This is a genomic window from Butyrivibrio sp. FC2001, assembly GCF_000424125.1.
GTDB lineage: Bacteria > Bacillota > Clostridia > Lachnospirales > Lachnospiraceae > Butyrivibrio.
On the sequence record NZ_KE384135.1, the window covers coordinates 23,673 to 81,343 of the forward strand.

Here is a 57,671-nt window from a genome sequence, read left to right on the forward strand (position 1 = left end):
TACACCATTTAACTTATTTCTTCGCGGATAGACGTAACACGACTTATTCCCCAAAAAGGAAAGCCAATAGAAAACCACGAAAAAAGAGCCACCCACTGTTGCAGTGGATGGCTCCGTATATGGCATTTCAGGTTATATTATTTAACCTTTGCGATCTTCTTGGACTTTGACCATTCTGAATAGTACTTAACACCATTCTTCTTGATGTATGTTCTAACCTGAACGTAATACTTCTTGCCGCTCTTAAGTCCGCTCTTCTCGATTGTGCCCTTCTTATCCTTGAACTCAATCTTCTTTGCCTTTACTCTCTTTGTCTTAACGTTCTTGTCGAAATCCTTGCTGGTTGAAAGTCTGATCTCATAACCATCAACCTTCTTTGCCTTCTTAATTGTAACCTTTGCTGTCTTCTTTGCAGGTGACTCAGCGTTGCGGATCTTTGTTGTCTTGTCTGTAAGAACTGCAGCCTTGATCTGGAATTTTGCTTCAGTATCAGCAAAGTTTCTAATGTTGATAATATAATCACCAGCTGTTACATTTGCTTCAAGTTCAAAGGTCTTGTCCTTTGCAAGATCCTTGATGTCACCTTTTGCAGTAAAGGAAGTTCCACCAGATTTAAAGAATGATACTTTCGTTTCTTTAATTGTATCTGTTGCTTTAATTGTTACTCTAAGCTTTCCATCGATATCAGAATGGATAGAATATGCAGCAGCTCTCTTTTCTCTTTCAGTTCCAAGAGTTACTTCAGAAATATAATCAGCATCATTTTCAAGCTTGGTAGGTGTCTGCTTACTAACTCTTTCGATTATTTCTGCATCTGACTTCGGAGCTCCTGCCGGTTCGTCTGCTGCATAAGCTGTAAGTGCAGGTGCCATTGCAAAAGATGAGCAAGCCATAACACCTGCTAATGTAATTGCTAAACGTCTTGAAATCTTTTCAAAAATCCTCATAAAAAACCCTCCTTTTTGAAAAGGTGAAACCCTCCGTAATCACCATGAGTTACGGATACATTTTCAGTATAATCACGTCCAAATAGCAAGTCAACGTTTTGAAGTCAATTTATGATTATATAAGAAATACCGTCAACTATTTATAAATTTTACAAAGAAACACACCCATTATTTCAAAAAAGAAGGCTACCGCAGTGCGATAGCCTCCATTCATATAATTTATAATAGTGTTTTGTTAATATTATTTAACCTTAGCAATCTTCTTTGACTTTGACCAGTCTGAATAGTACTTAACGCCATTCTCTTTAACGTATGTTCTTACCTGAACGTAGTACTTCTTGCCGCTCTTAAGGCCGCTCTTCTCGATTGTGCCCTTCTTATCCTTGAACTCAATCTTCTTAGCCTTTACGCTCTTTGTCTTAACGTTCTTGTCGAAATCCTTGCTTGTTGAGAATCTTACTTCGTATCCGTCAACTTTCTTTGCCTTCTTAATTGTAACCTTTGCTGTCTTCTTAGCAGGTGATTCAGCGTTGCGGATTTTTGTTGCCTTATCTGTAAGAACAGCAGCCTTGATCTGGAACTTAACTACGTTTTCACGGTTGTCGCCTATATAGATGTTGATCTTATAATCACCCTTCTTTACATCCAGTTCCTTTACGTAGGTCTTATCCTTATCAAGATTTACTTCTTCAGTTGATAGGAATTTAATTTCGCCGGATTTATAAATATCAGCAATGGCGCCTTTAATTGTATCTGTAGCTTTAACAGTTACTCTCAGCTTTCCATCGATATCTGAGTGAATAATGTAAGTCTGTCTCTTGTTATCACCTTCAAGCTTAACCTCAGATGTATAATCAGCATCGTTTACCAGCTTGGTAGGTTCTGCTTTATCGATATTCTTAATTATCTCTTCATCTGAAGGTCTATCAGCTGCGTAAGCTGTAAGTGCAGGTGCAACTGCAAATGATGAGCAAGCCATAACACCTGCTAATGTGATTGCTAAACGTCTTGAAATCTTCTCAAAAATCCTCATAGAATAACCCTCCTTGACAAGGTTAGAAAACTTTTGGTAATCGCAGTGATTACCTGTGATGTTTTTGAGTATAATCATATTTAACTATACTGTCAACATTTTGTGGCCATTTTATGATTTTATTAGATTTCGACATTTTTATACATTATTTTACTATAAATATTTTGGATTTAATTCATATATGATGATGCGTTCAGTCTATTTGAACAGATCCCCCTATTCCGATTCATCTGTGGAACCATGTTCAAAAATGGAGTTACGTCTATTTATATAAATATGGGCTGGTCGATCCACCTGCGGGAGTATCCTCCATGCAGCCGTTACGTCTATCCGCGAACAATTCAAATAATTGACTGCACAGCACCGATAACCTCCGTATATACTATACACCTATCCGAGTACAATTCTTATTTCCGATTGACCTGTCAATTTAATCGTCTTTGTCTGTTCAGTCAACTGGTACAAATTTCCTTCCCCCGGTTCAACTTGAAATTTCCTCCATATCGCAACGTACACCATTTAACTTATTTCTTCGCGGATAGACGTAACACCACTTATTCCCCAAAAAGGAAAACCAATAGAAAACCACGAAAAAAAGAGCCACCCACTGTTGCAGTGGATGGCTCCGTATATGTCATTTCAGGTTATATTATTTAACCTTAGCAATCTTCTTTGACTTTGACCAGTCTGAGTAGTACTTAACGCCATTCTCTTTAACGTATGTTCTTACCTGAACGTAGTACTTCTTGCCGCTCTTAAGCCCCCTCACCTCGATTGTGCCCTTCTTGTCCTTGAACTCAATCTTCTTAGCCTTTACGCTCTTTGTCTTAACGTTCTTGTCAAAATCCTTGCTTGTTGAGAATCTTACTTCGTATCCGTCAACCTTCTTTGCCTTCTTAATTGTAACCTTTGCTGTCTTCTTAGCAGGTGACTCAGCGTTGCGGATCTTGGATGTCTTATCTGTGATGATGTCAGCCTTAACCTGAAGTGTAGCATCATTTTTGGTTGTTGTAACCCAAATGTAATATGTGCCGGATTTGATATCCTTAGTGCCTTCGTAGTTCTTACCTGCTGCGATGTCCTGGTTCTGGGCATCAATAAGGTTTGTTGTTTCATTTTCTTTCCAAACCTGAACGTTAACTGTGCTGGCATCCTTAGCCTTTACGAAAACTCTGAGCTTTCCATCAATGTCGGACTTAATCTTGTATGTATCAAGCTCTCCTACTTTAAATACTTTCTCTGATGTGTAATCTGCATCATTCTTAAGCTCTATTGCCTTTTCCTGAAGCTGCTGGATTGTAGGCTGCTCATCTTCAGCTGCACGAGCTGTAAGCGCAGGTGCTACTGCGAATGATGAGCAAGCCATAACACCTGCTAATGTAATTGCTAAACGTCTTGAAATCTTCTCAAAAATCCTCATAGAATTAACCCTCCTTTATGGGTGACATTTTTCGTAACCATGTTACGAGTTTTGTGTTTTGTTAACCTCCGTGACTGATGTTTTGTTTGTTGTCGTCGCGGTGATTACCTTTGATGTTTTTGAGTATAATCATATTTGTCTATTGTGTCAACAAAATTTGAACATTTTATGATTTTTTATTAATTCCCAGTTCTATTTTTCAGTCATCAAACACCCATAAATACTGGCCTTAAGCACATTTCAAAATCCAATCATAAAAGTCGTAAAATGCCCTTGTTTTTATTTTTTGTTTATAATTTACTCCTGTCTTAATGCATCAATCGGATCCATTTTTGCAGCCCTTCTGGCAGGATAAATGCCGAAAAACAGGCCATCTGCGATAGATATAGTCACAACCAGCACTACGTTTGTGATGCTGATAAACGGAGGAAAAGGCATGAAATTCTCAGCTATCTTTGTAAATAAATACCCCATGAGCATACCTATCATACCGCCGATAAGGGTTATAACCGCAGATTCCGTAAGGAACTGCAATAAGATATATGAGGTTCTTGCACCCAGAGATTTCCTGATACCGATCTCGCGGGTTCTCTCAGCCACAGTAACCGTCATGATGTTCATAACACCGATTCCGCCAACAACCAGAGATATCGCCGCAATAAGGGCAACTACCAGAGTGACCACATTTAATATGCTGGTATATGTTCCTGCCATGTTGGCAAAGGACTGAATGCTTACAGCGCCTTCGCCTCTTAGCTCCAGCATATTTTCCGTAATACTCTTTACTTTAAGTGCTGTCTCATCTGCAGTTCCGGGGCTGGCATATGTCTTGAAGCTTGTTATCTTATCTCCACTAAGCCCGAATTTACCTGTTAAAAGAGCGTAGGGAACATAGATTCCGCAGTAATAATACGCCTGCTCTTTTCGCCTTATTGCATCCCTGGCAGCAAGCATGTCATTTTCTTCACTCTTAAGTACGCCGATTATAGTGATGTCCGCGCTTTTTGATCCCATATTAAGAGTAAATGTTCTGTCAATGACATCATCCGTTCCAAATAAGAGGAGGGCGTCCGCCTGTGTTAACACGCCTACCTGTGTGCCGGCCTCAGCCTCATCATCTCTGAAAAATCTGCCCATGTACATGCCATTTTTTTCATCACGGGATATGTCGGCTGTTCCGCCATATACACCCATGTTTCTGTCCTGCTGGCCATCATTGTAGGTTCCTGCTGAATCAATATACATGGTTATTCCGAGCACTTCCGGAATAGCTTCCTTTATCTTTTGAAGGTCCTCAGGATTTAAATATCTGTCTGTTTTCTTAGGATCAATATTTATTACTACCCCGCTCTGAGAAATCTCATCAAGGCTGCTGTTTACATAGTGTTTCATTCCGTCGCCTATGGACAGGATTGTAATAACAGAGGAAATTCCAATTATTATGCCGAGCATTGTGAGCAGAGTTCTGCCTTTATTCTGTTTTATGCTGGAAAATGCGCTTTTTATGTATTCCATATTTTTACTTCCTTACAAGTGCGTCAATAGGCTTGAGTTTGGCCGCTTTTCTTGCCGGATATATTCCAAAGAAAATTCCGATCATCATTGAGAAAAGTGTTGCGCCAATAATAGTGCTGGGATCAAAAACCGGCTTTAAATCAAGCACAATGCAGCCCACGTATGCACCTGCTATTCCTACCAGGATTCCTACAATTCCTCCCATAAGAGAAATGATTGCAGACTCTGCAAGGAACTGAATCATTATCGCTCTGGTTCTAGCTCCGATAGACTTACGTATTCCTATCTCTCTGGTCCTCTCTGTAACCGTAACCAGCATGATATTCATAACACCTATACCGCCAACCAGAAGGGATATAGCTGCGACAAGTGAAATAAATGCGGTGATCGCTCCCATAATGGAATCAACCTCAGATGATACATCAGACATACTCATATAGTAGACAGCGTCTCTGCCTCTGAGATCCAGCTTGTTTTCCGTAAAACGCACAACGCTCTTTATTATGTCCTCGGACTGATCATTCCCCCAGTAGATTTCCATACTGTTTGATTCAGAGATGTCCTTATTAAAAGCCTTGCCATAAGTAGTTATCGGGATCTCTATCATCGCCGTATAACTTTCCATTTCCATCTCCATCATCTTTGTGATCATCTCACTCCAGTTTTCCCTGATACCAATAACCTCAAGTTCAACTGAAGTACCTCCGATCGTTAATTCGAAGGTTCTGCCGATGGCATCAGCTGTTCCGAAAAGATGAACAGCATCATTTTCCATCAATACGCAGACCTTAGCTCCCTGCTCCACCTGATCATCGGTAAAATACTGACCCTTTTCCAGCTTGGTCACAGTGGAATACTGGTAATCAGCACCTGCAGCAGTTAAAAGCACATCGACTGTTTCTCTGCTTCCTGCTGCTATTCCAAAATCCTGCTCATAATATGTAGCTCCTGTCAGGCCCGGAAAATTCTCCTTTATCTCCTTCAGGTCATCATCTGTGATTCCTCTTTCTGCAACTGAGCTGTCCAGATAAATCTCAGCGACATTACCTCCAATGGCGTTAACTTCATCCGACACATAGCTCGCCATTCCATTACCGATTGTAAGCGCAGCTATAACCGAAGCAATGCCTATTATGATTCCCAGCATTGTAAGAGCTGTACGCATCTTATTACTGAGGATATTTTTAATTGCGCTCTCTAAGTATTCTAAAATTGTGTCCATAGACTATCACTCCAGACTAACACCGGTTACCTTGGTTCCCTCGATAAGAGTTGTTGGATCTGTTGTGACAATAGTATCGCCTTCGCTTAAGCCTTCCTTGATCTCAGCATCAGTGCTTGTTGTAAGTCCGAGAGTTACAGGCTTTCTTGTGAGGATTCCATTTTCAATTACAAATACAAAATCGCCGTCTGCATCAGTTCCGATATACTCATAGGGAAGAACTACTACTCCCTCTGCCTTATCTGTGTGGATCTTGTTACCTGCTTCAACGCCAAGGATTATGCCATCATCAGGGTTCTTGATCTTGATCTTGCCATCTACAACAGGAACACCACTTGCATTGTTCTTTGCAGTTCCTGCAATCTGAGTAACCTCACCCTCGTACTCTTTTCCGTTTACAGTGACATCTACCTTCTGTCCTACCTTGATCTTACTAAGGTCAGACTTTGAAATCTGAATATCAACTCTCACATCATCAGTGCTCTCGATTGTCATGATCTTGGTTCCGGGTGCAACAGTTGCTCCCTCTGACGCATCGAGCTCTGTGATAACACCTGAAAAATCAGCCTTTACGCCTTCCTCTGCTTCTTCGATATCTGCGATCGTATTATTGCTCTCAAGCTCTGTAAGCTCTCTTGCTGCTGCAAGGGAACTCTTCTCACCTGCTGTAAGCGCTCCCATCTCCGCTGATGACTGCTCTGCAAGGTCCTGCTTTTCCTCATTAAGAGCGTTTATCTGTCTGTTCCACTCCTGAATCTCAGGGTCATTGCTGATCGCATACTGAACATCCGCAATCGCGTTCTGGATTTCGAGAGACATCTGTGTTTCTCCATCCTCAGTCATTCTCTCATCCGGCGCACCGTTCTTCTGCTGTGCATCATAGCTGTCTGCATATCCGTTCTGGTCAACATCCTGGCTTGTCTTCTGAAGATCAGTAAGTGTCTGATTCATTCTGTTGTTCTTCTCTGTGATCTTATCGTTAAGGGCATCGATCTCAGCAGTGATCTCATCAAGACGAGTGTTTATGTCGTGAATGCTTCTGCCTTCAAGTACATCCGTTGCCTTGTTGTTTTTCTCAATGCTTCCGTTGTAGTTACCGTTAGCCTGCTGAAGATTGAGCTCAGCCTCTTTCTTTGCTCTTTCAAGGTCAGCCTCATCATAGGTGTAGATCACATCACCCTTATTTACTCTGTCGCCCTCAGCAAGTGCCAGCGCTCCGATAGGTGCTGATACCTTTGCATAGTAGGTCTTTGTCTCATCTGAAGCCACATTACCACTTATTGACACTATAGCCTCGATATCACCCTTCGTAACCTGAGTTGTCGTCACAGGCATAGGTGCATTCTTTGCCTTCACATTATTGAAAACCGTAAAGCCAATAATAAGGACAACAAGTCCAAGCACTATAAACTTTACATAGCCCTTTTTCTTCTTACCGGGTGTATAGCTTTCAGTTGTCTCTGTTGATTCAATATTCTCCGCCTTTTTCTTACCAAATAATTTCATACTTCCTCCTGTTTATCCTCATCCGGTGATTCATGCCACCTTATCACTTTAAAAATTTATAGCTCTTTAAAATCCGGGTTAATTTCATCCTTGGCAATCTTGCCATCACTTATTGTTATGATGCGCTTTGCCTGCTTGGCTATTCCCGGATCATGAGTGATCAGTATTACTGTTCGTCCTTCAGCATAAAGCTTCTTGATCGTTTCAATGATCTCCCTGCTGGATCCGCTATCAAGGTTACCTGTGGGCTCGTCCGCGAGAAGTATCGGCGGTGCCTGAGCTATTGCTCTTGCAATCGCAACTCTCTGCTGTTGACCACCTGATAGCTCCGATGGCTTATGAGTCATTCTTTTCCCCAGCCCTACATGCTGCAGAGCTGCCTTGGACAGTTCTCTTCTTTTTTTCTTGGCAACTCCTCTGTACATGAGCGGTAGCTCAACATTCTCAAGAGCAGTGAGTGACTGTATCAGATTGAAGCCCTGGAAAATGAATCCTATTTCCCTGTTCCTGACATCAGACTGCTGATCATCAGTCATGTGGGACACATCCATTCCATGCAGCATATACTTGCCACTGGTGGGCGTATCAAGACACCCAAGCATATTCATAAGTGTGGATTTTCCTGAACCTGACTGACCGATTATAGCCACGAATTCCCCTTCATCAATTGTAAGGCTCACATGATCAAGAGCCCTGACCTCATTCTCCCCCGGGTTGTATATCTTACAGATGTCTTTAACTTCGACTAGTGCAGACATGATTTCCTCCTCTTTATATGCCAGTTTATATCTGACTAAGTCCGGTCGGATACGGGGTCCGTAACTCGCTGCTTTGCAACTTCGAACGGTCCCCAGCTCCCCTATTTCAATAATTTACGAATTTGCGTACATTTAGTACCATATTATATAACGATTAATAAAACAAGATGTCTTCATTAAATCTTAAGTTTTTTAATTTCCTCATTTGGCAAATTAAATTTATCATTGGCAAAAATAAAAGACCACTTTCACACGGAAAATGGTCTTTTTCACACTGCATTACATTATTTTTCTTATTTCGCAAGAAGCATCATGATGTCGTTGCTTCTCTGAACAAACTTTGTCATGGAAGCTGCATCAAGAGGTGCGTTCTGGATACGCGCAAGATCATAGAGCTGCTCGCAGATTGTGCTCACATTGTCACTGTCCTGATTATCCATAACGTACTTAACAAGAGGATGATTAGCATTGAGAATGAGAGTCTGTCCACCCATTCCAAGGTCGCCCATCATCATTCCGTTAGCAGCATACATCTTCATCATATCCTGCATACGGCGTGTATCCTCAGATACTGTAAGCATTGAAGAAATCTTCTTATCCTTGAGCTTCTCAACCTTAACAACAAGCTGCTCGTTCTTAAGAGCCTTCTTCATCTTCTCACCGATGTTCTTCTCGATCTCCTCGAATTCCTTCTCAGCCTTCTTGGAGGTCTTGCTCTTGAAGGTATCTGTAAGGTCCGCATCAATTCTCTGGAAGCGGATATCCTGATTCTTGGACTCAAGCTGCTGGATGAAGGGTACATCTATGTTGTGGTTCAAAATGAAAGCGTCCATCTTCTGAGCCTTGAACATGTTGATGTACTGGCTCTGCTGCTGCTCATCTGTTACATAGTAGATAGTGCGGGGCTCTTTCTCCTCTTTCTCCTCTTCCTTCTTATCAGCATCAGACTGTCCGTTCTCGTCAACAACCTCTGCCTCAACTGTGTTGCCGTTCTCATCCTTAGCTTCCTCAGCTGCAGCAGCTTCCTCTGCCTCCTTGTTGATCTGGAGTGCCTCGGGAAGTGTGAGGTATTTGCCATCAAGATTCTTAAAGAGGATGTAGTCGTTCATCTTCTCGCAGAACTTGTCGTCCTTGAGGCAACCATACTTGATGAAGGGAGAAATATCCTCCCAGTACTTATCGTAATTTTCCTTATCTGTCTTGCAGAGTCCGGCAAGCTTCTCAGCTACCTTCTTAGAGATGTAGTCTGAAATCTTCTTAACAAATCCGTCGTTCTGAAGAGCACTTCTTGATACGTTAAGAGGAAGATCAGGACAGTCTATAACGCCCTTAAGGAGCATGAGGTATTCAGGAATAACTTCCTTGATGTTGTCAGCGATGAATACCTGGTTGTTATAAAGCTTGATAACGCCCTCTGCTGACTCAAACTCCATGTTGATCTTAGGGAAGTAAAGGATACCCTTTAAGTTGAAGGGATAATCCATGTTAAGGTGAATCCAGAAAAGAGGCTCCTTGTAATCGCGGAATACCTTTCTGTAGAACTCCTTGTACTCATCATCTGTGCAATCCTTAGGAGTCTTGCCCCAAAGAGGATGTGTATCATTGAGGAGCTGAGGTCTTCTCTTGATCTTGAGCTTCTTCTCCTCTTCCTTCTTCTCCTCGGAATTCTCAGCGTTAGCATCGTCCTTCTTCTCAGGCTCGATCACTTCTATAACGATATCATCATCGCGCTTCTCAGATTCCTTTATGGTCTCTGTGCCTTCCTCATTCTCTCTTGAGAGATAGATCTCATAGGGCATGAATGAGCAGTACTTCTCGATTACTTCGCGAGCTTTGTACTCGTTGCAGAACTCAAGGCAGTCATCTGAAAGATGAAGTGTGATAGTTGTTCCAATTTCCTTCTTATCTCCGTCTGACATCTCAAAATCAGAGCCGCCATCGCAGGTCCAGTGAACTGAAGCTGCATCGGATTTATATGAAAGTGTATCGATATCTACATAATCGGATACCATAAATGTTGAATAGAAGCCAAGACCGAAGTGTCCAATAATTTGGTCAGCATTTGCCTTATCCTTATACTTGTTAAGGAAGTCTGTGGCACCTGAAAAAGCTACCTGGTTGATGTACTCCTCAACCTCCTCGGCTGTCATACCGATACCGTTATCTATGATCTTGATAGTCTTATCCTTATCGTTGAGAACTACGTCCACACGGGGCTTGAAGCCATCGGGAAGTGTATACTCACCCATCATGTCCATCTTCTTGATCTTTGTGATGGCATCACAGGCATTGGAAATCACCTCACGATAGAATATGTCGTGATCTGAATACAGCCACTTCTTGATAATCGGGAACATATTCTCGCTGTTAATTGAAAGATTACCTTTTTTCTCCATTGTATTGCCTCCATTACTATCGCGGATTTACATAAAAATATTACAACCGCGTAATTATTTAACCTGGTGGTTCTGTTCTACTAAACATAGAATACCCACAAATATGAGTTTAAAACTGCTGAAGGCAAAAGTCAATAAAAAATTAGCACTCGTTATAAATGAGTGCTAACAATGACCATTTTCTTATTTCATTTTATTTCGCTTCATCTTGTACATCTCTTCATCAGCCAATGCAATGATCCTGTCGAGGTTGATGTCATCATCCATGACTGTTGTAGCTATACCCATACTTGCTGAAACCGTGTAGCCAAGCTTTTTCGTAGCCTCTTCCATCTTTCCAATCATAGCTGCTTCCATGGAATCCCAGTCACATTCTCCCAGAATAAGTGCAAGCATCTCATCTCCGCCAACTCTTACACAGAGAGCATCCTCCGGACATTCCTCTTTCAATATTCTTGCGATGGTTGCAATGGCATTGTCACCTGCAAGATGTCCAAAGCTGTCGTTAATCTGCTTAAGGCCATTTAAATCCAGCATAACAAGAGTGACCTTCTTACCGAGATTCTCAGGATTGCTGTGAACCTCCTCGAACTTTTCAAGGAAAGCCAGTCTGTTGTATAGTCCCGTCAGAGCATCATACTGATAGGTTCTCTGAAGCTTATCGCGAAGATACTTCTGGTACTTATTAATAACGTATCCGCCAAAGGCCATTCCCAAATAGTAGGTAAGGCTCGGCATCAGTGAGTAATCAACGAATTCAGCTCTCGGGTACGAATAGCATATAAATCCGGGAGCTTTACCCATATACTCAAGGCAATTGAAAATAAGAGGATAACCCTTATCCAATACATCATTTAAGTGTGGAATAATCTCATCAGGATTAAAATCAGTTACTGTGTCCTCTCCGGAATACCAGTCATAAATGACTACCTTTTCACCCTTTTCGATATTCTCAAAAATGAAGTTATTTTCAAGGTCAAGACAGGACTTTTCAATCACAATGCACATATATGCAGTCAGAGGATTCCTGATATATTTAATGCTCTCCTCCGAGCTCTTACCTGTAAGTATCTTGGCAGTGATAGCCTGCATAACATGTATGTCATCCTGATGATGATAAAATCTGTTGTTAAGGCCGCTTACAGCCTCCAAAAGATCAAGCTCACTGTGATGGCATCCGCAGGAATCATTTTCTATAAAGCTGGGATCAATCCACTTATCAATGTTTCTCTGTCCCTTGAACACAGATAGAAGCACGTCCATTATGGTCACTGCAAGCTCAATGCTGTCACACTTAGCTGTCGTGATTCCGGGCTTTGACCAGAATGCTTCCTCAACTCCGTCAAAGCCGGTAACGATAACTTCATCCGGAACTCTGATTCCCTTTATCTGTAGAACATCGCAGACATTTATGGCCATAATGTCATTAGCGCATATGATCGCATCAGGAAGAAGCGGTCTTTGCAGAAGCTCAAGGGTTGCTTTTCTTGATGGCGTTGCCCAGAAATCCCCATAGCTGACCATGCTGTCATCAAAGGTGAAGCCGTTTTCTTCTATAACCTTTTTAAATACCTCGATTCGCTCGTTTGAAAAAGGACTGTTCCTTTTTCCTGCCATAAAATGAGGTCTCTTAACCTTATGGAACTCTATTACATGACGAACCACAGCTTCAAATCCCTTGGCATAATCGAATCTGACAAGGGATGCATTCTCATATTCACCATCAATTACGATAGCCGGAACATCATATGAAGCCGCCTTATCCAAAATTTTCTGAACAACCTCACGGCTCTTGATTTTCTCGTCCATGATCACAACGGCATCAACCTTATCATAAGGAACAAGATCAAAAACTGCAGTCTCGTCGGATTCATCTCCGCTATTACCGATCTCGGAATTAAGGGTGTATATAAAAAGATAACAGTCATTGGCCTGAAGAAGCCTGTTAAGCTCAGTAACAAAGCCAAAAACCTGTGACTCGTAAATTCGGTATGTGCATAAAGCTACCAGTTTTTTGCCATTAATCATGTTTCACTCCAAAATTACGATCAGAATCTGTAATGGTTTTTAATAGTGCATTTCTTTACGTTAGTCTTTTTGTGGTCGTAAAATGTTCCTTTAATCTTAGTATTCTTAATTATAACCTTTTTTCCGGAATAATTACCACAATCCCCTGTAATTTTGCAGTTTGTTATCTTTACATTTTTCGCTGCCACCTTGTTGTTTTTCTGATAGTAGGGATTGAGTATGTTAAGTGCAAAATACTTTCCGTTTTTCTGATGCTTTTTCCTGGCTTTAATGGTTGTGTTCTTTATCTGAATAGATGAGCAGACAGCCTTTTTCGGAATATTGCCCTCATCAGTATTAGGCTCGATAAGTATTCCACAGCAGGGTGAAGCACCGCTGGCACCACTTATCTTGCAGTCATCGATTACAACATGGTCAGCATCCACTATCGCAATGTTATTTCTTCTGTTGTTTTTCACATTACAGTTTGTAATGGTGACATGACTGCATCCGGGATTGGAGCCATCATCAGTAGCTGAGCCGAGATATATTCCATCGCCCCAGTTATTCTCAATTGTCATATCATGTATTTCTACATTGCTACAGTCAATGACACCTATTCCGTGCCCGTCTGCATCTGCTGATCCCTTATGATCTGATTTGTCACCGACAATTTTGCCGCCGAATATCTTGAAATTATTCCCTTTAACATGAATGGCGCAGAACTCGCCGTGGGATGTCGGAAGGACATTCAAAACAGTCGATCCGGTGAGCTTAAAGGTAACATTTGGCTGATCTACATAAACGCCAATACCTGTCCCACCAAAATCGAGAATATCTATATCATACTGACCGGAGCTAAACTCTACGGTTCCGCCACCGGCCTTACCTGCAGCATCAGCAGCGTCCTTGATAGCCTGTCTGTCGTCCTTTCGATCATTAACGACAGCCCCAAAGTCCTCAGGCTTATATACATTCTCAGCCTTAACAGCCATAGGTGCTGTTAAGGATAAGAAAGGAACTGCTACTGCAGCAGCCATAAACAATGTAAGTGCTTTTCCCAAAATCCTCATAAAAAATCCCTCCATAAGTTACGCGTTTCTACATTGTATTGATTACTTTTCTTTATTTTATTTTTCACCGAAGTGGTTCCTGTAAACATCAAAAAAGTTCACTGATGTTCCATCTACTGTCTCTGAGATGTGGATCTTCTTATATAAATCCTCATTAAGAACCCTTGAAAGCTTTGCAGCGAACTCATCATACTGCTCGCCGAAAACTTCACGCTTTTTCTCTTCAACTATTCTGATCTTATTGGCTTCAGTCTCTTCTCTGTTGAAGGTACTTATACATTTAAGTATAACATAAGTGTCGCCTGTTTCAATTATACTGCTGACTTCACCGTTATCGAGGTTGAAGGCTGCAGTTTCTATCTCAGGTGCTACATCACCCTTACCTACGGAAACAGTTCCCTCTTCAGCTTCATTGTACTGCTCCATCAAAACGCTGAAATCCGTACCTTCATTAAGCTGATTCAGAATCTGCTGCGCCTTACTTCTTACAGCCTCTCTCTGGTCACCCTCCAGTGCAACTCTGTCGCCCTTGGAATCCAGCTCCCAGGCGTTAAGAACTATCTGCTCAACGGTTATGGTTCTGGCTTCATCGTCGCTTATCTCAGGATTGATATCTCTAATAATGTAGTCATAGAGCTTATCAGCTGTTGCATACTCAACATACATCTCCTGGAGAGTCTCTTCATTTATGCCCTTCATGGCCTTCTTATCTTCATCCGTAAGTGATGAATAATAATCGGAGGCTGCAGCGTGAGCATTGGAAATCTCAGGCTCCGTAAGTTCTATTCCGGACTCGGCAGCCAGAAGATTCATAGCCTTGACCTGGGCTATCGTGGAGAGGCATTTATCCTTAACATAGCTCTCCATGTTCTCATCGCCGATGTTTACGTTCCAGATTCCGTCTCCAAAGCCTGCCTCATAGGAATTCTGAGTATTCACAAGGTATACCATAAACTCAGACTCAGAGCAGGACTTATCCTCTATTCTGAAAAGCTCGTTCTCAGTAAAGCCTGTAATAAGCACAATCTTGGTATTTTCAAGATTGGCACATCCGGTCAGTGAAAAAGCCATTGAAGCAGAAAGCATAAGTGCAGCTATGGTCTTGGCCATTTTCTGTATTCTTTTTTCAGTAAAAAAAACTGTCACCATTCTATTAGTCCACATTCTTTGTTTTATGCACACAAGAAGTCAATCCTATAAGCATACGCCTATAGGATCGACTTTTTTGGGTTTTAATTATTTTATTATAAAGTAGTGAGAATACTTCTTGCAACTTTAAGACCGTTTGCGCTGGCCTGCTGAAGTCCTCTTGTGATACCTGCGCCGTCTCCGATAGCGCGAAGATGCTTAACGCTGGTCTCGAAATCCTTATTAACGATTACCTTGTTAGAGTAGAACTTAACCTCAACACCGTAAAGGAGTGTCTCCTCAGAAGCGATACCGGGTGTAACCTTATCAAGAGCCTGTATCATCTCATCGAGATCCACCATTATTCTGTGAGGGAATACAAGGGAAAGATCTCCGGGAACCGCATCCTTAAGTGTAGGGATGAGGTTGTTTCTTGCAAGTCTCTCATCAGTTGTTCTGCGGCCTCTTCTAAAGTCACCGTAGGTCTGAACAAGGATTTTGCCGTCACAGAGCATGTTTGCAAGCTCTGCAATTTTCCTGCCATATTCAATAGGTGTCTTGAAGGGCTTTGTAAAGTTCTTGGACACAAGAAGTGCAAAGTTAGTGTTATTGGTCTTGTACTCCTTACTCTTATAAGCGTGACCGTTAACTACTGCAAGTCCGCCCTCGTAATATTCTGTAGCGACCTCTCCTGAAGGATTGGTACAGAATGTACGAACCTTATCATCGAAGGTAGGTGTATGGAAAATAAGCTTAGCCTCATACAGGTTCTCATTGAGGAACTGCATAACCTCATCTCTTACTTCCACACGAACACCGACGTCAACTGTACCTGGCTTGGTCTCTATTCCGATCTTGTCACACTGTGAATGGAACCAGTCAGCTCCCTCACGTCCAACAGCAGATACGATCTCCTTCGCTGTTATCACGCTGCCGTCATGGATCTTAACGCCCTTGCAGACGCCATCCTCGACGATGACCTCTTCAACCATTGTATTGAACATAAGCTCAACGCCCTTGGATTCAAGGTGCTCCTGAAGCTTTTTATAAATCTTGTAGCCTTCCTCGGTACCAAGATGTCTGATGGGACACTCAACGAGCTTAAGGTTGGCATTGATAGCCTTCCTTCTGATCTCGCGGATCTCCTCAGCCTTGTCAACACCATATACACTGGTGTCCGCACCGAATTTCAGATATATGTCATCAGACTCCTTGATAAGTGCAGTTGCCTCATCATAGCCCAGGATATCTGGAAGTGTTCCTCCTACATCCGGTGAAAGAGAAAGCTTACCATCTGAAAATGCGCCTGCGCCTGCAAAGCCTGTTGTGATTGAACAGGGCTTGCAGCCCATGCATCTTCCGGTTGTTCTCTTGGGGCACTGTCTCTTTTCAATTGATCTGCCCTTTTCAATAATCATTACCTTCAGGTCAGGTCTCTTCTCTGCGAGTTCATAAGCGCAGAAAATACCACCAGGGCCTGCTCCGATTATCAGTACGTCTACTTCTTTGTTTGTTGCCATTTGATTACCTCATTTTAAAATTTATAAATCGAACAGGATATCCTGCCCGGTGCGCTATGCGCATAAATGGCTGCTACAATCAGAAATTGCAGCAGCCATTAGTTCGTTTGATCATCTAGTTTTTTAACCAGCTATTATTTCTTAGAAGCTTTCTTAGCCGGAGCCTTCTTAGCAGCAGTCTTCTTTGCTGCAGGCTTTTTAGCTGCTGTCGCCTTCTTGGCAGGTGCCTTCTTAGCAGGAGCTTCCTTAGCTTCTGTCTTCTTGCCAACTCCCTTTAAGAGCTCGGCTTTTCTGAGGTCACCTTCTGCACTGATCTTGCCAGCGAGGTTAGCATTAACGAAATCGGTCTTGCCATCCAGAATGTCGAAAAGATCAGCTGCTGATGTGTAAACAAGAATGTCGCGGTCGAAGTACTCGTAAGGCTCTACGTTTAATTTGCCGTCTACGATTTCAACATAGAAAGCGCCTTCGCCCTCGCCGGTTATATTGAACTGGTAAGCTGCGTGCTCCTGAACGTTGCTGACGTCAGCATCCTTAAGTGATTCTTTTACCTTTGCTACTACTTCTTCGTAAGTCATTTTTTCCTCCACTTCATAAAAAATATTTAAAACCCAAAAAACCTTACTTATTATAACACTATTTCAAAGCGTTTTAAACACTTTAGCGCAATAAAATCTTTTATCTGCTGTTGCTTCTGTACTGAACAGGAGTCATACCATACTTCTTTTTGAAAAGTCTGTTGAAGTGTTCAACGTTCTGATAGCCCGCAGCTTCAGCAACTCTCTCAACCTTCATGTTACCGTTCTTTAACAGAATGCTTGCCTTTTTAAGGCGGATTTTCTTAACGTTCTCACCGAAGGTCATGCCGGATTTTTCCTTGATGTACTTGGAAAGATACGGCTTGGAAAGATAGAATTCCTTGGAGAGATCATCCAGAGTTACAGACAGGTAGTTCTCCTGAATATAATTGAGGATAGCACTGATTCTCTCGTCCTTGGCATCTGTGCTTGCCTTTACCTCGTCAAGCTGGTTAACTGCGATTGTGAGCGCATTGATTGAGGATCTGATGATATCCTCATCGATACCAACGCCCCAGAACTTCTTACCGCCACAGGTGATTCCTACATAGGTAACAGCCTTTGATGATGATCCGCGGCTAAGAGCATGCTCCTCGTATACTGAGAGCTCGTAGCTTACGTTGAAGTACTGCTTGAAGGCGTTACTTACAGCATCAAGACGTCCGTTTCCGTTAGCCTCTACAATGTGCTCTTTTCCTGCGTGAGCAATAGTAACCTCTGCGAGGATTCCGTTCACCTGCTTGAAATGGCAATCCATGACTCGGAATACGGAATCGTTGTGTACATATTTATCCTCGAATATCTGGTAGATTCTTCCGGGTGCAAGCTCAGCATGCTCTCTGTCTGATACGTCCTTGATAGTGTAGCTGATATCTGCCTGCATCTCTCTCGGAACCATCATGCCATAGTTTGTCTTCAAGATGTAGCTTACGCCACCCTTTCCGGACTGGGAATTGATTCTGATAACGTCGCCGTCGTACTCTCTTCCAAGATCCTTGGGATCAATGGGAAGATAGGGAACGGACCAGATGCCCTGATCTTTTCCAGCATCGTGCCATGAGAAGCCCTTGCTGATAGCATCCTGGTGTGAGCCTGAAAATGCAGTGAACACAAGCTGTCCTGCATAGGGCTGACGCTCGAAAATGCGCATTCTTGTAAGACGTTCGTAGGTCTCTCCGATCTCATTTATATTGGAGAAATCAAGCTTGGGATCAATACCGTGGGAATACATGTTAAGAGCCAGTGTCACGATGTCCACGTTACCTGTTCTCTCACCGTTTCCGAAAAGTGTACCCTCTATTCTGTCTGCACCTGCAAGGCAGCCAAGCTCTGCATCACTGATTCCTGAGCCTCTGTCATTGTGCGGATGAAGTGAAAGTGTAACTGCATCACGGTACTTAAGATTCTTGTGAATATATTCAACCTGAGTTGCAAATACGTGAGGCATTGCAATCTCTACAGTTGTAGGAATGTTGATGATAGCCTTATTTTCCTTAGTGGGCTTCCATACGTCAAGAACTGCATTGCAGACTTCTACAGCATAGTCCACCTCTGTTCCGGGGAAGCTCTCCGGTGAATACTCAAATGAGAAGTTGCCGCTTGTCTCCTTTGCGAGCTTATCAAGAAGCTTAGCGCCATCGATAGCGATCTGCTTAACATCCTCTTTGTTCTTTTTGAAAACCTGCTCACGCTGAGCAACTGATGTGGAATTGTAAAGGTGAATGATTGCTCTGGGCGCACCCTTTACAGCCTCGAAGGTTCTCTTTATGATATGCTCTCTCGCCTGTGTCAGAACCTGAACGGTAACGTCGTCAGGAATCATGTTTTTCTCGATAAGGGCTCTTGCGAATTCAAACTCTGTCTCAGATGCAGCAGGGAAACCAATCTCGATTTCCTTGAATCCCAGCTTTACAAGCATTGTGAAAAACTCGAGCTTTTCATCAAGGCTCATAGGCTCGATAAGCGCCTGGTTTCCGTCTCGAAGATCAACACTGCACCAGATCGGTGGCTTATCAAGGTAATCTTTTTTCACCCAATCGAAGGTTACCTGCGGTGGCATGAAATATTGTCTCTGATATTTCTCGTAGTTCTTCATAATACTCCTCCTAATCATGAATATTCAGTATTTTCAGTCGATTTATTATATTAGCCATATTGATTCGTAGCGGAATTAATCGTATTCCCTATTGATATCGGCATAAAAATAAATTTCATCAACGAATATTGATGATTTTTATATTAGCACTTCCAATATTTTTTTATAGTGACAGATTTAATCAGTTTTATTGATTTATTTTAATGCCGTATTATCTGACAGTCTTCAAAGATACGAAATTACGTGCGAAAATTTAATAAATATCTAATAACTTTTCCATACCGTTTGTGCTAGAATTATATGCAGATGGCAATTGCATAAAATAATTGTACAAAACACAACGTGAGCTTATTTACAGGAAGGAGATGGGCATAATGGCAGAAAACAAATGGAGATGCAGAGCTGAAGATTTAAAGGGGACTCAGACCGAGAAGAACCTGCAGGAGGCATTCGCAGGAGAATCAATGGCGAGAAACAAATACACTTTCTTTGCATCCAAGGCTAAAAAGGACGGTTTTGTTCAGATATCCAATATCTTCGCAGAGACCGCTGCAAACGAGAAGGAACACGCCGAGATCTGGTATAAGATTCTCACAGGAATCGGCAGCACAATCGAGAATCTGAAGGAAGCCGCTGAAGGTGAAGAATACGAATGGAAAGAAATGTATCCTTCCTTTGCAAAGACAGCCCGCGAGGAGGGCTTTGATGAAATCGCCGAGCTCTTCGAAGGTGTTGCTGCAATAGAGAAAGAGCATGAGGAGCGCTACAGAAAGCTTCTTAAGAATATCGAGGATAAGATCGTTTTCTCAAGAGATGGCGATGCTATCTGGCAATGCGGAAACTGCGGTCACATCGTTATCGGTCCTTCCGCTCCGGAGGTTTGCCCTGTATGTAATCACCCTCAGGCATACTTCCAGTTAAAGGCTGAGAACTACTAATGTACCATTCCCCCATTTTCAGGGGCGAATATATATTATCAAGGAGGTTTTTTATGAATATTTTCAAGTGTGAAAAATGCGGTAGTATGGTAATAAAGATCAATGATGCAGCCTGCACACCGGTTTGCTGTGGCGATCCCATGACTTCTCTCGCACCCGGAACATCTGACGGCGCTCATGAAAAGCATGTTCCCGTTGTTGAAGTAAGTGGCAACAAGGTAACCGTAAAGGTTGGCGAAGTTGAGCATCCCATGATGGACAACCATTACATTCAGTACATCTGGCTTGTAACAGATAAGGGCTTCATGCAGAAGAACCTCACTCCTTCAGACAAGCCTGTGGCTGAGTTCGTTCTTGCTGATGGTGAGAAGGCTATTGCAGCTTATGAGTTCTGCAACCTTCATGGTCTCTGGAAGGCAGATATTTAAGATAGTTTTATGAGGCTGGGCAGAGCCTTGTAAAAAATCTGATTAAAACTTCAACAAGAAAGAATGTCGCTTGCGACATTCTTTCTTGTAAATGTTTTGTCCTGTTTTTCTAATAATAATTCTTAATAACCCTTAGCTGCTCTTACCAGCTTGCTTGCTCGGTTTCTTGAGAAATTGAACTTTCTTATCTCTTTGTACTCCTCGGAATACGGATCTATCTCATAGTGAGGATCATAGCCCACAAGAAGCTCTTCATGTCCCACATAGGCAGGAACTGCGTCCTCAGATATCTCATGTGTAAGATAATTTCTCATTGAGACTGTATATTCGTAGCGGTCTCCGATCTCGGTTTTCTCCATAACTCCTGCATGTGCAATATCATACTTTGCAATATGATAATCCGGATTAGCAAAAGCGAAAAACAGGTACATAACCGTAACTGTTGTCATGCAAAGATTAAATACCGGAGTCTTTTCATAAATAAGGCTCACAAGCAAATATGCCAGCCACAGTGAGATCACAACCAGGAACCAGAGCACGAATACTCTGAGGAATGTCAGGTGGTAAGCTCCGATGTACATGATCATTCTGAAGGCACTGGAGGCGATCATGATATAGGTGCACGCACCTACTACCATAAGCAGAACCTTAAGCACGATATTTTCCTTGAAAAGTCGCTGACACAAGGTCACAAGCGCAAGGTTCATGATGCTGACTGCAAGGAGCTGATAGAAGCCCTCGTGAGCATACTCAGCAAAGGTATAGTTTTCAGGCAGAGTCATCTTACCCATGAAAAGTCCAAATATCTGGATCACACTAAAGAACAGATATACAATGCTAAGAAGGCTTGTAAAGGTTATCGCGATGATGGGGTTAAGGCCAGCGTTTTTGCCGCTTCCGATTTCCACACCCTTGGTATAAAGGCCCTTAATTACTGTGTAGAAAAGCCATATTGACCAAACTATCATAAATGCGATGCAAATGAGATCCCAGATGTAATCAAATTCATAAATGAAATTGAAGGTATTCTCGATGGTCTTTGAGAAAACCGCATCTGCTGAAGCAAGAAGCACCATAACTACAAACAGCATCGGAAGGGCTATGCAAAGACCTGCGGCTACAGCAAAGAGATTGTTCTTTTTCTCGCTGCTCATGTTTTTGCTGCGGCTCTTAAGCCAGCCTGCAAAATCATTAACAGGATCCGGAAGATGAATTATGGGCTTAAGTGCAGTCATCATTATTCCGATAAACCATCCTATTACATCCCAGTCTCTTGTATCAACATACATATGCAACAGGAAGCTGATCATCAGAAGGCTTATTGCAAGTCCGTCAAGCCAAAGCAGGCTATCGTTTGCAGTCACACACTTTGATACTGAAAGAAGCATTAACGAAATAATGTAAAAAATGTTTAAAGCGCTCTTTCCACTTCTGTCCTTTAAAATGGACAGTCCATCTTTTCTTCTTGCCCATGCAATCAGGAGAATCGTTCCGAGCATGTAGAAGGGATATGTGATTCCTGATGAATTCTTATATAGGCAAAATGTATGCCAAACTGCATAGATTACTGTTATAAGTCCGTATTTTCTAAAGGACTCTACATCTGCTTTGGAAGCTTTTTGTGCATCCTTATCCCCGGAAAAATATGTATTAACTCTGGCAGCCATCTCCTCATCTACTGCAAGATTGGAGCCATTGTACTGATTATTATTAAAAGTATTGTTATTGTTGTTTTCAGTTGTGTATTGGTTTTCCATACCATTCCCTCCTGTGTATTGGTTTTCCATACCATTCCCTCCTGTGTACTGGTTTTCCATACCGTTCCCTCATTAGATTTCTTCATCGGGTACATATTCGAGTATGTCTCCCGGCTGGCAGTCCAGCTCTCTGCATATTGCATCCAGCGTCTGAAGACGGACCGCCTTGGCTTTGTTGTTTTTCAATATAGATAAGTTGGCAAGCGTGATATCAACCTTCCCTGCAAGCTCGGTAAGACCAATCTTCCGCTTCGCCATCATTACATCCAGATTTACAATGATTGCCATCTTTTCCTCCGCTTACATCTTAGATCGTGAGATCGTTTTCTTCTTTATATCTGACTGCCTTGTCAAAAACCTTAGCAAGAACCTTACTCAAAACTCCCGCAAAGAGGAACACTCCCGCTGTGACAAGTGCTGCCGGCGTAAAGTAAACGAAGTTCCTGAGGATTTTCACAAGTGCAATGGCAAATGCATAATTCCCCATCCTGTAAAGACTGGTGACATTCTCCTGGATGAAGCAGTCATCATTGATCACTGTTATCATCATCTTGCGAAGCTCATACAGAATCAGAAGTGCAAATGCTCCTGCCAGCATGATGGACACCACTGCGAAAATGAAGTTCTCATGGATAGCTGCATACTCTGATGTCTCTCCCATAGTTGCTACGGTGATGTCTACTGCCTTCCTAAGTCCTATAGGAACCGTCACTTCCATCAGAATTCCTACTACCAGACTAAAGTCCAGGAATCTCTTAAACCATATGTTCAGCTTGTCGTTCATTGTCTGCTGTGTTCTCCTTTGCTTGGTTTGTGTTGTTTGTGCTTGCATACGTACGAGGTTGCATGCGTTGTTCGTATGTTAATTAGTTTATATCATGGTCATTTTCGTGTGTCAATAAGTTTTTATCGTTTTGCGATAAATATTTTTCGTAGTTCGAGAAGGGTGTGGTGGTTTAAGTATACTGGTATGTCTAGGTGGAGGTGGTGGCGGCGGTTGTCCAGGGCGGTTGTTCAGGGCGGTTGTTCAGAGGATGCTATCCAGCGCTCCGGTCAACCAGTCCTACTATTATGTGTTGTATAGACGTAACGCTTCACGGATAACAGACTACTTTTTTATCTTGCTTTACGCCGGCATGTTTTCTTTTCAGAAGACTGACTGAACTTTTCATATATGTCACCTCGTAGGAATCTCTTTTTGCTTTTCTGCCTTCATGATTTTTCAGTCAAAAATCTTGTATAAAGGTTTTTTGGTGTACCACAAACGTAATTGCGTCAACTTTTGCATCTCTACGCTACGTCTATTCTCTTAAAATCCACCCTACTGGTTGAATCCATACCTTATCCACAAACATTTTCTGTACACTAAAAAAATCCCATACTTATCGTCATAGGTATGGGATTTTCGAGCATTCTATTTTCTTACTGAGCATGAAGGTGGTCTACGCAGACATGTTCGTTGTGATCTGCTTTGTAGATTTCTTCAGCTCTGTGATATCTATCAAGTTCCTCTTCATATCTGGCACTTGTCATTCTGTGATGATAGAGATGCGCTAAAAGGTGTAGATTCTACCTGCGGATCTGTTTGGATGATTTTCATCGTATGTATCCTTTATTTCCATCAAAAACTCTTCAGTATTCCTGAACTGCTCATCGGTAAGCTCTTTTTCATAATCAAGCATGTTTTCAATGCGGTGGAGCTTCTGATCTATATTGAAGAAACGAAGCTTCATTTCGTTACTGACATGTATTATTCTAGAATATAGGCAAGCGCCTAGCAATGACGCAGTTTTAGAGAGTTTACAACCTGAGGTTGAGAAGGTTTTAATACATGATAAAAAAGCAACTGCTAAGGATGCTAAAATACTCGCCAATCGAATTATTTGCTTTAGAAAAGGGCTGAGCTAATTTGAAATGCCTACTAAACACTTGAAACTACTAAGGAGATTTTTATTTTGATATATATTGGTTGTCACTTATCAGTCACAAATGGATATGAAGCGATGGGCCGTCAGATGCTCTCCTTTGGAGGCAATACCTTTTCATGGTTTACAAGAAATCCACGAGGCGGTAAATCAAAGGATGTTATTCCGTCTGACGTGAAGGCCCTTGCTGATATTCTTGAAGAAAAGAAATTTGGAAAGCTTGTGGCGCATGCCAGCTACACCATGAATCTTTGCTCGGCGAATCCCGAGACCAGGGCAAATGGTCTTGATATGCTGAAAAAAGATCTTGAGAAAATGGAGGCACTCCCCTATCAGTACTACAATTTTCATCCGGGCTCTCACACAGGTCAGGGTGCTGATGTTGGCGTCGAACAGATTGCAGAAGGTTTAAATAAAGCTCTTTTCCCTGAGATGAAGACTACTGTTCTGTTAGAAACTATGGCCGGAAAAGGATCGGAAGTCGGAAGAAGCTTCGAGGAGCTTAGGCAAATCATTGATCTTGTAGAATTAGATGATAAGCTTGGCGTCTGCTTCGACACCTGCCACACCTGGGATTCCGGGTATGATATCGTAAATGATCTTGAGGGTGTTTTGGATCATTTCGATAAAGTTATTGGTTTGGAACGACTTAAGGCAGTTCATTTTAATGACAGCAAAAATGACTGCGGTTCCCATAAAGACCGTCACGAGAAGCTTGGTCAGGGAATGATCGGCATGGATGCCATGAAGAAAATTGCGACGCATCCCGTTTTCGAAGGTCTGCCATTTATCCTGGAGACGCCTAATGATGACGAGGGGTATATTCAGGAAATTGCCCTGGTGAAGGAATGGACCTAGGGGACGGGGTTAGTGGTCCATTTTGCATATCCTTTTTACCGTAGTTTCAGAAATATCCATTAGTCTCGCCACTTGTTTTACAGTCAACCCTTTCGCTCTTAGTCTACGCACATATTCATTTCTTTTAGTTTTCTCAATACTAATCACTTCTGAGGTGGATGATACCCCCGTTACCAATTTAAAAATTGATAACGCTTTTTCATCTGTATAAAAATGTAAAGCTTCACGATGATCGTCCATAAATAAATCATCCTCAGAAGAATCCTGTTCTCTGGAAAAATATCTGAGCAACGTCTCTTTTGATCCGCTGATATTGTATGCAAATGAAACATTGACCAAAGGGTCTTTTGCACCATAATAAGCATTAAAACTGCTCCATCTATATTCTGAAGGGTAACGAATAATGTTTGCTTTAACAGGGTTATTATGAATGTAGACTAATACTGATAAGAAAGCGTTGTCATTTTCAATTGCAACACTGTAGAAACGATCTTGAAAAAGATGTCCACTGCGGGAATATTTGCTGTTATACCACCTGACAAATCTGGTTCCCAGGCTCTGAAAAAAGCTTGGCAAATCATCAGACGAGGAATGAATCAAAAGGTGTATGTGGTTATCCATGAGACAATATGCATATATCTGAACATCATATTTCTTAACACAATCTGATAAAACAAAAAGGAATTTTCGATAATCGGAATCTTCTTCAAAGATGATATGCTGATTAACAGAACGAAGTATGATATGATATATGCCAGTCGAACTCACAGTTCTGGGTTTTCTTGGCATAATTACTCCTATAAATGAATTTTAGATTTTAAAATACTTGTTGGATTATATACGTTTTGAAAAGGAAATACAATATGAATTTTAAAAATGGACCACTAACCCCGTCCCCTAGGACCATTTACGGCTTAGATGAATATGAATTAAGCCAGATTCCCGGGCATGAAGGCGGACGTAATCTCATTTACATTTGCACCAAAGACAGTATTCCCAAATGTGTATTAAGACTTTCAATCCTTGGCGATAGAAAAAAGGAAGATTATCTTGCCGAGGCAGAATTCGTGCATTATCTTGCGAAATCCGGCGCTCCTGTGGCGGATGTTATACCCTCTTCTAACGGAAATCTAGTGGAATCTTTTTCTGAGGATGGAAAAGAGTATTTTGCAATACTTTTTTCTTATGCAAAAGGAATGCTGATCTCAGATAATGGCTACAGGTATAGAGAAGGGGCCCCGCTTGATGAATATTTTTACAACACCGGCAAGGCGCTTGGTGCAATTCACAAGTTTTCCAAGACTTATAAGCCCGAGCATAAAAGACAAGAATTCTTCGATAAATACACCCCGGACTATCTTGATGAACTAATACCGGATTCCTATGACGAGCTAAAGAAAGCTATAAGAGAACGTCTGGAAAAATTCCGCTCTCTTCCTATGAACGAGAGCGTTTACGGCCTTGTCCATTTTGATTTCAGCGACGGTAATTATCATATTGATATGAAAACCGGCGACATCACGGTTTTTGACTTTGATAACTGTATGTACTGCTGGTACATGTTCGACTTGGCCAATCTCTGGATCCACGGAACCGGATGGTTCCAGAATGAGCCTGATCATGAAAAACGCCTAGCGGGAATGAAAGGCTATTTTGATACGGTAGTGTCCGGCTACAGGAGTAAAACCGATGTTTCCGACGAGGAACTCTCTCATCTTCCACTTTTCATTGATATGGTACTGATTGAGAATATCGTTGACGAGTTTGAATGTTGTGCCCGTGAAGGCGAAGATCTGGATCCCGAAGATATTGAAGACGCCGCTGAATGTCTGATAAATCACACACCTTATTGTTAGATTGGAAAAGTATTAAAAATGATTAAATGAATTGAGCGGCTGAATGGACGTGCCGATGTAAGGAACATTGCTTCGAATAAGGTGCTGGAGCGGTGTGGCTTCATAAAAGAAGGGACAATCCGACAAGGCAAAATGGTTTCGTTCTATTGTGACTATAACATTTACGGTATGCTTAGAGAAGATTATGCAAAAGTTGTATCGAATATGCTTTAGGAAAGGTCTTTGAATGAATAAAGATTGGTCAGAAAAAAATAAACGTATGCAGTCGCTCATTGGCAGAGAAGCTACCTTTGCCGAGGGGATAGATGTTCTTATTGACTTGAGAAATGATTTGTTCTCTAAGATATCATATATTGTGAACACATTTCCTGAAGAGGCATTTTATCAGATGCCTTTTGCAGGAGCAGGTGGTTGTCATAGCAAGACACTTGCGTACTCCATGTGGCACATCTTCAGGATAGAGGATATTGTGGCACATACTCTGATCAGTGGTGATGAGCAGGTTTTGTTTTCCGGTGGATGGCAGAAGAAAATCGGAAGTCCTATCGTCACTACGGGAAATGAATTAAAGAGAGAAGAAATCGCAGAGTTTTCAAAGAAGCCGAATATAAAAGCTTTGTTCAGCTACTGCGAAGCGGTTATGGAATCAACAAATGAACTGCTCCGAAGCCTTACATACACTGATTTAAAGCGATGTTTTTCTGAAGACGATAAGGAAAGGGTGAAGGATAAATTGTGTCAGAAAGCCCGAAAAGGAGTCGATCCGATTGCGTGCTGCGGATTGTACTGCAATCACTGCTTTCTAAAGGATTGGTGCGGAGGATGCAGAACAGCCTATAAACTAAATAAAGTGTGTAAGTTAATGTTTTTTAACTTACACACTTTATTTTACATTGCCTTTGGAGAAAAAATGAACCACTACCCCCGTCCCCTACTTTCAATCGTATATTCCTTTCCCCATGCAGCATTTCTTGAACTTTTTGCCGCTTCCACAAGGGCAGGGATCGTTGCGTCCAATCTTAGGGTGCTCACGGACTATCGGCTGAGGGATGCTGAAATCTTCATCACCAAAGAAATTGCCACCATCATAATCATCCACATCCGAGAATGGTCCACTCTGCTCAAAAAAGTCAGGTATGTTCCCTTTCTTAATCACATTGAGCATTCTATTCACCACCTTAACACTATCAGGATTAAGGCGTTTTATTCTTCTTAGCAGGAATTCAACCCTATCAACATATCTTATTGCAAGAAATAGATTGGACAAATCTGCCATCAACTCCAGATTGTCAGGGTATTGTTCCAGGAGCTTTTCAGCACGGTTGGCAATCTCTTCCTTATTTTCCAGCATTCTGTCAGCATTTCTTATCTCAAATAGTTCCCAATGAACATCTTCAGGAAAATACATAAGATGAGCTTTAGGTCCTTTGCTCTTTTTTCCTGTAGTTGCACGAGATGTTATAGGTAGTTCCTGAGGGCGCTGACCGGTATGTTCATAATACTCGTATCTGGAGTATCCCATAAGATGCGGGATTCCTGTATCCAGAACGCATTCTATACTAAAATTCCAGAATTCAGAGAGTAAGAACGGATCATTAGTGGGATATATATCACATAGAACATCAAAAAATTCTGCAGCATCACCACCATTAAGAACCAACATAAACAAACGATCCAAGTGATCAGCCAGCTCATATTCATCAAATTCCATTTCTGCTATAAACAGCTGTGCCAGTTCCGACCAACAATGGTAGATGTCTGTCATGTCATAGTGGGTTATCTGGGCATCATTCTTGGAAAACTTCCTATAGTTAAAATCTGAGGCTAGTTTTCCATGCCTATATTTCATTATATCCTGCGCATCCAGGAAAGGCATTGCTACATAGGATACTCCTGCCAGATAATCTGTTGCTGTCCAAACTTTTGAAGGCATTGTGCAGTGAAGATATGTTTTCCTGATAACATCCTTGGAAATCTCTTCTGTTCCCCATATTGATTTGATAAGCGGAGCAATTTTATCAAGCTCAACAACACCATAAGTTCTTATGAGTCCGCCTAATTTTATATCAAAATCATCAAGCTCTTTATATAGCTTCTTAGCAGACTTCTTGAAAACAGCTCTTATTCCTTCAATTATTGCACCTGCATCCTGGGCAAATCTTATTTCAGCTTTGGAGCCCTTTTCCTTGATTTCTATAAGTCCCATCAAAATACTAATTGTAATAGTCTCAATAAGATCATCAGAAATATATATGTTAATGCCAAGTTCCTTAAGCTTGCCATCATAAAGATCAAAGAGCATCTCTGCTTCATCCTTTGTAAACATATACAAGTAATACTCAGGATGTTTTCCGAGTTCATCTAATAATTTCTTTATTCTGGCAAGCTTAGTTGTGCCGGCCTTGTCAGGAATCTGCAGATACTTAATATAATTCTTGATATCTATGTCTCTTAAATTCAGCATCAAATCCTGCATCTGGTGCTTGGAAATGGTTACGGACACATCTTTCCAGTTGTCATAATCAAAATCCGTTTTGATTTTCTTTTCACCATTGTTGTTCTGATCTATGAACTCGTAATATTCATCTACATTGGTATCACCGTAGGTATTCCTTAAATTCTTATCCGCTGTCCTCTGAAAATCGACAAGTTCCTCTATTCTTGTATTAATCTTCTTTATGGCTTTTGCATATTCTGCGATAGTCTCACGAGTCTTATCATGCTGACGATTCTTTGAAACCTTAACCTGGTTAAGAGTATAATCAGGCTTTGGAGCAAACTGCTTGCCTAATAGTTCTGCTTCTGTGATTGGCTTTATCTTCTTTTTGGTTTTCTTGAACTTAACAAGTTCTCTGTTCACCCACTCCATATCATAGGGTGATATTGTCTGATTCTCAAACCACTCAGCCAACTCTTCCCGCTCAGGATCATCCGGATTGTTTATCCTGTCAAGCAGTTCGTAATAACCCCATATTCCGCCACAATCTTCCGGCGGAGTATCCCCCTTGAACTTTATTACCATAGGATAATCAAATTCGTAATCATCAATTATTTTCTCAATTTGTACTGTATGATACCAGTCATCACCAAAATCATAGTGATAAGAAAATGATTTTGCATCATCAAAAAACTCATCAATCAAATACTCTGAAGAGTCCAGTTCTTCATACTCCCAGTACACTCCATCATATTCATCCGCATTCTCAAGAAGCTTCACCCCATGGTTTCTGAAGGTATATTCGCTTAGGTGTCCTTCCCACCAGCCCATTACCTTGTGCAGCACTACTGTGAGCTGAGAGAAGCTTAGCCCTGCAGGAACTATGCATCTTCTCCAGATCGGTGGTTTTGAATTTTTTATTGTGATTTTTAGCTGATATGCTTTCATGATTTTTCCCTTGTCTATACTGATATTTGAGTAGCGAGAGCCACTTTTAAATTATAAAAAAGACTCCCTTACTATGCAAGAGAGCCTTATTTTTTCGAGTACGGCTCCTGGTCTTGATTATTATACTAATATGCTGTTTGGTTTTACTTTATGTTAATAAGGATTTGATGAACGCTCTTCCAGGAGTAAAATCCTTCTCACCAAGAAACCTTCAATATATGAATCAGTTTTTTAGAATATTTCCCAATGCTGCAGATGTAAAGCAAGCTGTCTCTCAATTAGAATCACACGAATTTACGATGGTGATGCAATTGACATACATATCCTTATAGATGAGATGAGGCGAAGCGGAATTATTGTCAGAACCACTGACAACGATTGTGAGCATTATGCTGTGATAGATAAAAAGCTGGTATGGCATGGCGGAATGAATCTATTAGGAAAAGCTGATTTTTACGACAATCTTATTCGTGTAGAAAACGAGCAGGCAGCTGCTGAATTATTGGAGATGACAGATCAAGTTCTCGGTGCTGAAAAATAATAAACCTCTTGTTATCAGTAATATGTTAATGTAAGCATGGCTATCCAACTACTTTTTTCATCGTAATCTCTTAAGCGATGATATGCTGATTAACAGAACGAAGTATGATATGATATATGCCAGTTGAACTCACATTCCATGGGTTTTTCTGGCATTATTACTTCAATAAATGATGGCTGGATTCACAAAAATTTTTAGCATTTTATACATTTTGTAAAGGAAACAATATGAATTTTAAAAATGGACCACTAACCCCGTCCCCTAGGACCATTCGCATACTATTCGTCTGCCACGGCAATATTTGCCGCTCAACAATGGCAGAATTCATAATGAAAGATATCGTTAAAAAGCAGCACTTGGAGGATCAGTTCCACATCGAGTCCTCTGCTACTCACACAGATGAAATCTGGAACGGACAGGGAAGTCCTGTTTATCCGCCGGCGAGGGCGAAGCTTCGCGAGTATGGAATTGGAACACCTGATAATGAGCTTGGTGTTTCAGCAAAAAGAGCACGGCTGACATCAAGAGCTGACTATGACAAATTCGATTTTATTATTGGAATGGACAGTGCCAATATCAGGGATCTTAACAGGCTCTTTAGCGGTGATCCCGAGAATAAGGTATATAAGATGCTGGAATTTGCTGACAGAAGTGGCGACGTGGCTGATCCCTGGTACACCGGTAATTTTGATGATACCTGGAGGGACTGCTCTGACGGCTGTCATGGGCTTTTCAGACAGATTCTAATGACTCCTGAATATGCTAAAAAACTTAGCGATGGCATTGATGAAAATGCTAACGACTACTATGATGAAGCTGATCGGGATTCCGGTCTGATTCACGATGATTTTCCAAGGGGATGAAAATAAAATGAGCTACTTATACGAGACACATTTACATACGACAGAAGCAAGTGCATGCTCTCCTACTCCTGCCGCAGATTATATTGAATACATGATGGGACTTGGCTACAGCGGCATAATCGTGACTGACCATTTTTTCACTGGTAACAGCTGCGTGCCGAAAAATCTGCCCTGGAAGGACAGAGTTGAGATGTACTGCAGCGGCTACGAACACGCTCTCGATGAAGCCAAGGGCTATGATTTCACAGTCATGTTTGGTATCGAGTACAATTTTCAGGGCGACGAATACCTGCTCTACGGCGTTGATAAGAACTGGCTTCTTGCCAATGAGGACATAGAGAAAAAATCCAGAAAGGAAGTCTATGACCTGGTGCATGCTGCATCCGGAATCATGGTTCAGGCGCATCCCTACCGTGAGCGTGGCTATTTATCAGCGATCCATCTGATGCCCTCCGTGTGCGATGGCGCTGAGGTTTACAATTCTGGAAATCCCGACTACCAGAACGCTCTTGGATATCAGTTTGCAAAGGAGCACGGATTTCTCATGTCTGCCGGCTCAGATATCCACTCATTTCCCATGCTAACCATGGGCAGCATGAGCTTTCCTTACAAGATAAATAACATTCAGGAATACGTGAAGGCTTTCCTTGCTGGCGACGGAACTCCAATGTTCAGGATCAATCCCAAGGATGAAAACACCGTTTTCACAGAGGTTGCAAAATCCCCGTCCCTTACAGTGGTTTCACAGGGTCCTACATTGCCCGTAATAGTTCACGAGGACTAAAACACCAATTTTTAAATGAGAAAAATATATGCTTAGAGATATTGATATAAAAGAAATTTCAGACGGAAAACTATACGATATAAACGACATGGCAAAGCTTGGCGTCGATGATTGCAGCGGCTGCCACGCCTGCTGCTGTGGCATGGGTGATACCATCACCCTGGATCCATACGACGTTTACAGGCTCGAGAAGGGCCTTAATAAGAGCTTCGAGGAGTTACTGTCCGGTCACCTGGAACTCAGGGTTGCAGACGGTATTATACTCCCCTGCCTCAGTATGAAAACCGGTGCCGATTCCTGCACCTTCCTTAATGAAAATGGCCGCTGCAGTATTCACGCTTTCAGGCCCGGAATCTGCAGGCTCTTCCCTCTTGGAAGAATCTTTGATAACAATTCTCACAAGTATTTTCTTCAGGTCCACGAGTGCCACAAGGAGCGCCAGACCAAGATAAAATTAAAGAAATGGATTGATACTCCGGAGCTTGGAAAGTATGAGAACTATATTGATAAATGGCATTATTTTCTTAAAGAAATAACAGACAAAGCACCGCAGATGCCAGCTGAAGAACTAAAGGCAGTAAACATGAAAATCCTGCAGACATTTTTCATGACTCCCTACGACACAAACACAGATTTCTATGAACAGTTTGAGACCAGATTATCTTAAAGATTACTGGTCTCTTTCTTTTCTTCTCTTTTTAATGTGGAGCACAAGAACAAGATAAACAAGAGTTGCGAAAATACCGCCTCCGATAATGTATCCATATTGGTTTTCGAGTACCTTTTCAGCACCATATGTATACAGGAAAATCTGCGAAAATCGTGCAATAAAGGTTATAGTCATCCACGTTGGCACTTTTTCTTTCGAATAAAATCCGAGCCATGCATAGGTATCCTTCGGAAGCGGAAGAAGCATAAACATAATGTGCACCAACACGGGATTCCTATCGAGGATCAGCTCCTCAACCTGCACCAGCTTCTCCTCCGGAAAAAGAAAGCAAAGAAAATCTCTTCCAAACTTCCTCCCCAGCAAAAATGCCACTGTATTTCCGAGCGTAGCGAAGGCGTCACAAATAAGTGCTGCTTCAAGTCCGCCAAGAACTGCACCGGAAGCCAGATAAAACGGTAGCCCCGGAATACAGCTTGACAACGTCTGAAAAAACACAAACATTCCAAAGACAATAATTCCCCCTACACCTTTTTCTTCAATATATGCCTGAAAAGCTTCTCTGTTTCCCACGAACTCAATCATGGGTCTTCCAATAAAGAAGTATACGGCCAGAAAAAATATCGTTATAAGTGAAATTGTAATAACTGTTCTAATAATGTATTTCTTGTTTTCCAAAATGAGCCCCCTCACTTCATCCTTCTTCTCTATTTTATCAAAGTTATCTTAATCTTGTAGTATATAAAGATAGCCCCGAAGTATTTAAACTTCGGAGCCATTGTTTTTGTTTTTACGTTTCAAAGAACCTGCTCACCATAGAGAAGTGTATGGGCATTATAGATTCGATGTGGTGTAATGATAATTACTTTTTGATTCTTTGGATTGTATAGATTACTCTGCGAGTAGTCTTAGCCTTTGTATCCTTGTATGTAATTCTGATGTATGTAACTGTTGTAGTATTACCATTAAAATGAACTCTAAGGCCGTTCTGATTGATGTTTGCTCTATCAAGATCTACTTTACTGAGCTTAATCTTCTTGCCATTCTTTACCTTCTTCCAAGCAATCTTTGTATCATTAGGGTCAAGAGAATTGTCAGCATCCTTAGGTACGATCTGTCCATTTTCTGTCTCAGTTTCAATTACACCATACTCGATCTTCTTAAGCTTGAAGTTCTCGTTCATGGTAACATGAATCTTTCCTGACTTAGCAAGTGTTGTATCTTTACCAAAGCCCTTAGTCCAAAGTCTGTTGTTCTTAAGTTCATAAGATTCAGGATCATCTCTATAGCTGGTTGTTAATGACTTTCCTGCGAAAGTAACGTCCTTAATAGCCTCGCCATTATCCTTAGCTATAACCTTTAATGTAAGCTTCTCTGTTCCACCATTCTTAAGCTTAGCTTCATATTTGATCTTATATGTTCCAGCCTTCTTAGCATAAAGTCTTACGCCATAAATTCCCTTAGCATCTCCTTTAGGGCACTCATCCTTAGCAACGTCAACAATATCACCCTTTACATTCTTATAATGGCATTTTCCATCTGCCTTGGTCATATAATCATAATCAGGCTCACCCTTAGAAGTGTCATCAGTTTCAACCTTACTAATAACCTTTACCTTCAGGTCCTTCTTGTTTGACTTGAAGTTCTCAAATTTAGCAACATCCTTTGTTGTAACAAAAGGCACTACTTCATTATAGGAATTAGTAGAAATTGTTACTGTCTTTCTCTCAGAAGCAAGAGCCAGCATAATATCAGTCGAATCACCTTCAACTTCATTGCTTTTAATAGTCTTATCAGACTCATCACTCTTGTAGGTTTTAACTCCGTTAGCATCTTCTTCCCAGTAAACCTGAGCATTTGCACTAATAGGTGCTACCATTGTGATTGAGAGTGCCATTGCGAGCGCAGTAGCACATAACTTAGAGAATTTTCTCATATGAATACCTCCATCATAAGATAATAATTGTTAACGATATTACGTTTGTAATCGTTAACTTTGGTTCGTGACAATTACAATTCTAGCACCACAAAAAGCAATGTCAAGCCGCTAAAATTGGCGATTTCGCGGCATTTAATAATTTTTATAAAATATTTATAATTACGTTCACGCTACAAACACAGTAAATACACAGTTTTTTCACATTTCAATCATAATCACAATCTGAATGTAAAATACAATATTTTATGATTATAATATTTTTCTGATGGATTTTTTATCCACTTTACACTAAAAAACGGGCAGAGCTTTTCAGTTCTGCCCGCACATATCATACTCTGATACAACTCACTATATTACTTATTCCAGTGAAGTCCCAACATCGTGATATCGTCAAACTGCGGAGCTTCGCCCACAAATTCATCAATATCGGCTCTGACATTCTTAAGGAATACAGTGGGATCATCACTCTTATCCCTATTTAATGCATGTAGGAGTCTATCATTTCCAAACAGCTCATCGTTAGCGTTTGTAGCCTCTGTAACACCATCAGTGTAAACAAAGAGACTATCACCCTTTTGCAACTGGAATTCGTGCTCTTTAAAACTCATTCCTTCCATGGTCGCAACTGCAGGTGAATGCTTGTAAACAGCAAGCTCCCAATCTCCGTCTGCGTGTCTGACGGCAGGATGCTCGTGACCGGCATTTGCTGCCACACCTTTTCCTGTTGATATCTCGATAATAGCGAACCATACGGTGACGAAGAGCTCTGCTTCATTACCTTCACACAGCTGCTCGTTGGCGTATGAAAGCACCTCTGATGGTGTACCTCCAAGCAATGCCCTGTTCTTGATAAGGGTCTTTGCAATAACCATGAATAGCGCTGCAGGAACTCCCTTACCTGACACATCAGCCATGACAAGGCCAAGATGATCATCATCAACCAGGAAGAAGTCGTAGAAGTCTCCGCCCACTTCCTTGGCAGGTGTCATTGTTGCATACAGATCAAATTCCGTCCTGTCAGGGAACGGCGGGAATATACGAGGAAGCATGTCAGCCTGAATATGATTGGCGACACTTAGCTCTGCTCCTATCCTCTCCTTCTCCGTTGTGACACTTCGCAGATTCTCCATATAAGTCTTGACGCCGCTCGTCAGACTCTCTACGCCCTCAGTAAGTACCAGAATCTCATCCTGAACCCTGATCTTGGGCTTATTAAATATAAGCTCCTCAGGCTGGACATTTTCCTTCATCTGCTTTACAAAATCATCTGTACTACGTGCTATTTCATCTACAGGACCTGTGATGTATGAATCTATCCGATTTAAGAATATGCAAACGATTATAACAGTGATAACAATTGCTGTAATTACAACTATCCTAAGGTAAGTCATTATATCTGCTGTTATCTGGTTAGCATCAATATCAGCGGCAATAATTCCTACAGCTTCACCTTTACTATCCCTGATTACCTGATAACAGGTAACAAGTCTTCCATATTGTTTAGTATCACTTTCCTTATACCTGACTTCTTCATCGTTTAGGAGAATAGCTTCCCTGAACAGCATCAGCAGACTATCCTCATACCCCTCCTTTTCACAGGGATCATTCATGTAGCTATATGGAATACCGGCGTTTCGTTCCGCTGTGCTTTTACCGTTTATGGCATATCTCAGACTATAAATATCATCGATATCATCAAAAAATACAGCATACAGATATTTGATATCAGAATCATCCTTCAGGTCATTTAAGGCCTTTCTGACATCATAATATTTTTCACCCATTTCTCTGCGTACTATCATGTCGCCCATCTGATTATAGGCAAAATTGGTATTAGCACAGTTAACGACCATTTCCGCATACTTTATATAGCTATCAAGAACCTTACTGTCAAACATAAAGTATCCGATAGCACCAATTGTGGCTGTCAGAAGAAACATCGCCGCAGTTGTCATGAGCATTATTTTTACTTTAATTCCGGTTTTTTTCATTACACGCCCTCATAAAAATAGTTATACAAAATAATTGTAACATGAAAAGAATAAATAATTTCCGAAATATCAATAAAAAAAATTTATACTTTCGTAATAGCCCGTGACGTCTGATAAATTAAAAGAGCGCCCCTTTCGGAGCGCCCAAATTTAATTATCATTATTGTTTTCGTCAGCCTTTTTCCTGTTCTTTTCGCTGGTTTCTATCGTAAACTTATCTTCATCGGCAGACAGAGATAGCTCTCCACCGTCCTTAAGCTTACCAAACAGTATCTCATCAACGAAAAGAGGCTTAATATCATTTCTGATGACACGATCAACCTCTCTTGCACCGAATTCCTGGCTGATGCCGCGCTTTTTAAGAAGCTTTTTTGCGCTCTCATCTGCAGTGAATTCAATCTTCTTGGCAAGGAGCTGGTCCTTAAGCTCTGTGAGCTTCTTATCTACAACAAGGGTTGCCATCTCGGAATCCATGCTGTTAAATACCACAACCTTGCTAAGTCTGTTCCTAAACTCAGGCTGGAATACTCTCTTCACCTCTTCCATGAGGACGCTGTTGTCATGACCTTCACTTACAAAGCCTATGCCACTTTTTCCAAGCTTGTTGGCTCCTGCGTTGGAGGTCATTATAACAACCACGTTCCTGAAATCAGCCTTTCTTCCCTGGTTATCGGTAAGGGTTGCATAATCCATAACCTGAAGAAGAACGTTGAAGATATCGGGATGGGCTTTTTCTATCTCGTCAAGAAGGAGCACAGATGAAGGATTCTTCCTTATTTCCTCTGTAAGGATACCACCCTCCTCATATCCTACATAGCCTGCAGGTGAGCCGATTAGCTTTGCAACTGCATGCTTTTCACCGTACTCACTCATATCAAAGCGTATGAGCTTCACGCCAAGCTCTGCAGCAAGTCTCTTGGCGATCTCGGTTTTACCAACACCGGTAGGTCCCACAAACAGAAGACTCGCAAGAGGTTTATTCTCCTCGGAAAGTCCTGCCTTGGAGAACTTAACCGCATTGACAACCTGACCTATGGCATCATCCTGTCCGAATATCTTACCCTTAAGTCTGTCTTCAAGGGTTGCAAGACCTGTCATGTCGTCGGTCTCCACAGTCTCTATGGGCACTCTACATATCTTAGTCAGGATCTCATTTATTACATCCTTTCCAACCTTCTGCTTCTTATCCTCCATTGGATGGAGCTTTCTGTAAGAGCCTGCCTCGTCGATTATGTCTATTGCCTTATCCGGCAGGTATCTTTCATTTATGTACTTGGCGCTCATCTTAACAGCGTACTCAAGTACGTCCTTACCATATTTTACGCCGTGAAATTCCTCGTACTTTTCGCGAAGTCCCTCAAGGATTCTGATGCTCTCCTCCTCTGTTGGCTCCTTAACCTCCACGTTCTGGAATCTTCTGACAAGGCTCTTATTTTTCTCGAAGTACTTCTTATACTCCTCAAAGGTGGTCGCACCAATGAACCTTATATGTCCGTCAGTAAGATATGGCTTAAGAAGATTCGATGCATCAAAAGAGCCCTCTCCAACAGCTCCAGCTCCTGAGAGATTGTGTATTTCATCTATATAAATAATAGGCTTACTCTCTTTTCCAATCTCCGTAAGGACACGCTTAAAGCGCTTCTCAAAGTCGCCTCGGTACTGGGTTCCTGCAAGCATTCCGCCAAGATCAAGGGCGAATATCTTAGCACCCTTAATTGCATCCGGAACATCACCGCTCCTTAATCTCTCCACAAGACCGTAGGTTATCGCGGTCTTACCGACACCGGGCTCACCTATGTGAAGGGGATTGTTCTTATCCTTCCTGCACAGAATCTGAATGGTACGCTCCAGCTCATTGGTCCTTCCTATGAGTGGATTCACATCCTCCAAGGTGTCATTTAGGCAGGGTGCAAAAATCTTAAGATTACCTGCATCCTCTTTCTTTTCATGACCTACTGCCATTCCACCGGCTGTACCGGTGACCTCAACTTCATCCTCGATAAATGCCATCTCCTGCAGAAGGTCAGGCTCTGCGATGCCGTCCTGTTCCATGTAATAAACCGCATAGCTGTTATCCAGATTCCAGATGGCGTGTATGAAATGCCGTATGTAAATCTGGTCGCATCCGCTTCCAAAGGCACTCTGACCGGCAAAATTGATCATGTGCTGAGTACCTGTTGAAAGTGTGGGCTCATTGCCGTTAGACTTCTCGACATATTTCTCTATATATTTTTTCAGGCGCTTTTTCAGTGCCTTCTTATCTCCGCCGCAGTTTTCATAAGCGGCTACAAACTCCGGAATCTTCAGTATCATCAGAAGAATCATCTCCGGTGTTACGTATTCATATCCTTTTTCAGCTGCAAACTCTATCGCCTTCTGCAGAACGAGCATTGCTTCTCCGGACAGATTCATATTATGCCTCCTCTACGCTCATTCTAAAGGGAAATCCCTCATTTCGTGCCCTTGCAAGGGCAGTGTCCACCTTGGTCCTGGCAATATCGTAGGGGTATTTTCCTACCACCGCCTGACCGTTTTTATGGACGTTCATCATTATGGACTGGGCAGTCACTTCGTCCTTATGAAAAATGTCCACCAGAACTTCAACCACAAACTCCATGGTGGTGAAGTCGTCATTAAACATGAGAACATTAAACTGCCTGGGTTCCTTTATGAGATCCTTTGTTTTTTCCTTGGTTGCTCCCTGAGTTGCCATTCTAGCCTCCTCGTAGCATTTTTATAAAGCCATTTTATGGTTTTGACTTTGGCCTCTATTTAATAATGATAAAACGAGCCATGATGGATAGTCAAACAATACCTGTTCTTACGTTTACATAATTTACGCTCTAATATGCACAAAATATGCTTAAATTAGTTCGTGACTTTTGCGCTTTTATGCATTAAAATATAAAAGTTGCGCTTAAAGCGAATCTATTTTATAAAAAGAAGTTTTAGTAATTAGGAGGTATCTTAAAAATGGATTCAAAACGTATGAAGTGGAGCACACTTGCGTTTATTGCGTTCTCCACAGTTTGGGGATTCGGAAACGTTCTTAACGGTTTCGTTTATTTCAATGGTATTCAGGTTATTTTCAGCTGGATACTCATGTTTGCACTTTACTTTATTCCCTACGCACTTATGGTAGGTGAGCTGGGTTCAGCATTCAAGACATCAGGCGGCGGTGTAAGCTCATGGATCCGCAGCACTACAGGTCCCAAGCTTGCATACTATGCAGGTTGGACTTACTGGGCATGCCACATCACTTACATTGCATCTAAGTCTTCAGGCGGTCTTAAGGCACTTAGCTGGGCCGTTTTCAGAAATGGTGAGACTTATGACACATTCCCTACTCTTGCTGTACAGCTTGCAACCTTTGCAATTCTTCTTATATTCTGCTGGGTTGCATCAAGAGGTCTTAACCCTCTTAAGAAGCTCGCTACTATCGCAGGAACAAGTATGTTCGTTATGTCAATCCTTTACATCCTTATGATGTTTGCAGCTCCTGCCATCAATCCCGGTGCAGGTTTTGTATCAATGGATTTCACTGCAAAGAGCCTTATTCCTAACTTTGATGTTAAGTATTTCACATCACTTTCAATCCTCGTATTCGCAGTTGGCGGATGTGAGAAGATCTCTCCTTATGTTAATAAGGTAGAGAATCCCAGCAAGGGCTTCCCTAAGTCCATGATCACACTTGCTATCATGGTAGTTGTATGTGCTATCCTTGGAACAATCTCAATGGGTATGATGTTCGATCCCGCTGAGATCAATGCTTCCACAGAGAGCTTCAACGCTTACAACTCAAACGGAAGCTACTGGGCATTCCAGAAGCTCGGTAACTACTACCACGTAGGTGATTCACTTCTTATCATCTATGCTGTATGTAACATGATCGGTCAGCTTTCAACACTTGTACTTAGTATCGATGCTCCTCTTCGTATGCTTCTTGACAACGAAGACGCCAGAGAGTTCATCCCTACAGGTCTTCTTAAGAAAAACGACGCAGGTGCTTATGTAAACGGTATCAAGATGGTTGCTATTCTTTCAGGTTCAATCATCCTTATCCAGTCATTCGTACCCGGCGCTGCAGCAGTACTTAAGCAGCTCACAAAGCTTAACTCAGTATGCATGCCTCTTCGTTACCTCTGGGTATTCTTCGCTTACATGGCTCTTCGTAAGGCCGGCGACAAGTTCCCTGCAGAGTATCGTTTCGTTAAGAACCAGGGCGTTGCACTGTTCTTCGGTGGCTGGTGCTTCCTCGTAACAGCAGGAAGCTGCATCCTCGGTATGTACGATGATGATCCCTTCACATTCGCTCTTAACGTAATCACTCCTCTCGTTCTTACAGCACTTGGAGTAATCCTTCCTATCATTGCCAAGAACGAAAAGAGCAAGAGCGTATCCAATAAAAAGGCTGCGTAAACATGACGGCCAGAATATAATAATCATCCATGCGGAAATGTTTGTTTACGGCTCCGCAGTGATTTTATAAAACAAATAAGCCTTTCCCAAAAGGGAAGGCTTATTTTTATGTATCATTTATCGATTCATTGTGCCATCGTAGACAACGGAGTCGATGACTCTTCGGGTGTCGTTGCAATATATGACGATATTTATTCCCTCACCCTGCTTTGCATATTCGACGTCATCTATTTTGATTGAGCAGTCATTTCCGGCGTAATAGCCTTTGGAAGTGATTGAGTAGTCTACGAGGTTGTTTCTGGCACTGCCTACAAAATGAAGAATATCCTGTCCTGAATCCTGGCTTACTTCCTCATCATTTTTTACTGCATAATAGCCGTCATATTCATCTGAAGTAAGATCAAATCCAAGCTTGTGGAAAGCCTTTTTGACCTCGTCTGTCGCACAGAAGGTCATATCTGTTTTAGCCGCCACAAGTACTGTGTATCTCGGATGGTCTATCTCTTCCACATACTCATTTATATCCTTGATATTACTGATCTTACAGTCGGTGAGAACGTGCTGGTAATAATCCTCCGTACTTGCGTACTGAGCGTCGTAGTGCTCACCCTCCACTGCGTAATCCTCCTGCAAAAGCCCCGCAATATATTTGGATACTCTCTTGGCTCCCCAGATATTGGTGTGCCAGTTGTCGTTCATATCCTTGGCAAAATCGAATTCCGAGCCTTCATAGGCGATGTATTCGTTAAAGTCACAGAAATCAACGTTATGTGTATTGGCATATTCCTGAATGGTATTGTGTCTGTTTTCATCCCAGCTCTCAGAAGGTGTCTTAGTAAGGATAAGGTCTATGTCATTGTCCTCACACAGTATTACTATCTTATCAAGGTACTGCATCATCAGCTCCTCAGGTTCTGCGTAAGCTTCCAAGTTACTGACAAGAATGGGCTCAAACTCTGAATCCGAGGTTCCTTTCTGACTAAGTGCCGAGAAGCCCTTCAGTTCGTAGTGGTTCTCATAGCTTATGAATTCAAAATCATTTTCATTAAGATCCATCCATCTGTTGTGGAATCTCACATTCTGGAAAATGAAGCTATTGACGGTCTGTGAGGTATCAAGTCTACATATATCGTGAATCGCTTCCCACTTGACGCCTGACCACTTCATGGCATCCATGGCCATTCTGGTGAAGGCCTCGGATGTGTTCAAGGGCTCCGAGGGCTCAAAGGTGTAAAGCATATATGTATCAAGTACAACTGCCGTGGGCTTTTGATATCTGAGTGCCTCCTTGAGCCAGTAGTAGGATACCACCAGGTTCTGCTGCTCACTGGCGAGATTGTAGCTTGTGATTCCGTATTTATCATAGATTACCTGAGGATTAAAAGCTGCTGCCGCATGGGAACTTCCAAGGAAAAGGACGTCAATTGAATCCCTGTCCATCTTATAAAAGCCCTTAAATGTGGTGGTTGTGGGCCACAGATCCTCAATATATTTTTTCGGGGTTATAACATAATTAACTAAAGTGATGACCACGCATGATAGCAAAGCAAATATTACGACCCTGATTGCAAATGTGCAGTGCTTTTTCATTAAAATCCTCCGTAAATAAAATCCTGCGCATCAAAGCCAAAGCCATAGGTGCCAAACAGTATAATTCCAACAATGGCAGTAAGATAAACTCCCCATCTGATAATAAGTGGCTGGTCAAAAATGCGGTCTCCCACTGACCTGCCCTCTTCCTGATATACGCCAACCTTGTGAAGGATGTAGATTCCGATTCCGAGGATCAGCATCTCCTTCCAGGCAAGACCAAGAGTGAAAAGTCTGTTGTTTAGAAGTACCCAGGGATTGAACTCAGTCACCATGTTATAGATGAGCTGTGTGCCCTTCCTCAGGGTATTTGCTCTGAAAATGATCCATGCAAAGTTAACGAGTAGGAAGTTTCCGGTTAGCTTTATCCACTTCTTCTTTTTGGAATCCGGACGAATTCCGCAGATATCATAAAGCTTCTCTCTAAGGTCATAGGTGAGCTCACCGATGATCTGATAAACCGCGTGAATAATTCCCCATACCAGAAACTTGAAGCCTGCTCCATGCCACATTCCACTGATAAAAAAGGTGATAAGAAGATTTATGTACTTCCTTGCTTTTCCCTTCCTGTTTCCTCCAAGGGGAATATAGATGTAGTCTCTAAGCCAGGTACTGAGGGATATGTGCCATCTTCTCCAGAAGTCCTTGATCGACAGTGCATAGTAAGGACGCTCGAAGTTCTGCATAAGCTCAATACCAAACAGCCCGCTTACCCCTCTCGCAAGTGTGGTACACGCAAGGAAGTCCGCGTAGAGCTGAATGCTGTATAAAAATGAAGCAAGCCATATATATGCTCCGGAATATGCGGGATAGTTGTCAAATACTGTATTTACGATTACCGCTGCCTTATCTGCGATAACAAGTTTAAGGAAAAAGCCCCAGACGATGCGCTGAAAGCCCTTTACTATCTTCTCCTCGTCGAATCTGTTCCCATCCACCAGCTGGTGCTGAAGCTGCCCATATCTGGGAATAGGTCCCTGGATCAGTTGTGGGAAGTAGCTTACAAAGAGAATATACTTTGCGATGTTTTTTTCAGGAGATATCCTTTTCATGTAAACATCAGCCATGTAACCGATAATCTGCAAGGTGTAAAAGGAAATTCCGAGGGGCACGATCCACTGGATGGAATCCCTGCCCAAAAGCTCATCTACTATGAAATTGCTGTTTTTCAAAACAAGCCATGGAAGTGTGACGCCAAGAATTCCTGCAATGAATACTGCTTTTCTCATCTTCGTAAAAAGCTTATCCATCAGGAGCGTGACTGCGTAGCTGAAAATTATCGTCCCAAGGAAAATCCACCAACCGGTCTTATAAAAGGCGGCATAGAACGCGATGTTCCCTGCAAGAAGCACAAGCCAGCGCTTCTTCACAGGAAAAATATAGTAGAGCAAAAGTGCGACCAGCACCAATGCATAGTATTTTAGCGAAATGTAGATCATAAGCATTCCCTCAATGCATTAATTTTTCTTCAAATGCTTTCATTTAATGAAAAAGAAAACCATCTTTACAATAATATCATAAAGATGGTTTCCGTATTGTCTGACTTTAACTTAATTTTTAAGAGATTTTCTCGATGACTTCCTTCTCGTGAATCTCCTGGACCTCAGCGATTGCTGAAAGCATAGGCCTGACATCCTTACCAAGTATCTTTCTGTCTACATAGTTCTTTGTGATTTTCATAACTGTTCCGCTGAGAGCGATGACACCGATAAGGTTAGGTATAGCCATCATTCCGTTGAAGGTATCTGAGAGATCCCATGCAAGTGTAAGATCCATTGTAGCTCCGATGATTACGAAGAATACGAAAACAATCTTGTAGAACTTGCTGTTCTTTCTTCCGAAGAGATACTCAAATCCCTTGCTACCATACTGGCTCCAGCCAAGTACTGTTGAAAATGCGAAGAACAGAATAGCTACTGCAATAAATGCAGAGCCGAATTTGCCGAATACTGTTGAGAAGGCTTCTGCAACGAGGGCTGTTGAAACCTGCTCGGATAAAACTTTTCCTGTATTAAGATCAACAAGTCCGCTTGATAAAATCGAGAAGGCTGTTATGGTGCAAACTACCATTGTGTCTGCGAAAACCTCGAAGATTCCCCACATACCCTGGATTACAGGCTCTCTAACGTTAGAGCTTGAGTGAACCATAACTGATGAACCAAGACCTGCTTCGTTGGAGAATACTCCTCTCTTCATACCCCACTGAACAGCCATGGCGATTCCGCTACCAACGATACCGCCTCCAACTGCTCTAAATCCGAAAGCACCTTTTATAATTGAAGCAAAAACATTGCCAAACTGTCCGATATTGACGATGCAGACGATAAGCGCACCAATCACGTAGATAACTGCCATGAAGGGAACCAGTCTCTCTGTTACTGCTGCAATTCTCTTAAGTCCGCCGACAATTACAAGTCCTGCGAGAACCATGAGGATAAAGCCGGTTACAAAATGAGGTACACCAAAGGCTGAATTCATGTTAACAGCTATGGAATTGATCTGACCCATGTTACCGATACCAAATGAAGCAAGTACGCAGAAGATACTGAAAAGAACAGCCAGAACGCTGCCAATCTGCTTGCAGCCCTTCTTTGCTCCAAGTCCGTCGCTAAGATAGTACATGGCACCACCGCACCACTCGTTTCTCTCATTTCTTCTTCTATAATAAATACCTAATACATTTTCAGAGAAGTTGGTCATCATTCCAAAGAAAGCAACCACCCACATCCAGAAAATAGCACCGGGGCCACCTGCTGCAATAGCTGCTGCAACACCTGCGATGTTACCTGTTCCGATTGTTGCTGCAAGAGCTGTACAAAGGCTCTGGAACTGAGAAATCTGTGTATCCTCTTTTCCTGTGTGAGCTGTGACATGATCATCCTTGAAAATGCCGCCAACAGTGTTCTTGATCCAATGCGAAAAATGTGACACCTGGAAAAACTTAGTAAGACATGTCATAAGAATTCCGCATCCAACCAGCAGAATCAGCATGGGGAGTCCCCATACAAAACCATTTACAGCATTGTTTACGTTTTCGACAACTGACAAAAAGTTACCCATATCTCCTCCTGATATATGATGTGTTTTATTTCAAAGGTATTCACAATGAAACAAAAAACGGGCGTTCCATGGAATTTTGTATGGAACACCCTTGTTCTTGTCAGTATAATATCAGACTTTGCACTTTAGCGCAATACATTTGTAAAGTTTTAATGCATTACATCAATCAAATCAGCTCGCAAGATCTCTTCTGTTGTAATTCCAGAAGCCGTAGGATACCCCCAAAACCAGCACCACTACTGCAAGAGCAATAGCTTTTACCGGAGTATCCTCTCCTATGAAAATCTCCGAAGCGTTGGCAAATGAATATGGTCCCACAAACAGATAGTCCTTCATATCAGGGATAACTCTTCCCATCACATCATAGGCATAGAACATCAGTGCCATTCCAAGTCCCAGCCCGATTCTGTTCTTGCCCGCAAGGGATGAGAGGCCAAAGCATATGCCCGCGATCTCAGCATTCATAAGAAGCTGCCTCATCATGAAGGTGTAGAACTCTTCAGGAATTGCCTCGTCAAGCATCATAAATCCAATGGCATAAAATGCAGTACATATCACTGTAAACGCCACCAGCATAATAGCGATGCAAAGTGCCTTTGCTGCAAGGATCTCCGTTCTTGATAAGGGAAGCGAAAACAGGAACTCTCCAGAATGCCCTTCCTCTTCCTTGGAAATAATGCTTATGGCCAGAATCGCTGCGAACATACCGCTTCCAAGTCCGTGTACAGCACCTATCTCCGTAGCGAAATAGCCTTTCAGGGTTGCTATGCTAAGGGTGCTCATTCCAAAGGCATCCGAAAATGCTCCCATGTTTGAAAATGCATCCGCCATCTCTTTCATGTCTCCCTCCATGCTCTGATACAGGAGTATGCAGGCAAGTCCCATGGCTCCAACGGATAAACTCCAAATCATAAGATTTTTAAAATTTATAATAAGTTCTCTTTTTAAAACTGATCTCATTTTATGCCTCCTTCAACAAACTATCCGTCGTGGCCTCATCCTCATAAAAGCTAAGGAAGGTCTCATCATCAATGTGAGGTGTATCCAGCATTGTAAGTCTTCCCTCACGCATTATCGCAGCAGTCCTGCAGTACTTATCAACCTCTGATAAAACATGGGTTGAAAGCAGGCAGGTCGCTCCCTCATCCACATATTCGTTTATAAGCTCGAAGAACTTTTTCTGAATAAGGGGATCCAAACCGCTGGTTGGCTCATCAAATATAAAGATCTTTGGCTTATGCTGCATTGCACATACGATGCTGACCTTTTTCCTGTTACCAAGTGAAAGCTGCTTTATTCTTTTGCCGGTATCAAGCTTTAGTCTCTCGCAGATTTTTTCAGCCTCCTTAGAATAATCTCCACCTCTCACATCAGCCGCATATTTTATTACGTCGCCTACCTTCATGGAATCATAGAACCAGGCTTCCGATGGCATGTAGCCAACCTCCTTTAGTATCCTTTCATGGTCTCTTACGCTGTCCATACCAAGGATTTTTATGTCTCCGGAATTTATCTTAAGGAATCTAAGCATGGAACGGATGGTGGTGGATTTACCTGCGCCGTTTGGTCCAAGGAATCCGAAAATATCTCCCGCCTTTACGCTCAGGGATACATCGATGACTCCTCTGCTTTTCCCATAGCTCTTTGTAAGATTTCTGATCTCTATTACGTTTTCTTTCATAGTGCCTCCTCTTGTTATGTTATCTGGTCTTCACTTGGAGCAGTTTTTTGTTTTCTTACTCTCTGTAATTTATTCATAACAAAAATAAAAAACGGGAACAATACATGTTCCCGTAAGATGCACTATTTCACCTCTATCATTCACTTTTTTTGTGCTCAGTCTGGAAAAGTCTGAGGTCTTCGTTAAGTCTTTTATCATCTATTCTGCGCTTTGATTTATAGATAAAGAACACGCAGATATACACGATCAGAATATATACCGCAAATATCAAAAGCACTAAGAGATTTTTATCAAACCAGCTTCCAAAGTGGGCAACCGCACAGTACAATGCCGTACACAGAAGCATTCCGCAAATCTCTTTTACTCCCATCTGATCTGCCTCATCGAAATTCCATAGCAGGTACACCTGGATGTAGCCGATGAAGTAGCAGGTAAAGATCATCTCCGTCATGTGCAGAATACTAGCATCAAAGATGCCGCCTATCATCCTGTATACACAGTAATAAAACAGAATGGAGAAGAAATACAGGCATGCCTTGAACTCAATTCCAATTTCCTTTGTGAGATACAGCTCCCACAGGGTAACCTTTTTGTTGTCCTTCATTTACCTATCCCCCCTTAGCATTCTTCTAAAATCCGAGGCATATCTTCTTGATATGATGATATGCTCTCCACCCTCAATTGTGGCATCAATCCTGTTTGAAGAAAGGCTCTTTAGGGCCTCCACTCTGTTGACATTTATGACCATTGCTTTGCTGCATCTGAAAAAGGTTCCATCATCAAAATCTGTCATGAAAGAATTAAGTGTTCCGTCAATCTTAAGAACCTTGTTCCCTGTATATGCAAAGAGCTTATCATCAACAGATTCGATATAAAGTATCTCTTCCAGTTTGATAAGTTCGCTTCCCGTGTCACTTTTGCCCCAGAGCTTATCGTCAGCTCCCTGAAGTATTCCGATTATTCTATTAAGATCCCGGGTGAGTTCCTTGTAGCGGATGACTACACTGTCCTCTCCCGAGTCAATTTTCTGAATGTCAATTTTCATGGCAGGTAATATGTTTGATCCCCATCAATTTTCATACTTTATTTTCCATGATTTTTAGATCATGCTTTGTCCTTCAAAGTGGCATTCATACTTCCCATACGATATCCACCTATATCAAGTGTAACATATAGAAAGCCTATTTCCTTAAATTTTTCATAAACTGCTTCGCGCATTCCCTTTTCAGCAAGACGTGAGATGTCCTTAGCAGGCACTTCTATTCTTGCAAGGTTCCCGTGCATTCTCACACGCTCTTCATAAAAACCGTTCTCTATAAGGAACTGCTCCGCCTTATCGATCATGTGAAGCTTTTCCTCGGTGATCTCTTCGCCATAGACAAAGCGGCTTGCAAGGCAGGCATAAGCTGGCTTACTCCAGGTCGGAAGGCCCATAGCCTTGGAAATTGTGCGGATGTCAGCCTTATATAGTCCAGCCTCCCTTAAGGGACTCTGAATCTTAAGCTCAGAAACAGCTTTAAGACCGGGGCGATAATCACCCAGGTCATCCATGTTTGAGCCCTCAGCCACATATTCTATTCCGTTTTCTTTAGCAACCTTTTGGATTTCTGAAAAAAAGCTGCGCTTACAAAAATAGCATCTGTCCGGTGAGTTTTTCCTGTATTCCTCTATTTTCAAAGGGTCAACAACACAGACTACATGCCTTATTCCGCGCTGTTCACAGAACTCCTTCGCTTCTTTAAGCTCGCGCTTTGGAAGCGCCGCATCAACTGTAGTGACAGCAAGTGCACGGTCTCCCAGCACCTCATGGGCAACCGTAAGTAGAAAGGTCGAATCAACTCCTGCTGAAAAGCCAACTGCAAGGGAGCCGAGATTTTTAATGTAGTCCTTTAGTTTATCAAGCTTTTGCTGTAAATCTTCTGTCATCAATTTCTGATTCATGTCATTCCCTTCTGTGCTTGTATAACTTTCTATAATTATATGAAAACATGCACCCTGGAAAATTACAAGGAGCCTATAAATTTGAAGACCTTATCAAAGTACTGATCAGGATTAAGAGTGTAGTGCTCCTTATCTACTGCTGTATAGATGTCCATTCCCATCTTTTTTTCGAAGTAATCCTTAAGATCAAGATTAGTCTGCCACTTATCAGGATCGTATGCACCGTAGCGGCTTTTCACATCATTCATCCTGTCTATGATATCCATGATTCCTTCTGCCCCTGCGATCGCATCACAGAGCTGGATCAGCTTATCATAATCATCCTGAGTGGTTTCCTTTAGCTTAACCCGAATCATTTCCGTATCTTCTTCCGATGTGTCAAAGTTACCGACATACGCCTCAATCCTGTCCAGATTGAAGGAGTGTGTCAGGCATATTCTCGCCACATCATCATATCCAAGGGACAGCATATACTTATAGCCTTCGGATACGTGCTTTAAATGAAACACTCCAAACTTTCTTCCAATATCATGAAGTAGTCCAAGGACATAGGCTTTCTCCGTTTCAAGTCCGCTATACTGTGCAATTTTCTCAGCGCAGTGTGCTGTGATTCTACTGTGGTCCACCCACTTTCCGGGATTACTCTTTTCCGCATCTATAAGTAATTCTTCTGCCTTTTCTTTTGTCGGATACATTTTATTCCTCCGTTTTTATTTTTAATGTAATGTCTGCCCCAGGGGCATGGTCAAGGCCTTGTCAGAGCCTCTAAATCCCCTTCTTTGCAATGAACCTTGTAGCAGTTAGCTGAACCTAACGCCAGATTTTTATTGTTAATAAGATGGAGCCCATATTCATCATGGAGAATTGTGCTCATCTTATCTATGTCCAGTACGCTTTTTTCAAGTGACATTTCTCATACTCTCCCATTTTTTCATACCTCTAATTTATATTTCTGATCCACTACTTTCAATATTTCATTATTATACCCATCAACTAAGCGACTTACAATCAAGCATTTCCGCATAATAAAAAGAGACACTCTATAAAGAATGCCTCTTTTAAATCCAGTTCAAACCTTATCCGGATATCGTGGGAACTGTCCCAAAAGCTGAGGGACATATCTTTCAATGACAGCGCATAACAGGAGCGCTCCCGGTTTAGTAGACATGCCAGACAGAAAAAAGAATAGCGGCATGTGAAAGGTATATAGCAAGCGCCTATACATGGGTGTATCCAGGTTACCGGTTGTATGCCCAAGTATCACGAGAATAATCGTTATCGCTTTCGTGATGTCGATCAGTTCGATCCTATACTTCTTTTTCGCTTCGCTCATAGTTGTTCACACCCTATTTGTCAACAGCTAATACTAATCAACAACAGTCTCCTGCGCTGAGCCCCATCATCCCTTCCAGAAGACTCCCATCATTGTAATATCATCAAACTGAGGTGCATCACCAACAAATGTATCTATATCTTCTCTGACATTTTTAAGAAGCTTTTCAGGTGTATCTACCTCTTCTCTATTAAGAGCATTTACAAGTCTTTCCTCACCAAACAACTCATTCTGGCTATTAGTTGCTTCTGTTACACCATCTGTGTAAACAAATAATCTGTCGCCGGGATAGAGTTCAAATTCATGCTCCTTAAACTTCATTCCTTCCATTGTTGCGACTGCAGGAGAATGCTTATATTCCACAAGCTCCCACTGTCCGTCTGCGCGCCTTAATGCAGGATGCTCATGTCCCGCATTGGCAGCAATTCCTTTTCCTGTGGTCAGGTTTATGATAGCAAACCATACGGTAACAAACAACTCAGTCTCATTGCTCTCACACAACTGCTCATTGGTATAAGACAATACCTCCGCAGGGGTCCCACCAAGCTGTGCCTTGTTCTTTATGAGCGTCTTAGCAATCACCATGAAAAGCGCTGCAGGAACACCTTTACCGGAAACATCAGCCATTACCAGACCAAGATGATTATCTCCAATAAGGAAGAAGTCGTAAAAGTCTCCTCCAACCTCCTTTGCAGGTGTCATTGTAGCGAACAGCTCAAACTCGTTTCGCTGAGGGAAGGCCGGAAAAATTCGCGGAAGCATATCCGCCTGAATCTGGGTAGCAACACTTAGTTCTGCTCCTATCCTCTCCTTTTCAGCGGTGATCTTTGTTATATTCTCGATATAGTCAAGAATTTTCACCTGCATGGTCTTGATATCAGTGTATAATTCTTCCAGCTCATCTCCACTCTTTATATCAAGATTGATTACACTTTCTCTTGAATAGCCGGTTTCCTCATGGGTAAATGCTTTCGTTCCACTGGAGAGTGCTTCCACCGGGTATACTGCAACTTTACGTATAGTTATGATACCCAGAATAACAAAGAGTAATGTGATAACAACACCGCAGGTCACCATACGGTACATAAAATGCATTCTGTCTCCAACGACCTTATTCATATCGATATCGACACCCACAGTACTTACAGCCTGGCCATTGGAATCGTATATCGGTTCATAAGCAGAGCATACCCAGTCGTTATCCATGTTTGATACGGCAGGATCGATGTGTACGTTTGTTGTATACATTGAAAATTCTTCCGCATTATCTCCAACAAGTCCAAGTGCTTTAATTCCCTCAGTTGCGGAAATAAGATACACACTTATTGGTCCCTCTATAGAATGAATGTACAGATATTTTACATTCATATCTTTGAGAAAACTCATATACGTGTCTGTAATCAGGTTATATTTTTCTTTTAGACCCTTCTTTTCAAGGTAGTCCTCTACCGGAGTCCAGTCGTCTGTTTCCAGCGCTTTTTCCCGCACTTGCTGAAACTCATCTTCATCAACCAGCGCCCTTAATTCCCTGATAAAGTCACCATCAGTCTGATTTGCCAAAGAAAGAGCCAGTCTGGATGCGTTTTCACCATAATAATCATCTACCTTCTGTCTGTGTACCATGTAACTATATGTACAAAGCACAACAAACAGAACAATCAAAGCAGCAGCAATAAGTGAGCAGATTTTCACTCCGATTCCTATTTTCTTCATATGGCTCTCCTTTTCTTATCAACTGTTTTTCCTATAATGATGAATACAAACGCAAGAATAGTAAGTGTAATCAGAACTATGGTAAGTCCCTTGCTCATTCCGGCAATCAAAACATAACTGAATACGAAAGGCCCTACTGACTGAGCTACATTTATAATCAGATTGTAAATACCAAGGGCCTTATCATATCCGTATTTCTCCACAGCCTCCAGTTCCGTGTAATAACCTGACTGCAGTGGTAATCCAAAGCTGTCTGAAATACCGAGAATTGCAAGAGCCGCAAACAGAGCCGGAATGTTCTCAAAACGAATTACAAGGAAAAACGCAAAGGCATATAATAGCGAAGCCATAAGAAGTCCTTCCTGTTTCTTCTTCACACGTGTAAAGAAAGATGTCAATAGTTCTCCAAAGAACATCACGCAAAGTCCGTTCAGCAGATATGAATAACCAATATATGTATCTGAGAGTCCAAAGCCGGAGCCAATGATAGGATACATATAATTCAGGAAATATGAACTCATAAGGATAGGTGCCACTATCATAAATAGCAGTGTGAACACCTTGGGATTCATAATAAATGACATTATCTTTATAGAGTCCACATTTTCAACAATTTCTTCTTCATCCTTTCTAGACTTTCCGGCATTGAAATATCTCGTACACAGGATCAGCATAGAAATACTAAGCACAGTCGAGACTATAAATACGCCCTGATAATTCATCCAGTTAACAAGAAATCCACCCATTACGACACCGCAGTTGACACCGTTTAGGGAAGCAACATTATATTGTGAAAATCCAATATCTCTCTTTTCCTCCGGTAAATCCGTTATCCTCATAGTGGCTGCGAGAAGTATCACTCCCCAACCCACACCAACAATAGCATTGCCTAGTATAAGCACCCAGATATTAGGAATAATGCGCAGACCAAAACCAGTCATAAATAGTACTGAGCTCAAGAAGATTGTCTGCCTTTCTCCTATCTTTTTAATGATACCTACACCTGCCACGGAAAAGATAGCACCGGTAATAACCTCTGCTGAAAGCGGGATAGCCGCCATAACCTCAGGGGCAATATTAGTCCCTGAAGTTCCAGCCAGGTCCATGGCGTACAGCGGAAGAAATGCTGTACTTAAATTAGTTAAGAAGAATACAAGAAATGAAACCATTCTCATGATTTCGCAAGGCAGTTCATGAACGGCTTTTCCTCCGTTGGCCACAAGAATTTCCTTATACTCATTTCTTCCTTTTACGAAATATATAAGTTCAATAATCAAAAGGATAAGGACTATAGTAACCGCAAAAGTATTGATGAAGGCATCCAGAACCATCTGATTAATCTCATTCCTGAATGTAGCCATGTCCTTACCTATTTCGATGATACCTACAGCATCACCTGCGGCATTTATTAACGGCTTATAGGAAAAGAGATACTCACCTTCACTGGTACTACTCATATATCTCTCACTGCTTTTAGTAGTCAGAACCTTTTCTTCTAGCGAACCCTCCAAATTCCAGTCATAAGGATAAACAGATCCTACACTATCCTTCAGACTGTAGCTCATAGAATACACACCATCTACAACATGATAAAGTACGCAGTACAGATCATTCATGTTGTCAGATTCATTAAAGAATATATTTCTTGCCACATTCCTGACTGCCTGATAATCCTCATTCATGAAATCATCCGCACTGTCAAGACGTACGAATGCATCCTTTGGAACCATGGAAGATGTCATGTCACTGACCAGACTGGCTTTCTCAAAAAATGCTTCCGTTAATTCTTCCTGAAATCTTGGTATAAGGACAGACACCAGAAGCCCGGAAAGTATAACCGATCCAACCACTATACCAAGGATTATCTTTGCGTACAAAGATCCTTTCCTTAAAATGTATAGAACTACAGCTGTAACAACGGCAACAATAATCAGTATTAAGCCTGCGGCAGCAATTTTTGAGATAATGCTCTTTATTATGTTTACGTATGACAGTTTACAGAAAACAGAATAATCATATGAATTATCCCCAAGATATGTTTTTACCGAATAATCTGTTACACACTTTAGCCCGTTTCCCGCATTAAGACTGTAAGCTATCTCTCTTTCAAGCAGATTTACATCTTCTTCAATAAAAGATACCTCATCACTTTTAGTATCAAAAACGATTACTGATCTAAGCCCGATATCAGTAGCATACAGTTTCCCATCATGATAACTAAGCTCCGCCGGGATACTTAAATCCTCTGAATCAGCGCAGTCATAGATTACTTTATCACTGACACCATCTACATATTGCTTAATCTTTCCATCAAAAGTGCTGTAATAGATTGTTTCCGTTTCAGCATCATACGCGCTGCTCCTTAAGTACAGTCCGGCACCTTTGAGGGGATATGTTGTTTCACTATATCCAGGCTTTAAGAGACGTATGTTGTCATTTGTTTTATATAAATAGGCAATCTCCCGTTCGCCTACAGGAAAAATACCAACTATATGCTCTTGTAATGTCAGTTCTGAATAGAGAAATTTAGAGACAGTTTCAATTGCTTTGCCTCTTGAACTAAGCTCAATTATGCTTTCACCCTTAAGGCGTATTCCTTCACCACTCTCAACATCCTGAAGGAATATGCGATCTCCGGATGGAATAACCCTGTTAATTTTATTGAACAGCCCAGAAGATGCTTCCTTTTTCCATATAAGCTTGTTTTTGGGAGAAACCTTTAAGAGCCTTTGTCCCGCCTTATCTACAACATAGGTATTACCATCTTTATCAAGAGCAGCATAAACTATGCCATCATATGACAGGTCAGAAAAAGGGTTCACTAAAAGATATTCATGACTATAAAATAATATGAGAAGGAGAAGCACCGCCACTATCCCGGCGATAATAACATTCTTTTTATTAATTATTTTTTCATTCATGGCTGTTCTCATTTCTAAAAGTAGTCTTTAGTTTTTAAGATCATATTCAAATCTCGGTATCCATTGATGGACAGCGAGTCTTTGCTTGAAGGTTCTGATTCCGGAAATACCCATATCCTCTCCCAGACTGATCTTGTCAACTCCGGAAAGAAAGCGCTTCCTGCATTCTGAATACATAAACACCCCAAGTCCCTTATAGTTTCCGGTTGTTGTCTGGAAATGAATTATTGATTTATTCCCATGTCTTGAGCCTATGCAAAAGCCTGCCATTTCCCCGTCTATCCTTACAATGATTCCATAGCCATTAAGCTCAGGAAGGAAGGGAACTATCTCTTCAAGGCAGTTTATCGAGCATCCGTAATTACAATAAGCGCAGTCCTTATGCGCGCACCAGTTACCCCTGACAAAGTCAGTGAGCGTGTTAAGATCCGCGGGAGTCACCTCATCCACACTGTAGTCGTAATTCTTCAGAAAATATCTAAGATTCTGCCCAGATTTACCACTAAAAGCATCAAAGCTACTGCTATCATAAACATAGTCAAAAAAGGAATCATTTATTTTCTTTTCCCATTCTGTACCCGGAATATGTTCATAATAGGGCTGCATCCACTCGCGCATATCCGTGATATTAAGATTGTAGCCAAGCTTACCATGGTCTTCTCTTACTTCATTGAAGGCTTCTTTTAATGAATCTTCATCATAATGCCCAATGAGCGGTAGCATAGTCATTCTGCCATCCGATGAATCCCAGCCCATCAGAGAAAGATAATCATCGATCTCTCTGTAATAAAAGGAAAGTACCTTTCCCCAGGCTATGAGTGCCATAAAACTCATAGGTGATGACCAGTCATCATTCATTTTGTCATAATAAGGATTAAGCTTCTGTTTATCATTTACAGTAACCGGTAAATAGCCAAGGGAAAGAAGTCTCTCCTCCTCTGCTTCCGGCAGGTGTTTCAACTTATCCAAATACATAAACCACTTATAACTCCATACTGCAAACTAACTTATTCAAGTTAATTCGTTAAAAATTATTAATCTTCATATTAACTGAAAGCTCCTCTTCTCCCACCATATCAACATATATCTTCCGATATTCACCCAATACATCCTCTGGATTTTTAAAGGTCCCCACAGGGGATCCTATAATGCGATAATCCACACCATACATAAATACAGAAAGACCTGTATCATGCCATCCGTTTGAAATATAAAAATTCATCCGTTTCTCTCTAAATTGCTTCGTCTCAGGGTCATCCGTAGCAAAAGGATCCTCCACCTCGCACATAAGATTAGTCTTGTCGGAAAAATGCGAAGTAATTAAAGAAAGGATTCTTGTTCCATACCCTTTTCCGCGAAGCTCTGGCATAACAGCAAAATAATCAAGGATACAAAGTCCTTTATTCGAAGAATCCGTGGAGAAAAACGCATAACCAACAAAGACTCCTCTGTCATAAACTGCAAGCGTAATATACGCTCCTTTATGCTTAAGCTTAATAATAATGTCGAGCTTTTTTAACTCATCCTCAGGAAAATCTTTTTTCAGCACATTTTCATGGAGATCCTGAACCTCCTCATCAGACAGCTCTCTGAAATGCAGATGGGGATCAAGCCCCTCCTCATCCGGAAGATAATGATAATTACCTTTTTCATCCGGAATCGCTATCATCCGGTATTCCGGAGACCAGTCTTCAATAAGAGTAGGGCAATCATGGCCTATTTTATTGATAAGCAAAAGCTTGCCACGAACAGATTCAAAAATCTCTTCACTTCCAAGCTTCCATACCTCAGGGCATACCGGAGATAGGGCAAACCCCAGACCATGTTCTGTGTTTATAAGGTACATAGGCCAAAGACCACATCGGAAAGGTCTGCTATCCCCC

At 41.7% G+C, this 57,671-nt stretch carries 49 protein-coding genes (1 of these 49 only partly in view); 9 read left to right on the forward strand and 40 right to left on the reverse strand.

Going from position 1 to position 57,671, the window contains the following annotated elements:
* Nucleotides 1–137 precede the first annotated feature (137 nt).
* From G601_RS0120205 to G601_RS0120270, 14 genes are all read right to left on the reverse strand, one after another.
* On the reverse strand, nucleotides 138–947 hold the full coding sequence (locus G601_RS0120205) for a hypothetical protein (protein ID WP_026666417.1): 810 nt from the start codon (nucleotides 945–947) through the stop codon (nucleotides 138–140).
* Between the two features lie 241 nt (nucleotides 948–1,188).
* Complete coding sequence (locus tag G601_RS0120210) at nucleotides 1,189–1,980, reverse strand: hypothetical protein (RefSeq protein WP_026666418.1); 792 nt, start codon at nucleotides 1,978–1,980, stop codon at nucleotides 1,189–1,191.
* Nucleotides 1,981–2,629: 649 nt separating this feature from the next.
* Nucleotides 2,630–3,400: a hypothetical protein gene (locus G601_RS0120215; protein WP_026666419.1), complete on the reverse strand. Its 771-nt coding sequence runs from the start codon at nucleotides 3,398–3,400 to the stop codon at nucleotides 2,630–2,632.
* Nucleotides 3,401–3,697: 297 nt separating this feature from the next.
* Nucleotides 3,698–4,915: an ABC transporter permease gene (locus G601_RS0120220; protein WP_026666420.1), complete on the reverse strand. Its 1,218-nt coding sequence runs from the start codon at nucleotides 4,913–4,915 to the stop codon at nucleotides 3,698–3,700.
* Between the two features lie 4 nt (nucleotides 4,916–4,919).
* Nucleotides 4,920–6,137 carry an ABC transporter permease gene (locus tag G601_RS0120225; RefSeq protein WP_026493453.1) on the reverse strand — a complete coding sequence of 406 codons (1,218 nt, stop codon included), beginning with the start codon at nucleotides 6,135–6,137 and terminating at the stop codon, nucleotides 4,920–4,922.
* A gap of 6 nt (nucleotides 6,138–6,143) precedes the next feature.
* Entirely contained in the window at nucleotides 6,144–7,643 is a 1,500-nt protein-coding gene (locus G601_RS0120230) for an efflux RND transporter periplasmic adaptor subunit (protein ID WP_026666421.1), read from the reverse strand.
* 56 nt (nucleotides 7,644–7,699) lie between these two features.
* On the reverse strand, nucleotides 7,700–8,401 hold the full coding sequence (locus G601_RS0120235) for an ABC transporter ATP-binding protein (RefSeq protein WP_026493451.1): 702 nt from the start codon (nucleotides 8,399–8,401) through the stop codon (nucleotides 7,700–7,702).
* A 293-nt stretch (nucleotides 8,402–8,694) separates the two neighbouring features.
* Nucleotides 8,695–10,797, reverse strand: a complete 2,103-nt coding sequence (htpG, locus tag G601_RS0120240) for a molecular chaperone HtpG (RefSeq protein WP_026493450.1) — start codon at nucleotides 10,795–10,797, stop codon at nucleotides 8,695–8,697.
* Between the two features lie 183 nt (nucleotides 10,798–10,980).
* On the reverse strand, nucleotides 10,981–12,825 hold the full coding sequence (locus G601_RS0120245; protein ID WP_026666422.1) for a diguanylate cyclase domain-containing protein: 1,845 nt from the start codon (nucleotides 12,823–12,825) through the stop codon (nucleotides 10,981–10,983).
* 20 nt (nucleotides 12,826–12,845) lie between these two features.
* On the reverse strand, nucleotides 12,846–13,877 hold the full coding sequence (locus tag G601_RS0120250; protein WP_026666423.1) for a right-handed parallel beta-helix repeat-containing protein: 1,032 nt from the start codon (nucleotides 13,875–13,877) through the stop codon (nucleotides 12,846–12,848).
* 57 nt (nucleotides 13,878–13,934) lie between these two features.
* Entirely contained in the window at nucleotides 13,935–14,987 is a 1,053-nt protein-coding gene (locus tag G601_RS0120255; RefSeq protein WP_035791256.1) for a peptidylprolyl isomerase, read from the reverse strand.
* 134 nt (nucleotides 14,988–15,121) lie between these two features.
* Nucleotides 15,122–16,525, reverse strand: coding sequence for an NAD(P)/FAD-dependent oxidoreductase (locus tag G601_RS0120260; protein ID WP_026666425.1), 1,404 nt, complete (start codon nucleotides 16,523–16,525; stop codon nucleotides 15,122–15,124).
* 134 nt (nucleotides 16,526–16,659) lie between these two features.
* Entirely contained in the window at nucleotides 16,660–17,103 is a 444-nt protein-coding gene (locus tag G601_RS0120265; protein ID WP_026493445.1) for an SCP2 sterol-binding domain-containing protein, read from the reverse strand.
* A 100-nt stretch (nucleotides 17,104–17,203) separates the two neighbouring features.
* On the reverse strand, nucleotides 17,204–19,198 hold the full coding sequence (locus G601_RS0120270) for a 2-isopropylmalate synthase (protein ID WP_026666426.1): 1,995 nt from the start codon (nucleotides 19,196–19,198) through the stop codon (nucleotides 17,204–17,206).
* Nucleotides 19,199–19,572: 374 nt separating this feature from the next.
* Between G601_RS0120270 and rbr the strand changes: the two genes are divergently transcribed.
* Both rbr and G601_RS0120280 read left to right on the forward strand, forming a co-directional pair.
* Nucleotides 19,573–20,136 (forward strand): rubrerythrin, encoded by a 564-nt coding sequence (gene rbr, locus G601_RS0120275; protein WP_026493443.1) that lies wholly within the window; start codon nucleotides 19,573–19,575, stop codon nucleotides 20,134–20,136.
* Between the two features lie 53 nt (nucleotides 20,137–20,189).
* Nucleotides 20,190–20,564 (forward strand): desulfoferrodoxin family protein, encoded by a 375-nt coding sequence (locus G601_RS0120280; RefSeq protein ID WP_026493442.1) that lies wholly within the window; start codon nucleotides 20,190–20,192, stop codon nucleotides 20,562–20,564.
* Nucleotides 20,565–20,686: 122 nt separating this feature from the next.
* On the opposite strand, the gene G601_RS0120285 is transcribed toward G601_RS0120280, so the two are convergent.
* The 4 genes from G601_RS0120285 to G601_RS0120300 form a co-directional block, all read right to left on the reverse strand.
* Entirely contained in the window at nucleotides 20,687–22,321 is a 1,635-nt protein-coding gene (locus tag G601_RS0120285; protein WP_196808935.1) for a DUF4153 domain-containing protein, read from the reverse strand.
* A gap of 72 nt (nucleotides 22,322–22,393) precedes the next feature.
* Entirely contained in the window at nucleotides 22,394–22,609 is a 216-nt protein-coding gene (locus G601_RS0120290; RefSeq protein WP_026493440.1) for a helix-turn-helix domain-containing protein, read from the reverse strand.
* A gap of 19 nt (nucleotides 22,610–22,628) precedes the next feature.
* A complete protein-coding gene (locus G601_RS0120295) occupies nucleotides 22,629–23,105 on the reverse strand; it encodes a DUF2975 domain-containing protein (protein WP_026493439.1) in 477 nt (158 codons plus the stop codon).
* 769 nt (nucleotides 23,106–23,874) lie between these two features.
* The gene (locus G601_RS0120300) at nucleotides 23,875–24,054 is read right to left on the reverse strand and encodes a hypothetical protein (protein ID WP_026666428.1); all 180 of its coding nucleotides are present in this window, start codon (nucleotides 24,052–24,054) and stop codon (nucleotides 23,875–23,877) included.
* Nucleotides 24,055–24,276: 222 nt separating this feature from the next.
* On the opposite strand from G601_RS0120300, the gene G601_RS0120305 reads away from it, so the two are divergent.
* Nucleotides 24,277–25,104, forward strand: a complete 828-nt coding sequence (locus G601_RS0120305) for a deoxyribonuclease IV (RefSeq protein WP_026666429.1) — start codon at nucleotides 24,277–24,279, stop codon at nucleotides 25,102–25,104.
* A 9-nt stretch (nucleotides 25,105–25,113) separates the two neighbouring features.
* Here the strand turns inward: G601_RS0120305 and G601_RS0120310 are convergent, their stop codons facing one another.
* Nucleotides 25,114–25,893 carry a transposase gene (locus tag G601_RS0120310; protein WP_035791245.1) on the reverse strand — a complete coding sequence of 260 codons (780 nt, stop codon included), beginning with the start codon at nucleotides 25,891–25,893 and terminating at the stop codon, nucleotides 25,114–25,116.
* A gap of 74 nt (nucleotides 25,894–25,967) precedes the next feature.
* On the opposite strand from G601_RS0120310, the gene G601_RS24390 reads away from it, so the two are divergent.
* Nucleotides 25,968–26,960, forward strand: coding sequence for a phosphotransferase enzyme family protein (locus G601_RS24390; protein ID WP_051206112.1), 993 nt, complete (start codon nucleotides 25,968–25,970; stop codon nucleotides 26,958–26,960).
* 937 nt (nucleotides 26,961–27,897) lie between these two features.
* Here the strand turns inward: G601_RS24390 and G601_RS27155 are convergent.
* Entirely contained in the window at nucleotides 27,898–30,345 is a 2,448-nt protein-coding gene (locus G601_RS27155) for an IS1096 element passenger TnpR family protein (RefSeq protein WP_026666431.1), read from the reverse strand.
* A 337-nt stretch (nucleotides 30,346–30,682) separates the two neighbouring features.
* On the opposite strand from G601_RS27155, the gene G601_RS0120325 reads away from it, so the two are divergent.
* From G601_RS0120325 to G601_RS0120340, 4 genes are all read left to right on the forward strand, one after another.
* A complete protein-coding gene (locus tag G601_RS0120325) occupies nucleotides 30,683–30,886 on the forward strand; it encodes a hypothetical protein (RefSeq protein WP_026666432.1) in 204 nt (67 codons plus the stop codon).
* Nucleotides 30,887–31,113: 227 nt separating this feature from the next.
* Complete coding sequence (locus tag G601_RS0120330; RefSeq protein ID WP_081673653.1) at nucleotides 31,114–31,749, forward strand: low molecular weight protein-tyrosine-phosphatase; 636 nt, start codon at nucleotides 31,114–31,116, stop codon at nucleotides 31,747–31,749.
* A 7-nt stretch (nucleotides 31,750–31,756) separates the two neighbouring features.
* Entirely contained in the window at nucleotides 31,757–32,533 is a 777-nt protein-coding gene (locus G601_RS24400) for a PHP domain-containing protein (RefSeq protein ID WP_051206116.1), read from the forward strand.
* Nucleotides 32,534–32,561: 28 nt separating this feature from the next.
* A complete protein-coding gene (locus G601_RS0120340; RefSeq protein WP_026666434.1) occupies nucleotides 32,562–33,200 on the forward strand; it encodes a YkgJ family cysteine cluster protein in 639 nt (212 codons plus the stop codon).
* Nucleotides 33,201–33,203: 3 nt separating this feature from the next.
* On the opposite strand, the gene G601_RS0120345 is transcribed toward G601_RS0120340, so the two are convergent.
* The 5 genes from G601_RS0120345 to G601_RS0120365 all read right to left on the reverse strand — a co-directional run bounded on the left by G601_RS0120345 (nucleotide 33,204) and on the right by G601_RS0120365 (nucleotide 39,843).
* Nucleotides 33,204–33,878: a TVP38/TMEM64 family protein gene (locus G601_RS0120345; RefSeq protein WP_026666435.1), complete on the reverse strand. Its 675-nt coding sequence runs from the start codon at nucleotides 33,876–33,878 to the stop codon at nucleotides 33,204–33,206.
* A gap of 184 nt (nucleotides 33,879–34,062) precedes the next feature.
* Nucleotides 34,063–35,136: a hypothetical protein gene (locus G601_RS0120350; RefSeq protein WP_026666436.1), complete on the reverse strand. Its 1,074-nt coding sequence runs from the start codon at nucleotides 35,134–35,136 to the stop codon at nucleotides 34,063–34,065.
* A 356-nt stretch (nucleotides 35,137–35,492) separates the two neighbouring features.
* A complete protein-coding gene (locus G601_RS24405; RefSeq protein WP_051206118.1) occupies nucleotides 35,493–37,130 on the reverse strand; it encodes a PP2C family protein-serine/threonine phosphatase in 1,638 nt (545 codons plus the stop codon).
* 150 nt (nucleotides 37,131–37,280) lie between these two features.
* Nucleotides 37,281–39,542, reverse strand: a complete 2,262-nt coding sequence (locus G601_RS0120360) for an AAA family ATPase (protein WP_026666437.1) — start codon at nucleotides 39,540–39,542, stop codon at nucleotides 37,281–37,283.
* A gap of 1 nt (nucleotide 39,543) precedes the next feature.
* Nucleotides 39,544–39,843, reverse strand: a complete 300-nt coding sequence (locus G601_RS0120365) for an ATP-dependent Clp protease adaptor ClpS (RefSeq protein WP_026493423.1) — start codon at nucleotides 39,841–39,843, stop codon at nucleotides 39,544–39,546.
* Between the two features lie 260 nt (nucleotides 39,844–40,103).
* Between G601_RS0120365 and G601_RS0120370 the strand changes: the two genes are divergently transcribed.
* Entirely contained in the window at nucleotides 40,104–41,549 is a 1,446-nt protein-coding gene (locus G601_RS0120370; RefSeq protein WP_026666438.1) for an APC family permease, read from the forward strand.
* A 117-nt stretch (nucleotides 41,550–41,666) separates the two neighbouring features.
* Here G601_RS0120370 and G601_RS0120375 read toward each other — a convergent pair whose 3' ends face one another.
* The 15 genes from G601_RS0120375 to G601_RS0120445 form a co-directional block, all read right to left on the reverse strand.
* Nucleotides 41,667–43,139: a hypothetical protein gene (locus G601_RS0120375; protein ID WP_026666439.1), complete on the reverse strand. Its 1,473-nt coding sequence runs from the start codon at nucleotides 43,137–43,139 to the stop codon at nucleotides 41,667–41,669.
* Nucleotides 43,139–44,578 (reverse strand): MBOAT family O-acyltransferase, encoded by a 1,440-nt coding sequence (locus tag G601_RS0120380; protein WP_026666440.1) that lies wholly within the window; start codon nucleotides 44,576–44,578, stop codon nucleotides 43,139–43,141. Before G601_RS0120380 ends, G601_RS0120375 begins: the two co-directional genes overlap by 1 nt.
* Nucleotides 44,579–44,696: 118 nt before the next feature.
* Nucleotides 44,697–46,199 carry an alanine/glycine:cation symporter family protein gene (locus tag G601_RS0120385; protein ID WP_026666441.1) on the reverse strand — a complete coding sequence of 501 codons (1,503 nt, stop codon included), beginning with the start codon at nucleotides 46,197–46,199 and terminating at the stop codon, nucleotides 44,697–44,699.
* Nucleotides 46,200–46,370: 171 nt separating this feature from the next.
* Complete coding sequence (locus tag G601_RS0120390; protein WP_026493418.1) at nucleotides 46,371–47,159, reverse strand: ABC transporter permease subunit; 789 nt, start codon at nucleotides 47,157–47,159, stop codon at nucleotides 46,371–46,373.
* A gap of 1 nt (nucleotide 47,160) precedes the next feature.
* Nucleotides 47,161–47,880, reverse strand: coding sequence for an ABC transporter ATP-binding protein (locus G601_RS0120395; protein WP_026666442.1), 720 nt, complete (start codon nucleotides 47,878–47,880; stop codon nucleotides 47,161–47,163).
* A gap of 136 nt (nucleotides 47,881–48,016) precedes the next feature.
* A complete protein-coding gene (locus tag G601_RS0120400; protein ID WP_026493416.1) occupies nucleotides 48,017–48,484 on the reverse strand; it encodes a DUF3021 family protein in 468 nt (155 codons plus the stop codon).
* Nucleotides 48,485–48,925, reverse strand: a complete 441-nt coding sequence (locus G601_RS0120405) for a LytTR family DNA-binding domain-containing protein (protein ID WP_026493415.1) — start codon at nucleotides 48,923–48,925, stop codon at nucleotides 48,485–48,487.
* Nucleotides 48,926–48,984: 59 nt separating this feature from the next.
* The gene (gene larE / locus G601_RS0120410) at nucleotides 48,985–49,821 is read right to left on the reverse strand and encodes an ATP-dependent sacrificial sulfur transferase LarE (protein WP_242834461.1); all 837 of its coding nucleotides are present in this window, start codon (nucleotides 49,819–49,821) and stop codon (nucleotides 48,985–48,987) included.
* Between the two features lie 62 nt (nucleotides 49,822–49,883).
* Nucleotides 49,884–50,516 carry an HD domain-containing protein gene (locus G601_RS24410; RefSeq protein ID WP_051206120.1) on the reverse strand — a complete coding sequence of 211 codons (633 nt, stop codon included), beginning with the start codon at nucleotides 50,514–50,516 and terminating at the stop codon, nucleotides 49,884–49,886.
* Nucleotides 50,517–50,566: 50 nt separating this feature from the next.
* The gene (locus tag G601_RS26350) at nucleotides 50,567–50,731 is read right to left on the reverse strand and encodes a hypothetical protein (RefSeq protein WP_155834588.1); all 165 of its coding nucleotides are present in this window, start codon (nucleotides 50,729–50,731) and stop codon (nucleotides 50,567–50,569) included.
* Between the two features lie 159 nt (nucleotides 50,732–50,890).
* Nucleotides 50,891–51,154 (reverse strand): acyltransferase family protein, encoded by a 264-nt coding sequence (locus tag G601_RS27485; RefSeq protein WP_026493413.1) that lies wholly within the window; start codon nucleotides 51,152–51,154, stop codon nucleotides 50,891–50,893.
* A 66-nt stretch (nucleotides 51,155–51,220) separates the two neighbouring features.
* Entirely contained in the window at nucleotides 51,221–52,867 is a 1,647-nt protein-coding gene (locus G601_RS0120430; RefSeq protein ID WP_026493412.1) for a PP2C family protein-serine/threonine phosphatase, read from the reverse strand.
* Nucleotides 52,864–55,788: an MFS transporter gene (locus G601_RS0120435; RefSeq protein WP_026666444.1), complete on the reverse strand. Its 2,925-nt coding sequence runs from the start codon at nucleotides 55,786–55,788 to the stop codon at nucleotides 52,864–52,866. Before G601_RS0120435 ends, G601_RS0120430 begins: the two co-directional genes overlap by 4 nt.
* Nucleotides 55,789–55,815: 27 nt before the next feature.
* Nucleotides 55,816–56,757 (reverse strand): phosphatidylglycerol lysyltransferase domain-containing protein, encoded by a 942-nt coding sequence (locus tag G601_RS0120440; RefSeq protein ID WP_196808936.1) that lies wholly within the window; start codon nucleotides 56,755–56,757, stop codon nucleotides 55,816–55,818.
* 55 nt (nucleotides 56,758–56,812) lie between these two features.
* A protein-coding gene (locus G601_RS0120445) for a GNAT family N-acetyltransferase (RefSeq protein WP_026666446.1) crosses the window boundary here: on the reverse strand, nucleotides 56,813–57,671 show its 3' portion. The gene runs 236 nt beyond the window's last position; 859 of the gene's 1,095 nt are visible here — the last part of the coding sequence; its start codon lies beyond the right edge, outside the window — the gene reads right to left on this strand; the stop codon is at nucleotides 56,813–56,815.

Bases quoted from the DNA above. Each gene is read 5' to 3' on its own strand.
- G601_RS0120205 (WP_026666417.1), bottom strand. From the start codon at position 947: ATGAGGATTTTTGAAAAGATTTCAAGACGTTTAGCAATTACATTAGCA.
- G601_RS0120210 (WP_026666418.1), bottom strand. From the start codon at position 1,980: ATGAGGATTTTTGAGAAGATTTCAAGACGTTTAGCAATCACATTAGCA.
- G601_RS0120215 (WP_026666419.1), bottom strand. From the start codon at position 3,400: ATGAGGATTTTTGAGAAGATTTCAAGACGTTTAGCAATTACATTAGCA.
- G601_RS0120220 (WP_026666420.1), bottom strand. From the start codon at position 4,915: ATGGAATACATAAAAAGCGCATTTTCCAGCATAAAACAGAATAAAGGC.
- G601_RS0120225 (WP_026493453.1), bottom strand. From the start codon at position 6,137: ATGGACACAATTTTAGAATACTTAGAGAGCGCAATTAAAAATATCCTC.
- G601_RS0120230 (WP_026666421.1), bottom strand. From the start codon at position 7,643: ATGAAATTATTTGGTAAGAAAAAGGCGGAGAATATTGAATCAACAGAG.
- G601_RS0120235 (WP_026493451.1), bottom strand. From the start codon at position 8,401: ATGTCTGCACTAGTCGAAGTTAAAGACATCTGTAAGATATACAACCCG.
- htpG (WP_026493450.1), bottom strand. From the start codon at position 10,797: ATGGAGAAAAAAGGTAATCTTTCAATTAACAGCGAGAATATGTTCCCG.
- G601_RS0120245 (WP_026666422.1), bottom strand. From the start codon at position 12,825: ATGATTAATGGCAAAAAACTGGTAGCTTTATGCACATACCGAATTTAC.
- G601_RS0120250 (WP_026666423.1), bottom strand. From the start codon at position 13,877: ATGAGGATTTTGGGAAAAGCACTTACATTGTTTATGGCTGCTGCAGTA.
- G601_RS0120255 (WP_035791256.1), bottom strand. From the start codon at position 14,987: ATGGCCAAGACCATAGCTGCACTTATGCTTTCTGCTTCAATGGCTTTT.
- G601_RS0120260 (WP_026666425.1), bottom strand. From the start codon at position 16,525: ATGGCAACAAACAAAGAAGTAGACGTACTGATAATCGGAGCAGGCCCT.
- G601_RS0120265 (WP_026493445.1), bottom strand. From the start codon at position 17,103: ATGACTTACGAAGAAGTAGTAGCAAAGGTAAAAGAATCACTTAAGGAT.
- G601_RS0120270 (WP_026666426.1), bottom strand. From the start codon at position 19,198: ATGAAGAACTACGAGAAATATCAGAGACAATATTTCATGCCACCGCAG.
- rbr (WP_026493443.1), top strand. From the start codon at position 19,573: ATGGCAGAAAACAAATGGAGATGCAGAGCTGAAGATTTAAAGGGGACT.
- G601_RS0120280 (WP_026493442.1), top strand. From the start codon at position 20,190: ATGAATATTTTCAAGTGTGAAAAATGCGGTAGTATGGTAATAAAGATC.
- G601_RS0120285 (WP_196808935.1), bottom strand. From the start codon at position 22,321: ATGGAAAACCAATACACAACTGAAAACAACAATAACAATACTTTTAAT.
- G601_RS0120290 (WP_026493440.1), bottom strand. From the start codon at position 22,609: ATGGCAATCATTGTAAATCTGGATGTAATGATGGCGAAGCGGAAGATT.
- G601_RS0120295 (WP_026493439.1), bottom strand. From the start codon at position 23,105: ATGAACGACAAGCTGAACATATGGTTTAAGAGATTCCTGGACTTTAGT.
- G601_RS0120300 (WP_026666428.1), bottom strand. From the start codon at position 24,054: ATGAAGCTTCGTTTCTTCAATATAGATCAGAAGCTCCACCGCATTGAA.
- G601_RS0120310 (WP_035791245.1), bottom strand. From the start codon at position 25,893: ATGCCAAGAAAACCCAGAACTGTGAGTTCGACTGGCATATATCATATC.
- G601_RS24390 (WP_051206112.1), top strand. From the start codon at position 25,968: ATGAATTTTAAAAATGGACCACTAACCCCGTCCCCTAGGACCATTTAC.
- G601_RS27155 (WP_026666431.1), bottom strand. From the start codon at position 30,345: ATGAAAGCATATCAGCTAAAAATCACAATAAAAAATTCAAAACCACCG.
- G601_RS0120325 (WP_026666432.1), top strand. From the start codon at position 30,683: ATGAGGCGAAGCGGAATTATTGTCAGAACCACTGACAACGATTGTGAG.
- G601_RS0120330 (WP_081673653.1), top strand. From the start codon at position 31,114: ATGAATTTTAAAAATGGACCACTAACCCCGTCCCCTAGGACCATTCGC.
- G601_RS24400 (WP_051206116.1), top strand. From the start codon at position 31,757: ATGAGCTACTTATACGAGACACATTTACATACGACAGAAGCAAGTGCA.
- G601_RS0120340 (WP_026666434.1), top strand. From the start codon at position 32,562: ATGCTTAGAGATATTGATATAAAAGAAATTTCAGACGGAAAACTATAC.
- G601_RS0120350 (WP_026666436.1), bottom strand. From the start codon at position 35,136: ATGAGAAAATTCTCTAAGTTATGTGCTACTGCGCTCGCAATGGCACTC.
- G601_RS24405 (WP_051206118.1), bottom strand. From the start codon at position 37,130: ATGAAAAAAACCGGAATTAAAGTAAAAATAATGCTCATGACAACTGCG.
- G601_RS0120360 (WP_026666437.1), bottom strand. From the start codon at position 39,542: ATGAATCTGTCCGGAGAAGCAATGCTCGTTCTGCAGAAGGCGATAGAG.
- G601_RS0120365 (WP_026493423.1), bottom strand. From the start codon at position 39,843: ATGGCAACTCAGGGAGCAACCAAGGAAAAAACAAAGGATCTCATAAAG.
- G601_RS0120370 (WP_026666438.1), top strand. From the start codon at position 40,104: ATGGATTCAAAACGTATGAAGTGGAGCACACTTGCGTTTATTGCGTTC.
- G601_RS0120375 (WP_026666439.1), bottom strand. From the start codon at position 43,139: ATGAAAAAGCACTGCACATTTGCAATCAGGGTCGTAATATTTGCTTTG.
- G601_RS0120380 (WP_026666440.1), bottom strand. From the start codon at position 44,578: ATGATCTACATTTCGCTAAAATACTATGCATTGGTGCTGGTCGCACTT.
- G601_RS0120385 (WP_026666441.1), bottom strand. From the start codon at position 46,199: ATGGGTAACTTTTTGTCAGTTGTCGAAAACGTAAACAATGCTGTAAAT.
- G601_RS0120390 (WP_026493418.1), bottom strand. From the start codon at position 47,159: ATGAGATCAGTTTTAAAAAGAGAACTTATTATAAATTTTAAAAATCTT.
- G601_RS0120395 (WP_026666442.1), bottom strand. From the start codon at position 47,880: ATGAAAGAAAACGTAATAGAGATCAGAAATCTTACAAAGAGCTATGGG.
- G601_RS0120400 (WP_026493416.1), bottom strand. From the start codon at position 48,484: ATGAAGGACAACAAAAAGGTTACCCTGTGGGAGCTGTATCTCACAAAG.
- G601_RS0120405 (WP_026493415.1), bottom strand. From the start codon at position 48,925: ATGAAAATTGACATTCAGAAAATTGACTCGGGAGAGGACAGTGTAGTC.
- larE (WP_242834461.1), bottom strand. From the start codon at position 49,821: ATGAATCAGAAATTGATGACAGAAGATTTACAGCAAAAGCTTGATAAA.
- G601_RS24410 (WP_051206120.1), bottom strand. From the start codon at position 50,516: ATGTATCCGACAAAAGAAAAGGCAGAAGAATTACTTATAGATGCGGAA.
- G601_RS26350 (WP_155834588.1), bottom strand. From the start codon at position 50,731: ATGTCACTTGAAAAAAGCGTACTGGACATAGATAAGATGAGCACAATT.
- G601_RS27485 (WP_026493413.1), bottom strand. From the start codon at position 51,154: ATGAGCGAAGCGAAAAAGAAGTATAGGATCGAACTGATCGACATCACG.
- G601_RS0120430 (WP_026493412.1), bottom strand. From the start codon at position 52,867: ATGAAGAAAATAGGAATCGGAGTGAAAATCTGCTCACTTATTGCTGCT.
- G601_RS0120435 (WP_026666444.1), bottom strand. From the start codon at position 55,788: ATGAATGAAAAAATAATTAATAAAAAGAATGTTATTATCGCCGGGATA.